This window comes from Rhizobium sp. P44RR-XXIV, assembly GCF_001999485.2.
In the GTDB taxonomy this organism is placed as follows: Bacteria; Pseudomonadota; Alphaproteobacteria; order Rhizobiales; family Rhizobiaceae; genus Rhizobium.
In genome coordinates this window covers 453766-507150 of record NZ_MPVZ02000025.1, presented here as the reverse complement: position 1 = coordinate 507150, position 53385 = coordinate 453766, and the positions used below count along the sequence as shown (strand labels likewise).

61 protein-coding genes and 2 pseudogenes (2 of these 63 cut by a window edge) are annotated in these 53385 nt (G+C 61.0%); 24 read left to right on the top strand and 39 right to left on the bottom strand.

Annotated elements, in window-relative coordinates; genetic code table 11:
* Window positions 1-302: the 5' portion of a quinone oxidoreductase gene (locus tag BSK43_RS07875; RefSeq protein ID WP_077468450.1), read on the bottom strand. 673 nt of this gene lie to the left of the window's left edge; only the first 302 of its 975 coding nucleotides appear in the window; it begins with the start codon at window positions 300-302; the stop codon falls past the left edge of the window.
* Between the two features lie 91 nt (window positions 303-393).
* Here BSK43_RS07875 and BSK43_RS07870 point away from each other — a divergent pair, with 91 nt between their 5' ends.
* Both BSK43_RS07870 and BSK43_RS07865 read left to right on the top strand, forming a co-directional pair.
* Window positions 394-1275, top strand: coding sequence for a LysR family transcriptional regulator (locus BSK43_RS07870; protein WP_136686797.1), 882 nt, complete (start codon window positions 394-396; stop codon window positions 1273-1275).
* Between the two features lie 89 nt (window positions 1276-1364).
* Window positions 1365-3016 (top strand): annotated as a pseudogene (locus tag BSK43_RS07865) (SulP family inorganic anion transporter).
* Between the two features lie 9 nt (window positions 3017-3025).
* On the opposite strand, the gene BSK43_RS07860 reads toward BSK43_RS07865, so the two are convergent.
* Window positions 3026-3574 (bottom strand): 2'-5' RNA ligase family protein, encoded by a 549-nt coding sequence (locus BSK43_RS07860; RefSeq protein ID WP_169055374.1) that lies wholly within the window; start codon window positions 3572-3574, stop codon window positions 3026-3028.
* Between the two features lie 291 nt (window positions 3575-3865).
* Between BSK43_RS07860 and BSK43_RS35045 the strand changes: the two genes are divergently transcribed.
* Both BSK43_RS35045 and BSK43_RS07855 read left to right on the top strand, forming a co-directional pair.
* Entirely contained in the window at window positions 3866-4003 is a 138-nt protein-coding gene (locus tag BSK43_RS35045) for a hypothetical protein (RefSeq protein ID WP_169055373.1), read from the top strand.
* Window positions 4004-4164: 161 nt separating this feature from the next.
* The gene (locus BSK43_RS07855; protein ID WP_077468453.1) at window positions 4165-4728 is read left to right on the top strand and encodes a methylated-DNA--[protein]-cysteine S-methyltransferase; all 564 of its coding nucleotides are present in this window, start codon (window positions 4165-4167) and stop codon (window positions 4726-4728) included.
* Window positions 4729-4756: 28 nt separating this feature from the next.
* Here the strand turns inward: BSK43_RS07855 and BSK43_RS07850 are convergent, their stop codons facing one another.
* From BSK43_RS07850 to BSK43_RS07840, 3 genes are all read right to left on the bottom strand, one after another.
* Complete coding sequence (locus BSK43_RS07850) at window positions 4757-5308, bottom strand: GNAT family N-acetyltransferase (RefSeq protein ID WP_077468454.1); 552 nt, start codon at window positions 5306-5308, stop codon at window positions 4757-4759.
* Between the two features lie 18 nt (window positions 5309-5326).
* Window positions 5327-5701 carry a DUF4180 domain-containing protein gene (locus BSK43_RS07845; protein WP_077468455.1) on the bottom strand — a complete coding sequence of 125 codons (375 nt, stop codon included), beginning with the start codon at window positions 5699-5701 and terminating at the stop codon, window positions 5327-5329.
* Window positions 5702-5858: 157 nt separating this feature from the next.
* Window positions 5859-6473, bottom strand: a complete 615-nt coding sequence (locus BSK43_RS07840) for a TetR/AcrR family transcriptional regulator (RefSeq protein WP_077468456.1) — start codon at window positions 6471-6473, stop codon at window positions 5859-5861.
* A gap of 42 nt (window positions 6474-6515) precedes the next feature.
* Between BSK43_RS07840 and BSK43_RS07835 the strand changes: the two genes are divergently transcribed.
* Window positions 6516-7064, top strand: a complete 549-nt coding sequence (locus BSK43_RS07835) for a DUF6622 family protein (protein WP_348641743.1) — start codon at window positions 6516-6518, stop codon at window positions 7062-7064.
* A gap of 18 nt (window positions 7065-7082) precedes the next feature.
* Here BSK43_RS07835 and BSK43_RS07830 read toward each other — a convergent pair whose 3' ends face one another.
* The gene (locus BSK43_RS07830) at window positions 7083-7934 is read right to left on the bottom strand and encodes a LysR family transcriptional regulator (RefSeq protein ID WP_077468458.1); all 852 of its coding nucleotides are present in this window, start codon (window positions 7932-7934) and stop codon (window positions 7083-7085) included.
* A gap of 103 nt (window positions 7935-8037) precedes the next feature.
* On the opposite strand from BSK43_RS07830, the gene BSK43_RS07825 reads away from it, so the two are divergent.
* Window positions 8038-9024 carry a zinc-dependent alcohol dehydrogenase family protein gene (locus BSK43_RS07825; protein WP_077468459.1) on the top strand — a complete coding sequence of 329 codons (987 nt, stop codon included), beginning with the start codon at window positions 8038-8040 and terminating at the stop codon, window positions 9022-9024.
* A 12-nt stretch (window positions 9025-9036) separates the two neighbouring features.
* Here BSK43_RS07825 and mug read toward each other — a convergent pair whose 3' ends face one another.
* From mug to BSK43_RS07805, 4 genes are all read right to left on the bottom strand, one after another.
* Window positions 9037-9618: a G/U mismatch-specific DNA glycosylase gene (gene mug, locus BSK43_RS07820; protein ID WP_077468460.1), complete on the bottom strand. Its 582-nt coding sequence runs from the start codon at window positions 9616-9618 to the stop codon at window positions 9037-9039.
* Window positions 9619-9705: 87 nt separating this feature from the next.
* On the bottom strand, window positions 9706-9957 hold the full coding sequence (locus BSK43_RS07815) for a hypothetical protein (protein ID WP_077468461.1): 252 nt from the start codon (window positions 9955-9957) through the stop codon (window positions 9706-9708).
* 114 nt (window positions 9958-10071) lie between these two features.
* Window positions 10072-10680: a TetR/AcrR family transcriptional regulator gene (locus tag BSK43_RS07810; protein WP_077468462.1), complete on the bottom strand. Its 609-nt coding sequence runs from the start codon at window positions 10678-10680 to the stop codon at window positions 10072-10074.
* Window positions 10681-10778: 98 nt separating this feature from the next.
* The gene (locus BSK43_RS07805) at window positions 10779-12290 is read right to left on the bottom strand and encodes an FAD-dependent monooxygenase (protein ID WP_077468463.1); all 1512 of its coding nucleotides are present in this window, start codon (window positions 12288-12290) and stop codon (window positions 10779-10781) included.
* 316 nt (window positions 12291-12606) lie between these two features.
* Here BSK43_RS07805 and BSK43_RS07800 point away from each other — a divergent pair, with 316 nt between their 5' ends.
* Window positions 12607-13047: a hypothetical protein gene (locus tag BSK43_RS07800; RefSeq protein ID WP_077468464.1), complete on the top strand. Its 441-nt coding sequence runs from the start codon at window positions 12607-12609 to the stop codon at window positions 13045-13047.
* A 102-nt stretch (window positions 13048-13149) separates the two neighbouring features.
* Here the strand turns inward: BSK43_RS07800 and guaA are convergent, their stop codons facing one another.
* The 3 genes from guaA to BSK43_RS07785 all read right to left on the bottom strand — a co-directional run bounded on the left by guaA (window position 13150) and on the right by BSK43_RS07785 (window position 15902).
* Window positions 13150-14712, bottom strand: coding sequence for a glutamine-hydrolyzing GMP synthase (gene guaA, locus BSK43_RS07795; RefSeq protein WP_077468465.1), 1563 nt, complete (start codon window positions 14710-14712; stop codon window positions 13150-13152).
* Between the two features lie 102 nt (window positions 14713-14814).
* The gene (locus BSK43_RS07790) at window positions 14815-15456 is read right to left on the bottom strand and encodes a 5'-methylthioadenosine/S-adenosylhomocysteine nucleosidase (protein WP_077468466.1); all 642 of its coding nucleotides are present in this window, start codon (window positions 15454-15456) and stop codon (window positions 14815-14817) included.
* Window positions 15453-15902 carry a PaaI family thioesterase gene (locus BSK43_RS07785; protein ID WP_037197294.1) on the bottom strand — a complete coding sequence of 150 codons (450 nt, stop codon included), beginning with the start codon at window positions 15900-15902 and terminating at the stop codon, window positions 15453-15455. The genes BSK43_RS07790 and BSK43_RS07785 overlap by 4 nt, the downstream gene beginning before the upstream one ends.
* Window positions 15903-16065: 163 nt before the next feature.
* Between BSK43_RS07785 and BSK43_RS07780 the strand changes: the two genes are divergently transcribed.
* A complete protein-coding gene (locus BSK43_RS07780; RefSeq protein ID WP_077468467.1) occupies window positions 16066-17142 on the top strand; it encodes a DUF2252 family protein in 1077 nt (358 codons plus the stop codon).
* 20 nt (window positions 17143-17162) lie between these two features.
* On the opposite strand, the gene BSK43_RS07775 is transcribed toward BSK43_RS07780, so the two are convergent.
* Window positions 17163-17963 (bottom strand): alpha/beta hydrolase, encoded by an 801-nt coding sequence (locus tag BSK43_RS07775; protein ID WP_077468468.1) that lies wholly within the window; start codon window positions 17961-17963, stop codon window positions 17163-17165.
* Between the two features lie 334 nt (window positions 17964-18297).
* Here BSK43_RS07775 and BSK43_RS07770 point away from each other — a divergent pair, with 334 nt between their 5' ends.
* Complete coding sequence (locus BSK43_RS07770) at window positions 18298-18978, top strand: GntR family transcriptional regulator (RefSeq protein ID WP_077468469.1); 681 nt, start codon at window positions 18298-18300, stop codon at window positions 18976-18978.
* Between the two features lie 12 nt (window positions 18979-18990).
* Here the strand turns inward: BSK43_RS07770 and BSK43_RS07765 are convergent, their stop codons facing one another.
* Genes BSK43_RS07765 through BSK43_RS07750 form a run of 4 tightly spaced genes read right to left on the bottom strand, consistent with a single transcriptional unit; the run spans window position 18991 to window position 24085 of the window.
* Window positions 18991-20076 (bottom strand): DUF1513 domain-containing protein, encoded by a 1086-nt coding sequence (locus BSK43_RS07765; protein ID WP_077468470.1) that lies wholly within the window; start codon window positions 20074-20076, stop codon window positions 18991-18993.
* A gap of 5 nt (window positions 20077-20081) precedes the next feature.
* A complete protein-coding gene (locus BSK43_RS07760; protein ID WP_077468471.1) occupies window positions 20082-21191 on the bottom strand; it encodes an imelysin family protein in 1110 nt (369 codons plus the stop codon).
* A complete protein-coding gene (locus tag BSK43_RS07755) occupies window positions 21191-22750 on the bottom strand; it encodes a di-heme oxidoredictase family protein (protein ID WP_077468472.1) in 1560 nt (519 codons plus the stop codon). The genes BSK43_RS07760 and BSK43_RS07755 overlap by 1 nt, the downstream gene beginning before the upstream one ends.
* 45 nt (window positions 22751-22795) lie before the next feature.
* Window positions 22796-24085: an imelysin family protein gene (locus tag BSK43_RS07750; protein WP_077468473.1), complete on the bottom strand. Its 1290-nt coding sequence runs from the start codon at window positions 24083-24085 to the stop codon at window positions 22796-22798.
* A 216-nt stretch (window positions 24086-24301) separates the two neighbouring features.
* Here BSK43_RS07750 and BSK43_RS07745 point away from each other — a divergent pair, with 216 nt between their 5' ends.
* Window positions 24302-24805: an HPP family protein gene (locus BSK43_RS07745; RefSeq protein WP_077468474.1), complete on the top strand. Its 504-nt coding sequence runs from the start codon at window positions 24302-24304 to the stop codon at window positions 24803-24805.
* Window positions 24806-24812: 7 nt separating this feature from the next.
* On the opposite strand, the gene BSK43_RS07740 is transcribed toward BSK43_RS07745, so the two are convergent.
* The 5 genes from BSK43_RS07740 to BSK43_RS07720 all read right to left on the bottom strand — a co-directional run bounded on the left by BSK43_RS07740 (window position 24813) and on the right by BSK43_RS07720 (window position 29913).
* Window positions 24813-26102 carry an RsmB/NOP family class I SAM-dependent RNA methyltransferase gene (locus tag BSK43_RS07740; RefSeq protein WP_077468475.1) on the bottom strand — a complete coding sequence of 430 codons (1290 nt, stop codon included), beginning with the start codon at window positions 26100-26102 and terminating at the stop codon, window positions 24813-24815.
* Between the two features lie 211 nt (window positions 26103-26313).
* Window positions 26314-26682: a septal ring lytic transglycosylase RlpA family protein gene (locus BSK43_RS07735; protein WP_077468476.1), complete on the bottom strand. Its 369-nt coding sequence runs from the start codon at window positions 26680-26682 to the stop codon at window positions 26314-26316.
* Window positions 26683-27078: 396 nt separating this feature from the next.
* Window positions 27079-27951, bottom strand: a complete 873-nt coding sequence (locus tag BSK43_RS07730) for an SDR family oxidoreductase (protein WP_077468477.1) — start codon at window positions 27949-27951, stop codon at window positions 27079-27081.
* Window positions 27951-29108, bottom strand: a complete 1158-nt coding sequence (queG, locus tag BSK43_RS07725) for a tRNA epoxyqueuosine(34) reductase QueG (protein WP_077468478.1) — start codon at window positions 29106-29108, stop codon at window positions 27951-27953. Before queG ends, BSK43_RS07730 begins: the two co-directional genes overlap by 1 nt.
* 112 nt (window positions 29109-29220) lie before the next feature.
* A complete protein-coding gene (locus BSK43_RS07720) occupies window positions 29221-29913 on the bottom strand; it encodes a glutathione S-transferase family protein (RefSeq protein ID WP_077468479.1) in 693 nt (230 codons plus the stop codon).
* Window positions 29914-30063: 150 nt separating this feature from the next.
* Between BSK43_RS07720 and BSK43_RS07715 the strand changes: the two genes are divergently transcribed.
* Window positions 30064-30861 (top strand): undecaprenyl-diphosphate phosphatase, encoded by a 798-nt coding sequence (locus tag BSK43_RS07715; protein WP_077468480.1) that lies wholly within the window; start codon window positions 30064-30066, stop codon window positions 30859-30861.
* Between the two features lie 70 nt (window positions 30862-30931).
* Here the strand turns inward: BSK43_RS07715 and BSK43_RS35040 are convergent, their stop codons facing one another.
* The 7 genes and pseudogenes from BSK43_RS35040 to dnaN form a co-directional block, all read right to left on the bottom strand.
* Window positions 30932-31096, bottom strand: coding sequence for a hypothetical protein (locus BSK43_RS35040; protein WP_169055372.1), 165 nt, complete (start codon window positions 31094-31096; stop codon window positions 30932-30934).
* A gap of 288 nt (window positions 31097-31384) precedes the next feature.
* Window positions 31385-32365, bottom strand: a complete 981-nt coding sequence (locus tag BSK43_RS07710; RefSeq protein WP_077468481.1) for a complex I NDUFA9 subunit family protein — start codon at window positions 32363-32365, stop codon at window positions 31385-31387.
* A gap of 112 nt (window positions 32366-32477) precedes the next feature.
* A pseudogene (locus tag BSK43_RS07705) lies at window positions 32478-32764 on the bottom strand (DUF1330 domain-containing protein).
* 27 nt (window positions 32765-32791) lie between these two features.
* On the bottom strand, window positions 32792-33484 hold the full coding sequence (gene pyrF / locus BSK43_RS07700; RefSeq protein ID WP_077468482.1) for an orotidine-5'-phosphate decarboxylase: 693 nt from the start codon (window positions 33482-33484) through the stop codon (window positions 32792-32794).
* Window position 33485: 1 nt separating this feature from the next.
* A complete protein-coding gene (locus tag BSK43_RS07695; RefSeq protein ID WP_077468483.1) occupies window positions 33486-34073 on the bottom strand; it encodes a histidine phosphatase family protein in 588 nt (195 codons plus the stop codon).
* A gap of 12 nt (window positions 34074-34085) precedes the next feature.
* Window positions 34086-34679, bottom strand: coding sequence for a phospholipid N-methyltransferase PmtA (gene pmtA, locus BSK43_RS07690; RefSeq protein WP_068401132.1), 594 nt, complete (start codon window positions 34677-34679; stop codon window positions 34086-34088).
* 162 nt (window positions 34680-34841) lie between these two features.
* Window positions 34842-35960 carry a DNA polymerase III subunit beta gene (gene dnaN / locus BSK43_RS07685; RefSeq protein ID WP_068401129.1) on the bottom strand — a complete coding sequence of 373 codons (1119 nt, stop codon included), beginning with the start codon at window positions 35958-35960 and terminating at the stop codon, window positions 34842-34844.
* A 252-nt stretch (window positions 35961-36212) separates the two neighbouring features.
* Here dnaN and rsmI point away from each other — a divergent pair, with 252 nt between their 5' ends.
* From rsmI to gshB, 5 genes are all read left to right on the top strand, one after another.
* Window positions 36213-37121 carry a 16S rRNA (cytidine(1402)-2'-O)-methyltransferase gene (gene rsmI / locus BSK43_RS07680; RefSeq protein WP_077468484.1) on the top strand — a complete coding sequence of 303 codons (909 nt, stop codon included), beginning with the start codon at window positions 36213-36215 and terminating at the stop codon, window positions 37119-37121.
* Window positions 37114-37482, top strand: a complete 369-nt coding sequence (locus tag BSK43_RS07675; protein WP_077468485.1) for a YraN family protein — start codon at window positions 37114-37116, stop codon at window positions 37480-37482. Before rsmI ends, BSK43_RS07675 begins: the two co-directional genes overlap by 8 nt.
* 100 nt (window positions 37483-37582) lie before the next feature.
* Window positions 37583-38578: an endonuclease/exonuclease/phosphatase family protein gene (locus tag BSK43_RS07670; RefSeq protein WP_077468733.1), complete on the top strand. Its 996-nt coding sequence runs from the start codon at window positions 37583-37585 to the stop codon at window positions 38576-38578.
* Between the two features lie 96 nt (window positions 38579-38674).
* Window positions 38675-39181: a cupin domain-containing protein gene (locus BSK43_RS07665; protein WP_198929122.1), complete on the top strand. Its 507-nt coding sequence runs from the start codon at window positions 38675-38677 to the stop codon at window positions 39179-39181.
* Window positions 39182-39274: 93 nt separating this feature from the next.
* The gene (gene gshB / locus BSK43_RS07660) at window positions 39275-40222 is read left to right on the top strand and encodes a glutathione synthase (protein WP_077468486.1); all 948 of its coding nucleotides are present in this window, start codon (window positions 39275-39277) and stop codon (window positions 40220-40222) included.
* A gap of 55 nt (window positions 40223-40277) precedes the next feature.
* On the opposite strand, the gene BSK43_RS07655 is transcribed toward gshB, so the two are convergent.
* Complete coding sequence (locus BSK43_RS07655) at window positions 40278-40679, bottom strand: hypothetical protein (protein ID WP_136686796.1); 402 nt, start codon at window positions 40677-40679, stop codon at window positions 40278-40280.
* A gap of 136 nt (window positions 40680-40815) precedes the next feature.
* Here BSK43_RS07655 and BSK43_RS07650 point away from each other — a divergent pair, with 136 nt between their 5' ends.
* Window positions 40816-42348 carry a YifB family Mg chelatase-like AAA ATPase gene (locus BSK43_RS07650; RefSeq protein ID WP_077468488.1) on the top strand — a complete coding sequence of 511 codons (1533 nt, stop codon included), beginning with the start codon at window positions 40816-40818 and terminating at the stop codon, window positions 42346-42348.
* 98 nt (window positions 42349-42446) lie between these two features.
* Entirely contained in the window at window positions 42447-42914 is a 468-nt protein-coding gene (locus BSK43_RS07645; RefSeq protein ID WP_077468489.1) for a hypothetical protein, read from the top strand.
* A 51-nt stretch (window positions 42915-42965) separates the two neighbouring features.
* Here the strand turns inward: BSK43_RS07645 and cysK are convergent, their stop codons facing one another.
* Together cysK and BSK43_RS07635 are read right to left on the bottom strand one after the other, a co-directional pair.
* Complete coding sequence (gene cysK / locus BSK43_RS07640; protein WP_068397818.1) at window positions 42966-43934, bottom strand: cysteine synthase A; 969 nt, start codon at window positions 43932-43934, stop codon at window positions 42966-42968.
* 135 nt (window positions 43935-44069) lie between these two features.
* The gene (locus BSK43_RS07635) at window positions 44070-44687 is read right to left on the bottom strand and encodes a LysE family translocator (protein ID WP_077468490.1); all 618 of its coding nucleotides are present in this window, start codon (window positions 44685-44687) and stop codon (window positions 44070-44072) included.
* Window positions 44688-44816: 129 nt separating this feature from the next.
* Between BSK43_RS07635 and BSK43_RS07630 the strand changes: the two genes are divergently transcribed.
* From BSK43_RS07630 to BSK43_RS07620, 3 genes are read left to right on the top strand one after another with little or no spacing between them, the layout of a single operon-like run.
* Window positions 44817-45374 (top strand): cysteine hydrolase family protein, encoded by a 558-nt coding sequence (locus tag BSK43_RS07630; protein WP_077468491.1) that lies wholly within the window; start codon window positions 44817-44819, stop codon window positions 45372-45374.
* A gap of 24 nt (window positions 45375-45398) precedes the next feature.
* A complete protein-coding gene (locus tag BSK43_RS07625) occupies window positions 45399-46031 on the top strand; it encodes a LysE family translocator (protein ID WP_077468492.1) in 633 nt (210 codons plus the stop codon).
* The gene (locus BSK43_RS07620; protein WP_077468493.1) at window positions 46031-46666 is read left to right on the top strand and encodes a hypothetical protein; all 636 of its coding nucleotides are present in this window, start codon (window positions 46031-46033) and stop codon (window positions 46664-46666) included. The genes BSK43_RS07625 and BSK43_RS07620 overlap by 1 nt, the downstream gene beginning before the upstream one ends.
* 2 nt (window positions 46667-46668) lie before the next feature.
* Here the strand turns inward: BSK43_RS07620 and BSK43_RS07615 are convergent, their stop codons facing one another.
* Both BSK43_RS07615 and BSK43_RS07610 read right to left on the bottom strand, forming a co-directional pair.
* A complete protein-coding gene (locus BSK43_RS07615) occupies window positions 46669-46971 on the bottom strand; it encodes an NIPSNAP family protein (protein WP_077468494.1) in 303 nt (100 codons plus the stop codon).
* Window positions 46968-47882 carry a DMT family transporter gene (locus tag BSK43_RS07610; RefSeq protein ID WP_077468495.1) on the bottom strand — a complete coding sequence of 305 codons (915 nt, stop codon included), beginning with the start codon at window positions 47880-47882 and terminating at the stop codon, window positions 46968-46970. Before BSK43_RS07610 ends, BSK43_RS07615 begins: the two co-directional genes overlap by 4 nt.
* A gap of 108 nt (window positions 47883-47990) precedes the next feature.
* On the opposite strand from BSK43_RS07610, the gene BSK43_RS07605 reads away from it, so the two are divergent.
* The gene (locus BSK43_RS07605; RefSeq protein ID WP_077468496.1) at window positions 47991-48455 is read left to right on the top strand and encodes an Lrp/AsnC family transcriptional regulator; all 465 of its coding nucleotides are present in this window, start codon (window positions 47991-47993) and stop codon (window positions 48453-48455) included.
* A gap of 98 nt (window positions 48456-48553) precedes the next feature.
* On the opposite strand, the gene BSK43_RS07600 is transcribed toward BSK43_RS07605, so the two are convergent.
* On the bottom strand, window positions 48554-49447 hold the full coding sequence (locus tag BSK43_RS07600; RefSeq protein ID WP_077468497.1) for a GNAT family N-acetyltransferase: 894 nt from the start codon (window positions 49445-49447) through the stop codon (window positions 48554-48556).
* Window positions 49447-49917, bottom strand: coding sequence for a dUTP diphosphatase (gene dut, locus BSK43_RS07595; protein WP_077468498.1), 471 nt, complete (start codon window positions 49915-49917; stop codon window positions 49447-49449). Before dut ends, BSK43_RS07600 begins: the two co-directional genes overlap by 1 nt.
* 91 nt (window positions 49918-50008) lie before the next feature.
* Between dut and BSK43_RS07590 the strand changes: the two genes are divergently transcribed.
* Window positions 50009-51592: a peptide chain release factor 3 gene (locus tag BSK43_RS07590; RefSeq protein WP_068397792.1), complete on the top strand. Its 1584-nt coding sequence runs from the start codon at window positions 50009-50011 to the stop codon at window positions 51590-51592.
* Between the two features lie 30 nt (window positions 51593-51622).
* Here BSK43_RS07590 and BSK43_RS07585 read toward each other — a convergent pair whose 3' ends face one another.
* Window positions 51623-52420 (bottom strand): helix-turn-helix transcriptional regulator, encoded by a 798-nt coding sequence (locus tag BSK43_RS07585; RefSeq protein WP_246662513.1) that lies wholly within the window; start codon window positions 52418-52420, stop codon window positions 51623-51625.
* 100 nt (window positions 52421-52520) lie between these two features.
* The gene (locus tag BSK43_RS07580; RefSeq protein WP_077468500.1) at window positions 52521-52910 is read right to left on the bottom strand and encodes a nuclear transport factor 2 family protein; all 390 of its coding nucleotides are present in this window, start codon (window positions 52908-52910) and stop codon (window positions 52521-52523) included.
* A 375-nt stretch (window positions 52911-53285) separates the two neighbouring features.
* On the opposite strand from BSK43_RS07580, the gene BSK43_RS07575 reads away from it, so the two are divergent.
* Window positions 53286-53385, top strand: the start of a protein-coding gene (locus BSK43_RS07575; RefSeq protein ID WP_077468501.1) for an iron ABC transporter substrate-binding protein. The gene runs 926 nt beyond the window's last position; 100 of the gene's 1026 nt are visible here — the first part of the coding sequence; it begins with the start codon at window positions 53286-53288; its stop codon lies off the right edge, out of view.

Below are 53385 nucleotides of genomic sequence, written 5' to 3'. Positions count from 1 at the left end.
AGCGTGCGCATCTCGGCATAGCTGCCAAGCGGATGGCCGATATAGGCGACGCGGTCGCCCACCTTCAGCTCTCCAACATCGGGGCCGATCGCGTCGACGACACCTGCACCCTCGAAGCCGAGGACACTCTGGCCGGGCGGCAAGGGATAGAGCCCGGAGCGAACATAGATATCGACGAAATTGACGCCTGAAATGCTTTGGCGAATTCTTGCCTGGCCGGGGCCTGGCTCTGTCACGGGGAGATCAACGGCTTTCATGGCCTCGGGTCCTCCGGGGCCGGTGATGGCAATCGCTAGGGGCATCAAGAAGTCTCCTTTCCGGAGATCTTTGACCACAAAGTTCCGCCTGAATAAATTCGGTATGAGCTCACCGTATCTGTGCAATAATGCACAGATGATCGACTGGCAGGACTTGCATCATTTCGCCGCCCTGGCGCGGACAGGCTCGCTCTCGGCGGCAGCGCGTGAACTCGGCGTGGATCACGCAACCGTCGGCCGCCGTATTGCCGCGCTGGAACGCTCGCTGGACCTGCGCCTGATCGACCGGCGGCCGCGCACTTCGCCGCTGACGGCGGATGGCCGCGCCATTGCCGAACTGGTGGCGGGCATGGAAGACGATATCGAAGCGATCCGGCGTTATTCGAAAAGCGCTGTCGCCGGGCTTTCCGCCGCCGTGAAGATCAGCGCGCCACCGTCGATCGCCGCCCATCTTCTGGCTCCCAAAGCGGTCGCCTTTCGGGACGAGCATCCGGATATCACCCTGACTATCGCGGGCGTTACGCGCCGCGCCGCCCTCAATTACGGAGAAGCCGATATCGCTGTGCGCATGACCCGGCCGGAAGAGAGCGATCTACTCGTCCGGCGTATCGGCGTCATGCGTTTCGGCCTCTATGCCATCCCGGCTGTGGCGCAAATGCCGGAGGAGGAATGGTCTTTCATCGGCTACGACGCGGCCATGGAGCATCTGACGCAGCAGACTTGGCTTCGAAGCCTGCTGGAGGGGCGTCCGATCGTGTTTCGTGCCACGGATGTTTTCGGCCAGCTCGAGGCGGCCCGTGCGGGCCTCGGCGTCGTCGCGCTTCCTGCCTTTCTGGGGGATGCCGAGGCGGGGTTGACCCGTCTGCCGGTGGCTGTTCCCTCACCGACGCGCGATCTCTGGCTCGTGACCTATCCGGATCTGCGTCGCTCGCTGGCTGTCCGCGCCGTCATGGATTTCGTCACCGATGTCATCGGCAAAAGCTGTCCCTTGCGTGATGACGCGGAGGCGACGACCTGAGGCCCGGTTTCTCCAGGCCATATTTTCTTGTTGCAGCTTGGCGGCGAATCTCTATCCATAAATGGATGAGCCATCCTTTTGGGTGATCGATGACGAAGCTGGGCAGTTGGTTCGTGGTGGACAAGGCGGATCTGGTCGCCGGCATATCGGTTGCCGGCCTGATGCTGCCGGAAGCCGTTGCTTACGCCGGCATCGCCGGCTTGCCGCCGCACCGCGCCATCCTTGCGGGCATTGCCGGATGCTTGATCTACGCCATATTCGGCCGCAGCCGCTTCGCCATCGTCTCGCCGACATCCTCGTCCGCCGCGATTCTTGCCGCAACGCTGGCGGTCGTGCCAGGTGACGCCACGGTCAAGGCCGGACTGGCCACCGTCGCCGTTGCGCTCGCCGGCGTTTTGTTTGTGGTTGCCGCCGTGCTGCGCCTTGGCGGCATCACCGGCTTCATCTCGCGGCCGGTGCTGCGGGGCTTTGCGCTGGGTCTGGCGATCACCATCATCCTGCATCAGCTACCTATCTTGGTAGGCGTGCCCGCGCAGGGCTCGAATATCCTCACCTATGCGGCATCGCTGTTCGGTGCGGTTCTGCAGTGGAACCCGATCAGCGTTGCGGTCGGCGTCGTCGCGCTTGTGGCATTGCTGCTGCTCAAGAGGCTGCCGGGCGTTCCCGCTGCCTTCCTCGTGCTCGTTGCCGGCATTCTCGCCTCCTACCTTTTCGGCCTCGAGGCACATGGCGTCAAGCTGGTGGGATCGATCGAGATCCTGCCGCAATGGCCGTCGCTGCCGGATGCCGGCTGGGCCGCCTATTCGCGGCTGGTGCAGTTTACCGTGCCTCTCGTGCTTATTCTCTTTGCCGAATCCTGGGGTACCATGCGGGCACTGGCGTTGCGCTATGGCGAGACGCTGGAAGTCAACCGCGAGCTCGGCGCGCTCGGTGCCGCCAATATCGCCAGCGCCCTTGTTCAGGGCATGCCTGTCGGCGCCGGCTTTTCGGCAGGCTTCGCCAGCGAGGCGGCAGGTGCCAAGACGCGGGCGACCACCGTCTTTGCCGCCATCGGCCTTGCGATCCTGATTGCCTGCGCAAGTCCGCTGGTGGCGCTGCTGCCCGAGCCGGTGCTGGCCGCAGTCGTCATTGCTGCCTTGACGCATGCGCTCGATCCAGCCCGATCCTGCATTTGCGGCGGCTGCACCGCGATTTTTACGTCGCGCTCGGTGCTGCGGCAGGGGTGTTGGCTTTCGGCGTGCTGAACGGCATGCTGCTGGCGATCGCGCTATCGCTCGCTGCCATGATGCATCGATTGGCCTCGCCCTATGTCGCCCGTCTCGGCCGCCTCGGCAGCAGTCACAACTTCGTCGATGTCGTCAGACATGGTGATGCATCCGAAATACCGGGCATCGCCATCTGGCGGCCCGGCGAAACGCTGTTCTTCGGCAATGCCGACACGATCTTCAGCGAGATATTGTCGGGCAGCCGCGGTGAGGCGGGGCTGCGGGCCGCTATTCTCAGCCTCGAAGAAAGTTCCGATATCGACAGCACGGCGATGGACGCCTTGATGGAGTTTGACGGCGCCATGCAACGCGCCGGCATCCGCGTGCAATTCGCCCGCGTCCATGATCGCGTTCGCGATCTCATGGCCGTGGCTGGCGTCACCGATCTCGACAGCCGCTGCAGCTTCAGTGTCGATGATGCTGTGGCGGTGGTTATGGCATCCACAGGAAACGCCGAAATCTCTCCAAAAGCCTAGACGCCAGACCTAGAATAGTGACCAATGCCACACATGGCCGTGTTCGCCCTCTCCCTGGAAGCTGTTCACCAGCGTAAACGTCTTAACGGTCCACACTATCGGCTTTTCCAGCATCACTTCTGGCAGGGCACGCCGACAATAAAACAGTGTCATGTGTGGCGCAAAGTTGTCGGGGACGTCACTGTCGAAGCCCAAGCTTTGCATAGCAGTTGCCAGTTCCTGGCGTAATATTTTTAGGCCAATATTTCCCTGCCTGCACCAAAGCACGTATTGGCGGTTGTTGCCGTTGCCGAAGGTGGCGACGCGATCGAATATCAGCTCAAATGATGGCAAGTGGATCGTAGATGCTGCCTGCATCGCGGCGAAAATGGCCTCTTCGCGAGAGCGTGAAGCGATGTCGATCGGATAGATGGTCGCGTGATAAAGATCGTGCTGTCTCGGCTCACGCGACAATCCGTTTCGTCGACTTTGGTCCCACGTCAATCTAGCCGTTAAGTTAGCGATTTCAGGGTCCGGAAGCGCCGCAAAATAGAGGGCCTGCCCACGCCTCGGCACCATTTTAGTTCTCCGTACTCCTGGCGGTTCGCCAAGATCGAACGAGAATTGGCCACTAGTATGCATAGCGCTATTCAAAGCCAGTTAGCTTTGCCTCTCATCAATTTGGGATCGTCCATACTCTAGCGCTGACGGCATTCGACATCAAGAACAAATAGAGAACATTTGCCGAGCTGCAGCACATTCTTCGCCACAGCATTTCTCGATTGAAAAATGCGATCGAATAAAACGCCCGCCTGACCTGTTCGCCGTCTGCCAGGGGTGTTTTCGCCTTTTTCAAAGGAAGGGTCTCACATGTTGACGAAAGCCATCTTCTCGATTGCCTTGCTCGCTCTCATCGGCCTCGGCGTTTCAGCTTGCTCCACGTCGGATCAGCATGGGTCCGGTGGTGGCATGACGCTGAATTCGCCTCCGACCGGCGGTGGATATTGATCCACTGAACTGCGAACTGGATTTGGGGCGCCGCCCTGCCAGCGGCGGCGTCTCACTCAATAGCTAAAGCAGTGGTAATTCCGCTCCGGCGCAAGAATCGGGTTGAATTCCCCGCCCTGCGGTACGATTTTCATGGCAAGTGGAAACACGGAGCTTCGGTCATGAACGAGACAAGGCAAGACTATCTGATCTTCGAAACCGCGGGCGGTTTTTGCGGTATCGCCTGGAGCGATCTCGGTGTCATACGCTTCCAGCTGCCGACGAAGGATGCCGGCGCAACCGAGCGGCTGCTTCTGCGCCGCGTACCGAATGCGCATCCCGGCACGCCGATGCCTGAGGTTGCCGAGGTCGTTGCCAAGGTGAAGCGGTATTTTGTGGGCGAAGAAATCGATTTTTCCCGCGTCAGGCTCGATCTTGGCGAACAGGATGAATTCTTCAAGCAGATCTATGATGCCGCGCGGCAGATCGGCTGGGGCCACACCACGACCTATGGCACGCTCGCCAAGCAGCTTGGCGCCGGGCCGGAGGCCGCCCGCGATGTCGGCCAGGCCATGGCAAAGAACCCGGTCGCACTAATCATCCCCTGTCATCGCGTTCTGGCGGCAGGCGGCAAGATCGGCGGCTTTTCAGCGCCCGGCGGCTCCAACGCCAAGGCCCATATGCTGGAGCTGGAGGGCGTTCAATTGGCGCCGCCAAAGCCGGTGCAGCAGTCGCTGGGATTCTAGGCGGCAGTATTGCGCCGGACGTGTCCCGTCAGTCCTTCGCCAGCCGGCGGGCGCGGGAAAACAGCAGCGTTTCCTTGTCGTTGAGGCGCACCGGTTTCGGGTCTCCGTAGCCGGCCTTTTCGGCGACGCGGATCGACGCCGTGTTATCGGGCGAGATCAGACAGACGCTGTGTTCAAAGCGTGGCTGCTCGTCGAGCCAGGCGGTGGCCGCCGTCAGGGCTTCCGTGGCAAGTCCCTTGCCATGCGCCCATGCCGAGAAGGCCCATCCAGCCTCCGGAATGCTCTTGATGGATGGTTCCATGATGCGATGGAAATCGGCAAAGCCGAGATCGCCGACATAACGGCCGGATGATTTCTCGCGGACCGCCCAATATCCATGCCCCAGAAGCGGCCAGAGGCCGTGGTAGGAGAGCATTCGCATCCAGGATTCCCGTGAGGTCGATACCAGATTGCCGAAGATGTGCTTTACGACAAGCGGGTCGCTCCACATGGCCGCAAGCGGTTCGAAGTCGTCAAGCGTATGACCCGTCAGGAACAAGCGCTCGGTTTCGAGTGTTGGCGGAGATGTGGCTGGCTTCATGCGGGCGGCTCTTTCGGGTTAGCTCGGGGAGTTTTGCTGCAGGCGTTCGGCAAGAGCATCCAGGTCCGGCAGGAACCAGACTTCGCGCCCCTTGTTGGCTTCATAGACGAAATCCCGCAAGGCATTGCTGCCGGTGACCCATCGGGAGATATCGCCGATGACGACGAGCTGAGAGCGGTAGTTGACGAATTTCTGGATAATGCCGCCGGCAATGCGGGTGGAGAGCTGGAAGAAATCCTCGTTCAGCCGCGATACCGGAACGACCACGAGGGTGGCCTCGGCGTCCCATGCCGCGCTGATCCAGTCGTTCACGTCTCTTTCGCTTGTGAGAAGCGTGCCGCTGTCGTCGCCGATAATGGCCTTGCGGCCGGAGAAGTCCTTGACTGTAAACATGCTATTCGACTTTGCCTGCTGTTATAAAGATCAGCTCTCGCCATCATCCCGTGTGTGGAGGGGCGATAGCTATCATCTAGGCGCCCATAGCCTAGAGCCTAGATTTAAGGCCTTGGCGCGGATTAGGTGTTGTCGATCGGGGCCGATCTGCCCGAAACTAGGCGCGATCGCCAGGCTCCGATGATGTCGGAAGCCCCTTGCCGGACAGTCGCAATACCGCAGCGACCAGGGTATCAGGATCTGCGCCCGGATCGAACTGACCGTCGATCATCAGCAGCGACAGGCCGTGGGTCAAGGACCACAGGAACAGCGCCGCCGTGCTGACTTCGCTGGCTGGCACACGCTTTGACAGGCCGGTCTTCAGGACCTCGTAAGCGTCGGAGCGCAGCGCACGAACCCTCTCATCGGCTGCGAAAGCGCCCCTGAAGCCCTCACCGAACATCAAGCGGTAAAGTCCCGGATTGTCGCGGGCAAAGCCAACATAGGCCATGCCTGCCGGTCCTAGCTGCCCCTTCGCATTGCTGGGAGCGGCCTGCAGGCGCTCCGCCAGCTCGGCAAATCCGCGCTCGGCAAGCGCCACCGCGATGTCGTCCAATCCGGAAAAATGGTGATAGGCGGCTGGCGCGGAGACGCCAACCCGGCGGGCTATTTCCCGAATGCTGAGTGCAGCCGGGCCCCCTTCTTCCAGCAGGGCGCGTCCGGCTTCAAGGAGGGCATTTCGTAAATCTCCATGGTGATAGCGCGCCGGCGCGCCGGCCTCTGCTGTCGTCAATGCATTTTTCTCCTATCTTTACGTCGTTAAGATTATCGGCTAATTCTCGTCCAACCGCAATCCTGCCGCTACGGAGTTCCGGCGATGACCCATATTCCGGCCTATGTCTATTGCCTGTTTCTGCTGCTGATATGGATGGGCGTCTCGCGATGCCTGCCGCGTACGGTCCGGATCGAACGTCTCGCCATAATGCCCATCATCATGGTCGTTCTCGGTATCCGCGGCTTCGAAGGCCTTTTCTCGCAGCCGACCCTGCTCGACCTGCTTCTGGCGGCGGTGGGCCTGGGCATTGGCATGGCAGTCGGCTGGCGCCACGTTAGTGCCTGGAAGATTGGAGTCGACAGGACGAAGGGCGCGCTCTCCCTTCCTGGCGATATCATGATGCTTGTCATCATCCTCGCGACTTTCGCGTTTGAATTTCTGTTGCATGCCGCGGCAGAGATGCATGCGGCCTGGTTTTCGGCGCCGGCCGCCCCGCCGCTTGCCGCGGCGATCTGGGCCGGCTTTATCGGCATGACGCTCGGCCGGAACCTGCACCTGCTGTCACGCTACATGAGTGTGCCTGAGCGGTCTGCCGATCAATTGGGCTAGGGGTCCGTCCGTCATCGCCTACCGGCCGAGTCTGTCGATCACGAGGTCCATCAGTGCGCGCAGGCGCGGCATGCGGCGCATGTCGCGATGATAACCGATCCATGTATCGCGGCCGGGCGGCGGTTCGCCAAGGTCGACGAGCTCCACGCCAGGCGTGGCATCACCCAATGGACGCGGGAGAACAGCGACGCCGACCCCGGCGGCGCAGAGACGGGCCTGAACCTCTCTGTTGTTGCTTCGGCTGATCACCGAGGCCTTCGGCAACTTTTGCTCAATCCAGGCCACGTCAGGCATGCCGCCGAAGGCGGTGTCCATGAGGACGAGACGGAAGCCTGCGCCATCGCCCGCAACCGGATGTACCTCGTCCTTCCTGATGTAGACCCCATAGGGAATATGCAGCAGCCGGCGTGAGACGACCTCGGGCTCATCGAAAGCCTTGATCCGGAAAACCAGATCGGCTTCCCGCCTTGGCAGGCTGTAAAGGCGGGCATCGGTCAGAAGCTCCACTGCGACCTTGGGATGGAGGCTTGCAAATTCTGTAAGCACGGGCGTCAGCATGGTGACACCGAACCAGTCGGAGCACGAAACCCGCAGCAGCCCGCTGAGTGCTGTTTCGGCACCCGCCAGTTCCCGCCCGATGGCGATCGCTTCCTCTTCCATCCGTTCGGCATGGGCAAGCACGGCCTGTCCCTCGTCGGTCAGCACAAAGCCGTCGCTGGTGCGCTGAAACAGCCTTTGCCCCACAGCATCTTCCAGCGCCCTCAGCCGCCGACCCATAGTCGGCTGGGTTTGCCCCAGCGCGCGGGCCGCCGCGCCAAGCGTGCCCTCCCGCGCTATGGCGAGAAAAATGCGAAGGTCGCTCCACTCCATAGTTTTCGTCCAAACAAAAATGCATGATCAACGAACAATACTTATGATTTCCATGCAGACAAGAGAAGGGCATCCTTGCAACCAAATTAGAAAGGTTGCTCCCATGAAAGCTCTTATTGTCGAACATGCCCAAGGTCCGTTCACGATCAAGGACGTTCCCAAGCCCACGCCAGGACCTGGCGAGGTCCTGGTCAGGATCCACGCAAGCGGCGTGAACCCGCTCGATACGAAAATCTGGGCGGAGGCAGCCGCCCATGCCCGCCATCCCTTGCCAGCTATTCTCGGTATAGATCTGGCCGGCACCGTCGAGGCGGTCGGCTCTGGCGCCGAAGGCTTCTCTATCGGAGACGAAGTCTATGGCATGACCGGCGGCGTGGGTGGAGTGCAGGGATCGCTGGCGGAATATGCTGCCGTCGATGCCAGATTGATCGCCCACAAGCCGGCAAATCTCTCGATGCGAGAGGCGGCCGCACTTCCGCTGGCAGTCATCACCGCCTGGGAAGGCATGGTCGACCGCGTCGATGTCAGGGAAGGCGATACTGCACTGGTGATCGGTGCTGCCGGCGGGGTAGGGCATGTCGCTCTTCAACTCGCCCGCTCGCGGGGAGCCATAACTTACGGCGTCGATCGCGCCAAAGCCGCAGATTATCTGCGATCGATCGGCGCTACGCCGGTCGACCGCGATACCGCTGTCGGGGACTATGTACGCGATCTGACCGGCGGCAAGGGTTTTGATGTCGTCTATGATTGCGTCGGGGCGCTCGACGACGCCTTCCTCGCGGTCCGTCGCTTCGGCCGGGTTACCAGTTCGCTCGGTTGGAGCACGCATTCCCTTGCGCCGCTTTCATTCCGGGCAGCCACCTATAGCGGCGTCTTCACCTTGCTGCCGCTTCTGACCGGTGAGGGTCGCGAGGCGCATGGACGAATTCTTAGTGAAGCGGCAAGACTCGCCGAAGCCGGAAAGCTCATGCCTCGTCTGGATGATCGCCGCTTTTCGTTCGATCAGGCCGGCAATGCCCATGCGTTGGTCCGTGAAGGATCCACGCGCGGAAAGATCGTCGTCGAAATAGTTGCCGACAGTCTCCGCTGAAAGCTGGCTCGCCTATTCAGAAGGCGCTGATACCTGGCCAATTGCCAATTTCATCTCGCGATAATGCTCCGTCAGTCTTGCGAGATCGAAAGCCCTGTTGAGGCCGCTCGGATTGGGAAGCACCCAGACTGAGGCGCCCGCAAATCCATCCGGCTGCATGCCCCATTCGATTTGCGGGCGAAGGCTGATCGCCGCATAGGCGGCCTTGCCCAGAAATGCGAGGTTGGCGGGAGCGAGCCTTCCGATCTTCTCCTCCAATATAGGAGCGGCGGTGATGTAGTCGCGCTTGGTAATTTCGCTGGCGCTTTTTGTCGGGCGCGAGACCGCCGATGTCAGGCCCAGGCCATATTGCAGCATCTCGCGCTCTTCTTCCGCCCGCAGTAGGCGAGGGGTAAAACCGGCGAGATGCAGGACCCGCCAGAAGCGGTTGCTCCGGTTCGAGAAGTTATGCCCGTCCCGTTGGGCTGTGAGCGCAGGATTGAGGCCGCAAAAAACCACGGAGAGGTGAGGCGCGAGGATTTCAGCCAGCCCGCTCGCTTGAGCTGCGGCCTTTGCCTGACCATCCATGCCCTCGGCTATGGCATCATCTTGCATATCAAATTCCCTGCGGGAGCGGAGGCGAGGCGTCGTGTTTGTCGCCTCGCCAAGCTAGCCGATAAACCATCGCTCGGCCACGGGCGCCTAGGCTTCACTTGCGGCTGAGGGGCTTTCCCGGCGGTTCCTGGATAGTTTTCTGGCAGTTGGGACAATGCCATAGATCATCGCCGTCACCATCGGCGGAACGACGACTGCCGTGGCTCCAGCCTGTCCCAGGCCCTTCGTCACATGAAACAGAAGCAAGTTCAGCGCGTTGACGAGCATATATCCCCCGGCAATGGCTGTGATCAGAAATCGAGCTTCGAGAAAAAGGGTTGATGAGAAAAAGCGTCTCATAAGACCTCCAAATAACGGGATGTTGCAGAGCAATTTTTATCTAAACGATACGGATCGTTTCGTAAAGCCGCGGCAGGCAAAAAACTGCACTTGCGGGCAGCGGTGCTTGTTCCGTCAGGATTTGAGATGGGTTGGCAGCCCGGCGATCTGCGCCATCGCGGATCGGATCCCGTCTTCGCGATGCAGGTCGCCGGTCAGCAGATGAAACCAGCTGAACCCGACCCAGAGCGGGAGCTTGCCGTCAATGTCTTCGAGGCGAACCTCGCCGCGGGCCGCGGCGGATGTCAGCAGGTGCCTGACGTCGGCGGTACGCTCGGGAAGGAACCTGTCGCGCAAAGCCGCCAGTGCCTCCTTCGTGCCCTGTGCTTCGGCAATCAAGCCTCTCAGAGCGGCCCCTGCGGGATGGGACGCCCAAAATCGCCAAAGGCTGGTCGTGTATTGCTCGAGATCGTCGATCAGGCTTCCCGTATCCGGCACCTGCACGAAGGTCGTTCGCTCGGCGGTATAGATCGCAATGAACAGGTCGGCCTTCGTCGGATACCATCGATAGATCGTCGTTTTCCCCGCGCCTGCCCGGCGTGCGACTTCATCGACGGAAAATCCGGCATAACCTTTCTCGCCGATGAGTTCCTTGGCGGCCGCAAGCACGGCCGCCTCAGTTTCCGGGCTACGGCGCGATCCGATGGATGTTCGCTTTTTCGCGGCAAGGGGCGTTGTGCTCATTCATCAGGCCTAGCTCAACTCGATGCCGTCGATCAACAGCGAAACGACCCAATGTCTCCGAACCTGCATATCGGGCGACCCGAGTCGAGGCCAGCGGCCTATGCCATCATCGGCGCTCCGAACCAGGTGGTTAGCGCGTCTGTGAGCCCTAACTGGGTTAGCTCTCCCACCCAAGCCACATGTCCGTCGGGCCGGATCAACACGGCCGAGGGGGCGGCAACCGTTCCGATCGCCGGAAGCTCCCATGGACCAACATATTGGGCGTCGACCAATTGGACCCTATCTGCCCATGGTGCGATGTCCAAGCTGCCGGGCTCACCAAGATTGAGCAGTACTGGCCGAGCACTGTGCAGCAGGGAGAAGACCCTGAGCGGGCCTTCGGTCGTGATCAGGTCGAGATCGGGCATACGGCGCCCAAGCAGCGGGTTTCCCGCGCCAAGATCGTAGTGGATGTCCAGGCCGGACATGACGGCGGCATATTGTCTGCGTGGCTCGTCCATGTGGAGTAACTCCGCAACAGTGTCACGCAGGGCCTTTGCGCGTTCATCGGGGCGGCGAAGCGCGACGGAGGCCATAGTGTTGCGCAGCACGCGGGCAGCAACCGGATGACGCTCGGCATGATAGCTATCCAGAAGGCTCTCCGGCGAAGTCCCCTTGACCACCTGCGCCAGCTTCCATCCCAAATTCACTGCATCCTGCACTCCGGTATTGAGACCCTGCCCCCCATCCGGAGCATGCACATGTGCGGCGTCGCCGGCGAGCAGTACGCGGCCGCTACGGTAGGATGCCGCCTGGCGCGTCGTATCGGTGAATCTGGAAATCCAGATGGGATTGTGGGCACCGTAGTCGGTGCCGTACACGGCGATAAGAGCTTCGCTTAGATCACGTAGCGTAGGTTCGCTCGAAGCGCCCACCTGCGGCTCGGTCACCATCACCCCTACTGGCCCCTCATCCTTAAAGATGACCTTGCCGTCGCGGACCTCATATTCGAGCCTGCCAAGGGAGTGCAGGCCGAGGGCATCGTGGCGGATGCCCAACTCCGGTTCCTCGGTCATCTCGACTTCGGCGATGAGATTGCTGACGGTTGGATCCCAGCCCGGGAATTCGATGCCGGCTGCTTTTCGGATAAGGCTGCGTCCTCCGTCGCATCCGACGAGATATTGCGCCCGCAACGACTTGCCGTCGGCCAGCCGGATATCGACGCCCGTATCGTATTGCGTGAAGCCGGTGACTTCACTACCGTAGTGAATTGGCACCGCCAACTCGCCGACCCAATCTGCCAATATGCGTTCAATATGTTTCTGCCACAGCCCAAGCCCGTAATTATGTCGTGTGGGAAAATCGCTGATATCGAGGCGCACGGAGGCGAAGCTCGCGACCTGGGCTACCTGCCCCTCTGAGAGAAACCGATCCGCAATCCCACGCTGATCGAGGACTTCGATGGTGCGTGAATGCAGACCACCCGCGCGCGATCCGACAAGCTCCCGATTGGGACGCCGCTCGACAATCACAACGTCCACACCAGCCAACGCCAATTCCCCCGCCAGCATCAGTCCCGTAGGTCCGCCTCCGGCAATCACCACTGCATGTTCCGTCGTGGATATACCCATCTCCGCACTCCCTTTTTTGGCCGAGGCCAAGGCTTATACGGGAGATGCTGGGTCTTGACGCAAGCCCCTTGTGCGCCACATATGTAGACTAGAGGGAGACGTATTCGTTTCTTTTTGCGGTCAGCAGATGACCGCCGGCCTGATCGGAAGGCGCGTTTCCTCATTTCCACTCATTTATTTGAATGTCTTCTAACACATTGTTTTTAGCGTGCTTTGGAACCAATAGCGCGCAAGATCGTTCATCTGTAACTTTCATACGACGGTGACGTCGTGCCCGGCCGGCTGGGTAAGCGGCGCTCTTGAGGAATAGCTCATCATGAAGATTTCGTCCGGATTTCGCTCAGTCGCGGTTGCCGCCATCGCCACTGCAGGAATTAGCTTTGCCAGCGTCGCGCATGCTGAAAGCGGCACGATCCGTTTTTCCGTCTATAAGGCCGCCTTCTTCGTCGGCGGCTCCGGAGGCGAGGGCACGCTGACCTTCCGCGGTCACCGCTATCCCGTGTCGATCGGCGGTATCTCGGGCGGTCTCGCCTTCGGTGCCTCCAAGACCTATTTCCAGGGTACCGTGCGCAACATTCGCCGCGCTCAGGATGTATCGGGGATTTACGGTGCAGCCGGTGGCGGTGGCGCGGTCGGCAAGGGAGCTCAGATGATTGTCATGACCAATGACAAGGGCGCTCAGCTCGAGTTGACGGGCCGCCAGGTCGGTCTGCAGGTCAATGCCGATATCAGCGGTCTGAGCATCAAGGTTAAGTAAGGGCGTCACTCCAGTCGCCAATTCCCCGGATGAGCCCGATTTGCTGAATTCGGCAAATCGGGCGCTTCTGGGAAAGTCGCGTTTAGGGATGCTGCTCGCCCTTTATTCCCACTCGATCGTGCCGGGCGGCTTCGAGGTCACGTCGTAGACCACGCGGTTGATGCCGCGGACTTCGTTGATGATGCGGGTCGCGGCGCGGCCGAGAAATTCCATGTCGTAGTGATAGAAATCCGCCGTCATGCCGTCGACCGATGTCACGGCGCGCAGCGCGCAGACGAATTCGTAGGTACGGCCATCGCCCATGACGCCGACGGTCTGGACTGGCAGCAGCACGGCGAAAGCCTGCCAGATGGCGTCGTAGAGGCCGGCCTTACGGATCTCGTCGAGATAGATGGCGTCGGCTTCGCGCAGGATCTCCAGCTTTTCGCGGGTGATGCCGCCCGGGCAGCGGATGGCAAGACCCGGACCCGGGAAGGGATGACGGCCGATGAAGCTGTCGGGCAGGCCGAGCTCCTTGCCGAGCGCGCGCACTTCGTCCTTGAAGAGTTCACGCAGCGGCTCGACGAGCTGCATGTTCATGCGCTCCGGCAGGCCGCCGACATTGTGGTGCGACTTGATGGTGACCGAAGGGCCGCCGGTGAAGGAAACGCTCTCGATCACGTCGGGATAGAGCGTACCTTGACCGAGGAAATCGGCGCCGCCAAGCTTCTTGGCTTCCTCTTCGAAGGTCTCGATGAACAGACGGCCGATGATCTTGCGCTTGGTCTCGGGGTCGCTCACGCCTTCCAGTTCGCCGATGAAACGGTCGGAAGCGTCGACATGCAGCAGATGCAGATTGTAGTGCTCGCTGAACATGGCGACGACATTGGCCGCCTCGTCCTTGCGCATCAGGCCGTGGTCGACGAGGATGCAGGTCAGCTGATCGCCGACCGCTTCGTGGATCAACAGGGCTGCGACGGAGGAGTCGACGCCGCCTGACAGAGCGCAGATGACGCGCTTGTCACCGACCTGATCGCGGATCGCCTGGACCGCCTTGGCGCGATAGGCCGACATCGACCAGTCGCCCTTGATCCCTGCAATATTGTGGATGAAGTTGCCGATCAACTTGGCGCCATCGGGCGTGTGCACGACTTCCGGATGGAACTGCACACCGTAATATTTACGCTTCTCGTCGGCGATGAAGGCGTAAGGCGCGTTCGAGGAGGTGGCGACGACTTCGAAGCCATCAGGCAGCGCGGTGACGCGGTCGCCATGGCTCATCCAGACCTGATGGCGCGAGCCGGAGGACCAGAGGCCCTCGAACAGCGCGCAATCCTTGTTGACGTCGAGGAAGGCGCGGCCGAATTCGCGGTGATGTCCGCTCTCCACCTTGCCGCCGAGCTGCATGCACATGGTCTGCTGGCCGTAGCAGATGCCGAATACGGGGATACCGCTGTCGAAGATGATCTGCGGCGCTCGCGGCGAGCCTTCATCCACGGTCGAGGCCGGGCTACCGGAGAGGATCACGGCCTTCGGCTGCAGCCGCTTGAAACCGGCGTCTGCGGATTGGAAGGGGACGATTTCGCAATAGACGCCCGCTTCGCGCACACGCCGTGCGATGAGCTGCGTCACCTGGCTGCCAAAATCGACGATGAGAACGGTGTCTGGATGTGCTGTCTGGGTCATGGCGAGCCTTTAATGAAAAGCGCTTTCGCTGGCAATCGGGCAAATCACGCCGGAGCCGATTTTATTGTCCCGATTGTCCTCACATAGGGCGGTTTTGATCCGTTAAAACCAGAATACGCCATCTTCCAGCGCGGTAAACAGCCCGTCGACGGCCTCGGAAAGCTTACGGTCGATCACATGCAGATATTCCGTCCAGTCGGAAATGCGCTGCAATTCGACCTGCCCATCGGAAATCCCACGCAGCCCGATCAGCGGCCGGCCGTAGATCTGGCAGGCGCGCAGCACGGCGAAGGTTTCCATATCGACCATGTCGGTGCCGATACGCTGGTAGGCCTCCGCGCCGGAAACGATATTGCCGCCGGTCGAAAGGCTCGCTTCGGCAATCGCGGGAATGCGCAGTGGCAGTTCGAGCGTGGCCGGCAGGTCGAGGAAGGGCGTGCGCCCCTTCTCGAAGCCGAGCGGCGAGGCATCCATATCGCGGTAGGATACGGAGCTGACCTGATATACTTCGGTTTGCTCCAGCTTGGCGGAGCCGGCCGAGCCGAGCGAAACCACGAGATCGGGCAGGTCGTCATGGGCCTCGAGCTGGGCGAAGGCGCGGGTCAGCGCGATTGCCGCCTCGACAGGGCCGACGCCGGTCATCAGCGGATCGATGCGCGAGCGCAGGAAGGGGCCATATTCGGCCTCGGCCGCCATCACGAACAGGATCGACTTGCCCGAGACGCGCTTCAATTCGAATTTCATCCGCTAATTCCCTCTCTGCCCCGGATGACCATCATCGTTCCGGTCATCGAGGCAATCAGCTTGGCCGGTCCGTCGCCGATCGCATAGCCGCGGCCGTCGGCGACAATGATCGTCGTGCCGGGCTTGGTGACATCGCCGCGAAACAGGAAGCGTTCGCCGCGTCCCGGCGACATCAGGTTGATCTTGAATTCGATTGTCAAAATAGATGCGGAGGGATCAATGACGCTGTAGGCAGCAAATCCACAGGCCGAATCCAGCGCGGCGGCGATGATACCGGCATGCAGAATGCCGTGCTGCTGTGTCAGCTTCACGTCGAAGGGCAGCTCAATCTCGACGGCACCATGTTCGACGCGTGTCAGTTCCGCGCCGATGGTCGCCATCGCTGCCTGCCGCTCGAAGCTTGTTCTGATGCGGGCCCGAAAGTCGCCGCTGTCTGCCTCTGTCATGCCGTTCCCCTTCGCGGGTGCGAAATTGGCATGGAGAGGCGGTTTGGACAAGGGTCAAGACTTGGAAAAGAAGTGCCTTCGTGGCGTCCATCGCTGACGTCGAATTTCCTCCGTCGCCGGGGCATGCTATCCGGAACAGGAAAACTTGCTGCAAGGAGCATCGATGACCACGATTCTGCAATCGGTGGCGGCATACGAGAGCTGGATGAAGGCGCAGCTCGGCAGTGATCTGGTCGAGGCGGGTCTGGCGAAAAAGCACAAGCTGATGAAGAGGGACAGCTTCTCCTTCCTGCGCGGAACCTATTGGCGCTGGGCCGAAACCATCCTCGGTATTTGCCCTACTCTCGCCAACGCGCCGCAGGTACTGGCAATCGGCGACACGCATCTGGAAAATTTCGGCACCTGGCGCGATGAAGAGGGTCGGCTGGTCTGGGGCGCCAATGATTTCGACGAGGCGGCCGTCATGCCTTATGCCCTCGATCTCGTGCGGCTGGCGACGAGCGCAATGCTGGCGAGAGGCAGTGTCAGTCCGACACCGCGCGCCATCGCCGCTGCTATCCTTGCGGGCTATCGCCGCGGCTTGCAGCAACCATCGTCAGTCATTCTGGAGCGTGACTACAAATGGCTGCGCAATGAGGTGCTGCTGTCGAATGCCGAGCGCAAGGCCTTCTGGGAGAAGTATCGCAGCCTGCCGTCGGCGAAAGATCCTGTGCCGGAACCCTATCTGAAGGCGCTGCGCCGGGCGTTGCCGGATCCGATGACGACATTCGAAGCCAAGCCGCGCACGGCCGGCACCGGCAGTCTCGGCCGTCCGCGCTTCGTCGCCTATGTCGAATGGCGCGGCGGCCCGGTCCTGCGCGAGGTCAAGGCGCTGCTGCAGTCGGGCTGGTCGCTCAAGCATAATCCGTCGGACGAGGCTATTCATACCGGTGTTATCGCAGCCGGGCGGGCGCGCTCGCCCGACCCACGCTATCAGGTGAGCGGAAAATTGCTGGTCCGCCGTCTGTCGCCCAACAGCCGCAAGATCGAAGTCGGTGGCGACGCCGAGATGCTGCTGTCGACTGAGATGCTGGATCTCATGGGCTTCGAGATCGCCAACTGCCACGCGGGCGATGCCTCGCGCATATCGGCTATTCTCGCCGATCTCGATACGCGAGGGGCGGATTGGTTGCGGACAGCGGCCAAGGCAGCCGCTGTCGCCGTAAATGCGGAGCAGGCTGAGTTCGCCAGGAAAGGCTAGCTCAGCGGTAGCCCATCGGCCTAGTGCCCGGCGGCTTCGAGGATCAGACGGGCGATCGTATCGGGGTAGGAGATCAGCGCGAGGTGGCTCGCCTTCACCTCGATGGTCTTGGCACCCATGCGCTTGGCCATGAAACGCTCGAGGTCGGGATTGATCGTCCGGTCTTCGGTGGAAACCGCATACCAGCTCGGCTTTGAATGCCATGCGGCCTGGGTCGTCTTGCCAGCGAGGAGTTCCTTGTGGAACGGCTCCTGTACGGCATAGAGAACCTTGGCCTTGGCTTCGGGCAGATCGCCGGCAAAGTCGCGCAGGAAGGCTTCCTCGCTCAGGCGGCCCTCATCGCCGTCAAAGACGATGCCGGCCGATGCCGGCGGCGTCGGATAAGTCTTGGCGAGCGCCGTGTAATCTTCGCCTGCATCCGGCGCGCGGGCCGCAACATAAACCAGCGAAGAGACCTTCGGGTGTATACCTGCCTCGGTGACGATCATGCCCGAGAATGAATGACCGACGAGCACGGTCGGGCCATCCTGGCGATCGAGAACGCGCTGGGCCGAGGCGACGGCGTCCGGCAGCGTGGTCAGTGGGTTCTGCACTGCAGTACAGTTCAGCCCCTTGGCCTGCAGTCGCGCGATGACCTCCGACCAGCAGGAACCATCAGCAAAAAGCCCATGCACCAGCACAACGTTGCGCGCCTTTTGCGGTGCGGAGACGGCCGCGCCGGTGCCAGCGGCGCTAGTGGCGGCCATGCCGCGGGTGGAAACGAGGGAAGCGGCGGCACCGGCGACAAGTGCGGCCGAGAAATTCCGTCTGGTTATCATCATGGTCCTGATCCTTTGCGTGGGAGGGGCGAAATCGACGGCAAAGGGCCTTCCGGCCGAGATGCTGGGCGACTGGTCTCTCGGGATGTCATCGTGGTGGGAAGCTCATTCCGTCCGAAGCCTCCGGGTGAAATGGGCTCTGCTTGCATTCTGATTTGGCGCTCCGGCCACTCTTTGTATGCAGAAGATGGTCGAATGAATGTTTTTGTATTCTCGTCGTTGATAATGGTCAATGATTGGATGCGTAACAGTTGCGTGATGACATTTTTGCATGCAAGATGCGTCAATGGTGGCGCTACCGCATACAAGGTAGTGCCAAAATGCCTTGGGGTGGAAAATGACGAATGAACTCGAAGATGCCGCCGACGACCGCGAATTGCTGTCGGACCGTATCCGCAATGCCCTGGCGGATGAGATCGCGGCCGGACGTCTGGAGGCGGGCGCCGCCCTCGACGAGCAGCATCTTGCCGATCGTTTCGGTGCTTCCCGCACGCCGGTTCGTGAAGCGCTGCGGCAATTGGCGGTGAGCGGTCTGGTCGAGGTGCGGCCACGGCGCGGGGTCGTCGTTGCCCGCATGACGCCGGAACGCATCATGGAGATGTTCGAAACGGTGGCGGAGATCGAGGCCTTGTGCGTGCGGCTCGCCACCTATCGCATGACGCCCCTGGAGCGCAGCCATCTGATCGAGCTGCACGATGCCTCCGAGGCGATCGCGAAGAAGGGTGACTTCGATGCCTATGATGCGTTCAACCGCGCCTTCCACGAGGCGATCTATCGTGCGACGCATAACGGCTTTCTGGCCGAACAGGCGATTGCCATTCACAGCCGCCTGACCGCCTTCCGCCGGGCTCAGTTACGTCAGGACGAGCGCCTCGATCGTTCGCGCGCAGAGCACGAGGCCATCATGCAGGCGATTGCCGAAGGCGATGGCGAGCTGGCATCGCGGCGCATGCGAGCGCATATGCTCAACGCGGCGACGGCGCTCCGCCGCTTCATAGAGGCCAGCAAGCCGGTCTGAGCCGGGATCCAATCAACCTCGGGCGATGCGGACGATATGCTGATCCCAGGCGACGTCGCTATGCTCACCCAGGAAGTCGCCCTGATAGGAGGATACGGCGAAGCCATGGCTGGCTGGCGCGATGCCGGCCGCATCGGGCACGCTTTCAACCTTCAGCACCTTGCCGGTTCTGGCATCCAGCGTCACTGATGTCCCCTCGACCGGCGACGTCACGCCCACGAGGTTTTCGGCACGGTTGACGGCGATGGCACCGACATAGTTGCCGAGCGCGCGGGTCGTGTCATCGGGCAGGGAGACGAAGGTCAGATCCTCGCCCCTGGCGAAATGGCCGACGAGCGGCGGCAGATCGTTGCGATGGCCTTCATACTGACAGGCAAACCAGACCCGGCCGCTCGCGTCGATATCGACATGCCGCGTCGAAACCTGCGCATATTGCGCCGGCAGGACATGTTTCTCGATCAGCCGGCCGCTTGCCGCATCGATCAGCGTCAGCGAGGGTTCCATATGGTCGAGATTGAGCTTGGTGCGTCCGAAATCCGGATGCGTTTCGATACCGCCATTGGCGACGATCAGGTACTTGGCGTCATCAGAAACGGTCATGTCATGTGGCCCGACGCCATAGGTCTCATATTCGCCGATGCGGGCAAAGCGGTTGCGCGCATCATAGAGCCCGATGATGCCGCGATTGTCGTCGAAGTCGTTCTCGCTGGCGTAGAGCAGCCTGCCATCCGGCGAAAACGTGCCGTGCCCGTAAAAATGCCGACCTTCTCTAGCGCTGATGACGATCGGTTCGGCCTTATTCCAGGGATCGAAGATCATCGCATAGGTGCCCGGTCGACGCGCGAAGGCGACGGTCTTGCCCGTCGCCTTCGAAAAGGCCATGCCATGAGCGCGAGCGGGCAGGGCCACTTGATCGACGATCCGGCCCCGTTCCGTCACCGTCGCTACGGCAAAGGAGCCGTCGGCGGCGCGAATGCCCGAGGCATAAACGGCATCGGCGCGCTCGAGAGCCATCAAGGCGCCGGGCTTAAGCGCCGCGAGGAAGGTCAGCCCCGCAGCCTTGACGAAAGCTCTCCGGTCGATCAGCCCGCTGCGCATCGTGGTCAGTCCCCGTCGGCGAAGGAGAAGCCGGCGGAAAGGCCGATGGCGCCGCCATATTCGTCGCTGAAGGCGGTGGTGAGATCGCGGCTGACGGCGAGCAGCTTATCGATCTTGGCGCGTTCCGCATCGTTGCCGAGGGCCGTCTCGATGTTGGAATTGATCGTCGGTGCGGTCGTCGCAAGCTCGTTCAGCAATCCGTCGATCTTGGCGGCGGCGTCACGCTTGTTCGCCGGCAGCAGGCTTGCCATGTCGGCTTTTTCCCAAAGGGTCTTGAGGCCTTCGATGTTGCCGGTGAACGAGGTCCAGGTGTTGCCGGAGCGCCAGTAGATCGCCATCTTCGGCCGCGCCGACGCAGGGTCGCCCTTGTAGAAGGTCTCCAGCCGCTGATCGCGGACATTGGCCGCGCCATGCACGAGGATGCCGAGCAGCGCCGTGACGGCTTCCTTGTTGTCCATGAAATCATCGCTGGACTTGCCCGGATATTTCCAGGATTTCTGCACGCCATCGGGTGCATCCCATTCGTCGGCGATTTCCTTGGCGGTGTTCTCGATATTGCCGGCGACGGCCGCGCCATAACGGCAGCGGAAGCCCTGCTTCTGGGTGGCAAGAACGTCCGAGCCGGTGCCGTAAAGCACATATTCCAGCGCCATCATGCTCATCAGCGCCACGCTCTTGCCGGCGACGGCCTCGACCGTCGTGTCCTTTTCGTCGGCCTTGGCGATCAGCGCCTGCACTTGCTTGAGGCCGACGCCCTTGCGGTCCGGGTAGAACAGGATGTGCTCGAAGCGGTTCTTGTCGATGATCGGGCCGGTATCGACGATTTCGATGCGCGACCAGCTCTTCACCGTGTCGCCGAAAGCGGATTGGGCGCCGGTAAGCGTTGTGGCGGAGGGATCGGCGCAAAGCGCCTTCATCGCCACGGTCAGCTTCGAGGCGGACTCGTGCATGGCGCGGTAGCCCGGACGAATGACGTCGTCCACCGCCTTCTGCAGGGTTGCCGGCACCGCGGCTTCGTTCAAGCCGGCGCCGTTGGTCGTCGCGTCCTGTGCATGGACGGGCAACGCCGCGACGGTGAGGAGAAGGCTGGCTGCGAGACGTTTCCAGTGGCGCATCAAAGTGACTCCAGAAAGTTGATGAGGGCTTGCCGATCGTCCTGCGAAAGGTCGGCGAATGCGTTGCGGGCTTTTTCCGCCTCTCCTCCATGCCAGAGGATGGCTTCGGTCAATGTGCGGGCGCGACCGTCATGCAGATAGGCCTGCCGGCCGCTTACGGTTTGTGTGAGGCCTATACCCCAGAGCGGTGGCGTGCGCCAATCGCTGCCGGACGCGACGCCCACCTGCTGGCCGTCGGAAAGGCCTTCACCCATATCGTGCAGCAGGAAATCGGAATAGGGCCAGATCAGCTGGAAGGCTTGCGGAGAGCCCTTGCCGTCGCCGCCCTTGATGTCGTCGCGGGTGACGAATTTCGGCGTGTGACATGAGGCGCAGCCGGAGCGATAGAACATCTCCTTGCCGTGCAGCACATCGGGAAAGCTTGCCTTGCGGCGGGCGGGCACAGCGAGGTTTTCGGAGTAGAAGGTGACGAGCGGCAGGATCGGATCCGGCGCCTCGGTATCGCCCAGGCGCTTCTGCACGCCATTCGGCATGGCAAGGCATTGCGGTTCCTTCACCGTACAGTCGCCATAGGGGTTCGGCCGGTCCGGCGTGGAAATGCCGATATCGACCGAGAAGGCATCCGCCACCTGGTCACGCACGCTTGCGTTCTGGGCCTTCCAGCCGAAGCGGCCGAGCGCGATCTTACCCGTGCGGTGATCACGGACGATCGCGGGCTTACCGCGAATGCCGGTGCCGTTCTTGCCGTCCGGATCGGCATTGGCGAGAATGTCCGCCTCTGGAATGGCCTCGATCAGGCCGAGGCCGATCATCGGCGGCGCGATGCGGGGCGAGAATGTGGTGGTCGCGTCGCGCGGCCCATAGGCGAGATCGGTCACGCCGTAATGCGGCTTGCGCAGCATCACGGTCTCGCCGCCGTCAAGCGTCACGGTTTGCTCGCTATAGCTCACCGTCACCTTGCCTTCGGCGGCAAGGCCCGGCACGGCGAGGTCCTGCAGCTGTTTGCCATAGGTCGAATCGGGGAAGTTGAGCGCGCTGAAATCTTTGGCTGCCTGCTCCTCCTCCGGCGTGGCGGCGGGCCGAGCCAGACGCAGCACCATCGAGGTTGCGGCGGCTCCATCGGCGTCCGGCGGATGACCGCGGCCGTCGCGGATGTGGCAGCTCTGGCAGGAGCGGGCATTGAACAGTGGCCCCAGCCCGTCGGAGGCCTGCGTTGAGGAGGGCGCCGAAACCCAGAGCTTGCGGAAGAGGGCGTTGCCGAGATGAAAATCCTGCCCTTGCTCTTGGCTCAAATTGGCCGAGGGTTGCGAGAAGATATCGCGATTGACGGGATCGATCGACGTCGAGGCACCGCCCTGCATCGCTTCATAGGCTTCGGCCTTGAGGAAATTGGTGGTCGCGCGGGTCACGTCGTGCACCCGCTTCAGCTGTTCGGCGGAAAGATCGGTGCGAACGGTCGGAAAATCGAGAATGGCCGCCGCCGCCAAAGTGATGGAGAAAACCAAAAAACCCGCAGCTAGGGCGGGCAGCAGGGCGCGGTTGGCCGGGATGCTTGTCATGGGTGTTGGGGCGACAGCGCCTTTTAGCGCTGCCGCCATTCCCTATTACTTCTTGGTGAAGACAGCGTTCGGGTTGTCCAGGCTGTCCGAACCTTCGAGCTTGATCGTGCCGAGATCCAGAGAAGCGATGACGCGCTGGATGCTCTTCGTCTGGTCGAGCAGGCCGTCGATAGCCTTCTGAACAGTCGCGTTGCCTTCCTTATTGCCTTCGCCGATCATCTGGTCGTACTTCTCGACCGTCTCGCCGCGATGCACCAGCGCCTTCATGGCTGCAAGCGTCGTGTCAAGCTTGCCTTCCATTTCCTTGTCGAGCGCCGGATCCTTGGCCTTCACCAGATCATGCAGGGACGGGCCCTTCAGCTTGGTGCCGTCGACGCGGGTATAGTTGCCGGTATAGGCAGCCGCGATGCCGATGGCGTCGCCATTGTGCTCGTTGTAGGTGTTGTCAGAGAAGCAATCCTGCTCTTCTTCGGGATCGTGCAGCAGCAGGCCGAGCTTCATGCGCTCGCCGGCAAGTTCGCCGTAAGAGAGGGAACCCATGCCGGTGAGGATGGCGGTGAGACCAGCCTTCGGATCGGCTTCGACGTGTTTGGTGGCTTCGCCTTCCGGCGCCCATTTGTCGGTCATATCCTTGAGATCGGCAACAAGCAGCGTCGAAGCAGATTTCAGATATTCGGCACGGCGGTCGCAATTGCCATGCGTGCAATTCTTGAGGTCATAGTCGGTTGCGGGGCGTTCGCCGGCGCCCGGTCCGGTGCCATGCAGGTCCTGGCCCCAGAGCAGGAATTCGATGGCATGGTAGCCGGTCGCGACATTGGCTTCGACACCGCCAGCCTGATGCAGCGTGCCGGAGAGGAATTCCGGCGTCAGATGCGAAGCGTCGACATCCTTGCCGTTGATCTTGATCGTCTTGTTGGCGATGACATTGGCGACATAGAGCGCGTTCTCATCGCTTTCCGTGCCATAGGAAGCGTCGACATAGTCGATCAGGCCTTCATCCAGCGGCCAGGAATTTACCTTGCCTTCCCAATCGTCGACGATCGAGTTGCCGAAGCGATAGGCTTCCGTCTGAGCATAGGGAACGCGAGCCTTGATCCAAGCCGCGCGGGCTGCCTTCAGCGTCTTGTCGGTCGGGTCGGCAAGCAGGGCGTTGATTGCCTTGTCGAGCGTCTGCGCCGTCGTCAGGGAGTCCTGATATTTGGCATGTGCCACTTCGGCGTAATGCTTGAGGACGGCAGCTGGCTCGGGAGCGGCTGCAAGGGCGGGCAGGCCGGATGCGGCAGTCGTAGCAAAAGCGACCGCAAGCACAGCACCAAAATTGATCTTCAGTTTCATGTTCCTCTCCTGATGACGGCGGGGGCACCGTCAGAAACCTATGCTTTTGTGTCATGTAGGAAAATTAAACTTGTGTCAAACGCTCTAGTTTAGAATAATTTTAAGGCAGAAAATTATTGGTTCCGACTGGATGAATGGAATGGATTTGCTTGAAAAAGCGGCAGATACAGGTCAAAAAACAGGCAACTAGTTTCAGTCGGGCCTCGAAGAACCTTCATGCGTCGCCATTTCAAGCATTTCATTCACCGTCATGAGCCGAAGGGCCATTGGCACGGGCACCTGAAGTCGGGTGTCGGTGCCGTGACCGGCATGACCGCCGTCGGTGCCCTGGCGATCGCAACTGGCATTCCCCTTTTGATTGCGCCTTTCGGTGCGACGGCCGTGCTGATCTTCGGCCAGCCGAAGAGCCCGCTGGCGCAGCCGGCCAATGTGCTCGGCGGCTATCTGCTGGCTGCCTTGATCGGCAGTCTTGCCATGGCGCTTCTGCCGGGTCTCTGGTGGGCTGCGGCGGTCGCCGTCGGCCTTGCCATCGCGGCGATGCTCATTTTAAGGGTGACGCATCCGCCAGCCGGCGCCGTGCCGCTGGTGGCATTGGGGTCGCATCTGTCGGCATGGATGCTGCTCACGGTGGTCGGCCTCGGCGGCCTGCTGCTCATCGCCATTGCCGTGCTGCATCATCTCATCCCGCCCCGGCAGCAATATCCGCTGCGGGCAGACTGATTTCATTTTAGATTTTGCGCTGCAGGCGGCAAAAGAAGAAGCCGTCCGTATCCGTGGAGGCGGGTGTCAGCGTAATGGTCTTGCTATCGGACGAGAGCGGCCGCGGCGTGTCCTTGCCGAACAGCTTTTCCCAGGAGCTCAGCGCTTCCACCACCTCGAAGCTCGGATTTTGAGCTGCGAAACGGTTGACCTGCGCCTCGTTCTCTTCAGGCAGGACCGAGCAGGTGACATAGAACAGCGAGCCGCCGGGCCGGACGAATTCGCCGGCCTGCGCCAATGCTTCCTGCTGCTGGCTGGTGCGCTCGTCGAGGTTCTTCTGCGTCAGCCGCCATTTCGTATCAGGTCTGCGGCGCCAGGTGCCTGTGCCGGTGCAGGGCGCATCGACCAGCACCTTGTCGAACTTGCCGCGTAGCGCAAGCAAGGCATTGCGTTCGTCATGGACCTGCACGTTACGGGTGCCGGCCCGCTTCAGCCGCTCGATGATCGGCGCCAGCCGCCGCCGGTCGCTATCATAGGCGTGAACCTGACCCTTATTGTGCATGGCAGCCGACATGGCGAGGGTCTTACCGCCGCCGCCGGCGCAATAGTCGAGCACCTGATCGCCTTCTTCGGGCAGAACGAGATCGGCAACGATCTGCGAGCCCTCGTCCTGCACTTCGAACCAACCCTTCTGGAAGGAAAGTTCGGCCGTGACGTTCGGCAGGCGGGACGCGCCTTCACCGGCGGGAATGCGGATGCCGAAACGGGCAATCTTCGATGCCTGTGCTCCGGCGCGATCGAGCGCCTTCACCACCTTGGCACGGTCGGCCTTCAGCGCGTTGGCGCGAAGATCGAGCGTCGGGCGTTCGGAAAGGGCTTGCGCCTCGGAAAGCCAGTCATCACCGAAGGCAAGCTGGAAGGAAGGTTCAACCCATTCGGGGATATCGCCCTGAATATGCCGGGGCGCGTCTTCGAGCTTGCGGGCGGCAAAGGCGGTCAATGCCTCGGCGCTCGGAGCCTCGGGGGCGAATTTATCGCCATCGAGTTCGGCCGCCAGCGCTTCCGGTGTCAGGCCCCATTGGCGAAAGAGAACTGCATGAGCAAGCGCCGAAGGGCTGTCGTCGCCCATCAGCCAGGCATGCGATAGCCGCATGCGCAGCGCGTCATAGACGATGTTGCCGATCGCGGCGCGGTCGCCGGAGCCGGCAAAACGATGGGCAAGACCCCAATCCTTCAGGGCGTCGGCCACCGGTCGCTTGCGCGCTTCGATATCGGCAAGAACCTCGATGGCACCCTGCAATCGGCCGCCCAGACGCATTCACACTCTCCTGCTTGCGCACCGTCCCAAACTCGACTGAGTATACCGGGAAACGTCACGCTCTACCAAAATCGCTGACACCTCATCAATCCGCACGAATAATGCACATGGCGGCGGATTATTAAGACGTCCCAACCGCGTGGTAGCCGCGATTGACGGAGAGAGCAAGCGTTGTGCCGAAATGCCCTATGCTTCCGGCCAGGTCGATCGATTACTTCGAAGCGACGACCTCGTAGCAGACGCTGGCGGTGCCGGAGGCAACCATGCCGATATCCTGCGCAGCGGCGCGGGAGAGATCGAGGACGCGGCCGCGAATGAACGGACCACGGTCGTTGATGCGAACGACGACGCTACGACCATTGTGCTTGTTGATGACCCGCAGACGCGTGCCGAAAGCAAGCGAGCGATGAGCGGCAGTAAGGTTCTTGGAACTCATACGTTCCCCGGAAGCAGTTCGGGAGCTTCCCCCGTACCATGAAGCGCCTCCACATCCAGTCGAGGCTATTGCCTGAGTCGAAAGAAGAGCAAAGGAGGCGGATATAGTTGCGGCGATTGCCAAAGAACGTTTGAATTTCGTCAAACCGAGTTTTCCCTCAAGCTATTGAACTTGCGCCTTGGTAGGCGGCGGGGGCTTAAATCCGGCCAAAAATGGCGAAAAAGTGCCTTTTTCGATCACGGAATGTTACAGTCTGTAACATTTGCGGATCGCATCAAATACTGTGACTATTCAGTGGATTTGCTGAGTTACGGAAAAAACCTAATAAAATCAGTTAAAAATGGAACGATTATTCTCACGGGCGTGCTGCAGTGCAACAGATCACGAAATTAGGAAAAATAATTTTGCTGCTTTGCCATAATCGCTGCCCCATTTGAGCCAATTTAGAGGTCGTTAACCTTAAATGCGGAGAAAATTGAACTATGGTAGCCGGCCAAGTAGGAATTTTCATGCGATTTAACTTGGTTGCAAAACCAAATTTCAACCCCGCCACCGCCCCGAAGACCAAAGTTCGGCAAGCGACATGCGGTATTCGGGGTAGCGAAACGCAAAGCCGAGCGCGCGCAGTTTCGCATTCGAGACCCGCTTGTTCTCGCCATAGAAGGAGCGTGCCATCGGGGTCAGCTCGGCCGTCTCGAAAGGCTGTTCGGGCGGCGGTTCTATGCCCATCAACCGGGCGGCCTCGGCGACCACATCCTGCGGCGGTGCGGGCTCATCGTCGGTGACATTATATATGCCGCCAAGCTTGCGATCTGAGAGGAAGCGCGCACAGCTGCCGATATCCTCGACGCGGATGCGGTTGAAAACCTGGTTTGCCTTGATGAGACGCCGTGCCGTACCCTTGTCGAGATTGCTGAAAGCGTTGCGGCCAGGGCCATAGATGCCGGAGAGTCTCAGCACGGCAACGGGCAGGTTCAGCCTGATGCCGACGCGCAGCCAGCCATCCTCGGCTTCGACACGCTCGACGGACCGCGCCGCGATCGGATGCAATGACGTCTCTTCGTTGATCCAGGCGCCCTTATGGTCGCCATAGACGCCAACCGTCGAGAGATAGCAGACCCATTCCAGCTTCGGCATCAATGCGCGCAGATTGAGTTGCGCCAGCCGCAGCAGCGGGTCACCAATCTTGCCGGGTGAGATCGATTGCACCAGATGCGTTGCGGATGTCATCGCCTCAGCTAGAGCCGGGTCGAGCGTTTCGCCGTCGAAAACGAAGGCCTCGATGCCGTCCTTTTCCAACAATGCCGCCTTGTCTGCGGAGCGGGTCGTGCCGGTGACGCGAATGCCGGGGCCGGCGAAAGCCTTGGCAATGGCCGTTCCCGAATAGCCGCAGCCGAAAATCATCACATGCATCACGCAACTCCCGCCATTTTCCATTCCGCGCGAACCTCTTCGTCCGGCTCGTCATCTCTTTCTGCCGCAAATATCAGGAACTCGCCAGCCGTCATCAGTCGCGACAGCGCCCAGACGGCCATGCCACGCACGGTGGGCGAGGGGTCTTTTGCCAGATGTTGGCAGGCGCCGATCAGGCTGGATTCGCCCGAATTTCCGGCGGCGATCAGTACATTGCGGATAAAGCGATCACGACCGATACGCTTCACCGGCGAGCCGCTGAAGAACGTGCGAAAAGCGGCGTCGTCCAATGTGAGCAGAAAGGCGATCGACGGCTCCTTCAGGTCTTCGCGCGCGACCAGCTTCATCTCCGAGGCGACGCTTGCGAACTTGTTCCAGGGACACGCGGCAAGACAGTCGTCGCAGCCATAGATGCGGTTGCCGATCATCGGGCGGATCTGCGGATCGATCGGCCCCTTATGCTCGATGGTGAGATAGGAAATGCAGCGACGGGCGTCGAGCTGATAGGGCGCTGGGAAGGCGGCGGTTGGGCAGGCGTCGAGACAGGCGCGGCAGGAGCCGCAATGGTCGGGCTCGGGTTGGTCCGGCTCAAGGTCGGCAGTGGTGAACATAGAGCCGAGAAACAACCAGGAGCCGAAGCTGCGGTTGACGAGATTGGTGTGCTTGCCCTGCCAGCCGAGACCGGCCGCACCGGCCAACGGCTTTTCCATAACCGGTGCGGTATCGACGAAGACCTTGACGTCCTCTTTCGAGCGCGCCGCAAAGCGCGTAGCGATCTCTTTCAGCCGCCCCTTGATGACATCATGATAGTCGCGGTTCCGGGCATAGACCGAGATTGCCGCCTTGTCCTTCTTCTCCAGGATGCCGCGCGGATCCTCGTCGGGACCATAATTGAGACCGAAGACGACGATGGAGCGGGTCTCGCTCCAGAGAACACGCGGGTCACCGCGCCGCTCTCGCGTCTCCTCCATCCAGTTCATGGTGCCGTGGTGGCCCTGCTCCAGAAACTGGCCGAGCCTGACTGCGGCTTCGGGAATGGCGTCCGGCCGCGTGATGCGACAGAGATCAAAGCCTTGAGCGTGTGCCTCTTCACGCAGAAAGACCGTTAGCGCGCTTCGTCGCTTGTCGGCTTTCTCCGCTTGGCGATCATCGGGCATATCCAGCCCTCGTTAGAGCATTTCCAGGAAAAGTGCGTAGCGGTTTTCCGTTCGGAATGCGTAAAAACAAAGAGATAGAGCGCTTTCGCGATTCGGTGAAAGCGAAAATGCTCTAGAAATCCAGGTCGGCGTAATGCGAAACCGGAGTGACCCCGCGCACGCGCTCCGCCAGGATCGGCCGGAAGGACGGGCGAGACTTCAGCCGCTGGTACCATTCCTTGGCGACCGGAGATTCCGTCCAGTCGATTTCGCCGAGATAGTCGAGCACGGAAATCGAGGCAGCCGCGGCGAGGTCGGCATAGCTCAGCCGTTCGCCGGCAAGCCATTGCCGGGAGCCGGCGAGCCAGGACAGATACTTCATGTGCTGGCGGATATTGCCGCGCGCCATGCGCATCACCTTGGAATCGGGTGCGCCGCCGCCCTGCTCCGCAGTCATCTGCAGCTTGAAGACGCGCTCGCGCGTCAGCGGCCGCGTTACGTCCTGCTCCATCTTCTGCATGAACCATTCCGTCAGCCGGCGAATTTCGGCGCGTTGGAACGGGTCTTCGGCTAGCAGCCGGCGATCCCGCTTCAGGACCCCGTGCGTCTCGTCGAGATATTCGGAAATGACAGACGCGCCACAGAGAGCCCGCATGCTGTCATCGACATAGACGGGCAGGGTTCCAGCTGGGTTGAGCGCCAGGAAATCGCGGCGCTTCTCCCATGTCTGCTCCTCTATCAGCTCCGTCTGATAGCCATATTCGGTCAGGATCAGACGAACGAACCGTGATGAAGATGACATTGGGTGGTGATACAGCGTCGGCATTGATACTCAGGTGTTTCCAATTGGTGCTACGGCGTTTTTCGGGTCGCGGTCGCGCGGCCCTAGTCATTTGTCATGGGTTGAAGCTATAGGAGCTTGGCCTAGTTTGCACAAGCGAATCGGGCCGCCCTGCCGTTTGACAAAGGACACGATATGGCTGAACAAATTATTATCGCGCTGGTTTTGGGTCTTGTGGAGGGGCTTACGGAGTTCATTCCCGTCTCCTCCACCGGTCATTTGATATTGCTCGGACATTTTCTCGGCTTCAAGGAAGCCGCCACTTTCGACGTTCTCATCCAGCTCGGTGCGATTCTCGCCATCCTGCTTGTCTATTTCAACCGGCTCGTTCAGATCGCCAAGGCGCTGCCGGTGAGCGTCAAGGCCCGCCATTTCGTGTTGGCCGTCCTTTTCGGCTTCCTGCCGGCCGCGGTCATCGGTGCGCTTGCGCATGACTTCATCAAGACCGTGCTGTTTGATTCACCAAAGGTGGTCTGCATTTCGCTGATCCTCGGTGGCATCGTTCTGCTCGTCGTCGACAAGATTCAGTTCAAGCCCAAATATACCAGTGCCTATGAGTTTTCCTGGCCGATGGCAGTGAAGATCGGCTTCTTCCAGTGCCTGGCGATGATCCCGGGAACGTCGCGTTCCGGCTCCACCATCGTCGGTGCGCTGCTGCTCGGGGCAGACAAGCGCTCGGCCGCCGAGTTTTCCTTTTTCCTCGCCATGCCCACCATGGCTGGCGCTTTTGCACTGGATCTCTGGAAGAGCCGGCATGATCTCAGCATGGACCAGGGCCTGCTGATCGTCATCGGTTTCGTCACCGCCTTCATCTCGGCGCTGCTCGTCGTCCGGGTATTGCTGGATTTCGTTTCGCGCCGCGGATATGCCCCCTTCGCATGGTGGCGCATTGCCGTCGGCACTGTCGGTCTGATCGCACTCTACTTCGGCTGAGACCGATCGTCCGACGACGCAATCCCAGATACAATGAAGGCCGGTGAAAACCGGCCTTTTTCATGCTCGATCAGTTCGAGGAAGAAGCGTTGATAGAGCCCGTCGTGCAAGGGTCGACGCCGTAGGTCGGCGCACATTCGCCCTTTACCGAGGCGATGCTGCCGCGGGCCATGAAAGAGCCTGCGAGAATCACCAGTGCCGCGCACGCAAACAAAAGCGCGATAGACTTGCCCATCGAAGAATGCCTTTCCGCAGAAGTGTGAAGCGCGCCACGAACCGGTTCATTGTCCAAGCTTGTGACGCGCGGCTTTGTTAGTCAGTGAAATGAGCAATAGCAATAAATGTTCATCTTAAATTTGACGTTAATGCTACTATTTCCAGACTGCGTCTTTTAGGCAACGTTGAGCTGTGAACGAAGGAGCCTTGCCCGCGTCTCGAAGTCTATTTTTGTGCTCCACAGGCAACAAAAAGCGCCGCTCGGGGAGGCCCGGCGGCGCTTGTATTTCACTGACGCGGCGAATCGTTAGGCGGCTTTGCCGGAACCGGTGAACTGGCCCTGCGGGCGATAGCGCACCAGATAGGATGGCAGCACGGAGACGAGGAGCGTCGGCAGCAGGCCGATACCCTTCAGCGTGCGCCCATCCGCCTCGGCCTGCTTGGAAACGACGTTGTCGCTCTTCAGGAGCGTCACCTGGTCGGAAGTGATCGGCGGCGTGATAAGCGGCACGAGCGAAGCAAGCGAGCCGATAAGCGAGGCGACGCCGAATGGGATGGAAACGAGCGGCTTCTTCCGGTTGATGACGGAGAGCGTGGTCTCGAGACATTCGCGGAAGGAAAGCACTTCCGGGCCGCCGAGTTCGTAGGTCGTGCCGGCCTTCAACTTGCCGTCGACGCCGCGTGCAACTGCCTCTGCGGTATCTTCGACATAGACGGGCTGGAATTTCGTCTTGCCGCCGCCGATCAGTGGCAGGAAGGGAGCCGTGCGCGACATGTCGGCGAACTTGTTGAAGAAGCCGTCTTCCGGCCCGAAGACGATCGAAGGCCGCAGGATCACGACATCAGGCTTGATCGACAGAATGGCAGCCTCGGCGCGGGCCTTGGTGCGGGCATAGGCCGAAGGCGAATTGGCATCGGCGCCGAGAGCGGAAACATGCGTCAGCGAAGCGCCGACGCCACGAGCGGCCTCGGCAATAGCCTTGGCGCCAAATTCCTGCACGGCGTCGAAGGTGTTGCGGCCGCTTTCGGCGAGGATGCCGACGCAATTGACGACATGCTGTGCGCCTTCGACGGCACGGTCGATCGAGTTGCGGTAACGCACATTGGCCTGGACGATGGAAATCTGGCCGAGATTGCCGGCAGGCACCAGGAAACCGGCAAGATCAGGGCGGCGCACGGCGACACGAATGCGATATCCGCGCTTGGCAAGCGCACGCACGACATGCCGCCCGATGAAGCCTGATCCTCCGAACACGGTAACGAGCGGCGGGAGGTTGGACAGGGTCATGGCAGGCTCCTCGAAAGGCTTTGGATTGGGCTTATCTTGTTTCGTCTTAGCCGATCCGAACGCCGAGGTGAAGTGCTATCACGCTGCATCGCAGCGTCGCATTTCGAAGGGATCAGATCCCCTCGACGACGACCATTTCGGCATCCGCTACTTCGTGGCGGATTTTGGCGGCCGCTGGTATTCCGGCGAATTGTAGCAATCGACAGCGTGTTGCAGCGACGGAAATTCGATGACGACATTGCGGCCTCGGGCCTGCCCCTCAAGCGGGGTGAATGCACCGCCGCGAGCAAGAAAGTTCGCGCCGTATTTCTCGAAGGCCGGCTTGGCGGTGGCAATGTAATCCTTGTAGCGCTCGAGGTCGCGAACATCGACGCGCGCAATCCAGTATCCCTTTGGCATATCTGCCTCCCTGTTTCCTGCAATGATCTACAGTGCGGCGGCGATCTCGGCGAGGATGGCGCGTGCCGCCTCCTTCGGGTCGCTTGCCTTGACGATCGGCCTGGCGACGACGAGATGGCTCGAACCGGCCTTGATGGCATCGGTCGGTGTCATCACGCGCTTCTGGTCGCCCTTGTCGCTGCCGGCAGGCCGGATGCCGGGGGTCACCAGCGCCATGTCAGGCCCGATGATCTTGCGGACTGCGGAGGATTCCTCCGCCGAGCAGACGATGCCGCCCATGCCGGCGAGATGCGCCTGTTCGGCGCGGCGCAGCACCAGCGTATGCGGATCGTATTCATAGCCGGCGGAGATCAGGTCCTCTTCGTCCATCGAGGTCAGCACGGTGACGCCGAGCAGGCAGAGATCCGATCCCTTGGCCGCGGCGACCGCCGCCTTCATCGCCTTCGGATAGGCGTGCAGCGTCAGCATCGACATGCCCATCTTGACGATGTTCTCGACGCCGGAGGCGACCGTGTTGTCGATGTCGAGCAGCTTCATGTCGAGGAAGATCTTCTTGCCATCAGCGGCAAGGTCGCGGGCAAATTCCAGGCCGCCGGCAAAGGCGAGCTGATAGCCGATCTTGTAATAAAGGATATCGTCGCCGAGGGCGCCGACCACTTTTTCGGCCTCCTGAAGGTTTGGAACATCCAGTCCAACGATCAAGCGGTCGCGTGCGGTCATATCAAGCCCATCCCATCCAGTCTTCCATGGGTGTCCAGTCGCATGAGACGGCGCGCTTCGCAAGATCGAAACAGAAAAGATTGCCGCCGCCGGGCGGCTGATCGCCTTGGCGCGCGATCGGTTTTCCCTCCAGGTGGCATTTCAGCAGCGTGCCGACGCCGCCATGCCCGACGAAGGCGATCGGCATTTTCGGATCGTGCCGCGAAAGAACGGCCTCGACATTGGAGACGATCCTTGTTTGCGCGTCGATGGCGCGTTCCCAGCCCTTGAAGCTCTCATTCGGGTGCGCAAAGAACCAGTCCGCCGCCTTCTCGAATTCCGGCGGAGCCAGGAAGCCGGTGGCGCTGCGGTCGTTTTCGTGCGTGGCCTCGACGATTTCGACCGTCGCACCGCTCGCTGCCGCGAGAATTTCCGCTGTTTCTATCGCCTTGCGCTCGCCGCTGGAGACGATCAGGCCAAGCGTCTGCGCCCATGGATGGGTTGCCGCCAGTCGCGCTCTTGCCGCGCCAATTTCTGAAAGTCCCCATTGCGGCACCGGAACATCCGGGTCGATGCGCACCTGCGGGTGCGTGATATAAAGAGCGTACATGGATTGATTGCCTCAGCCGCGGCTATAGACCCAGAGCTGGGCCGGCGGAATATTGCGGACGATGAAGTCGAAGTGGCGGATATGGTAGCGATCCGGCCGCGCGATGATCGGCGACACCGGCCCGTAGGAGATCTGTATCACGGGCCGGCCGGCCGGCATGCGGTCCAACAGGCTTTCCAGCAGCGCCACGCGCGCCTTCATCGGGAAATTGAGGAGAGGGATGCCGGACACGACGGAATCGAAAGTTTGGCCGCGTAGCACGCCGAGCGTCGTGTCGAGATCGAAGGCGTCACCATTGATGAAGTGGACGCCGGGATAGAGCTTGCCGAGGTGATTATAGAAATCGGTGGAATATTCGATGGCGACGAGGTTCTGCGGCTCTACGCCGCGCGCAAGGATCGCCTTGGTGATCGCGCCTGTGCCCGGTCCGAGCTCCAGTACGGGCAAGCCGGATTGGATGTCGATGACGCTCGCCATCTTGCGGGCCGTGATCGACGACGTCGGGGCGATCGAGCCGACAGTCTTCGGCCCTTGCATCATGCCCTTGAAGAAACGGATTTCCTCGTCGAATTTCTTGCCCAGCCGTTCCTTGAGACGCAGCGCCATGCTCTCCCCCACCAGTATGTTTCGGTTACGACTTACATATCGCTCACAGCGAATCTTGCAATGCGATGGCGCAATAACAAGAGAAAATGTCGCAATCCACAAAGGACAAAAGAAAAGCGCCCTTTGCGTCGGAGAAACGCATGAAAGGGCGCTTTGGTTTCTTTAGACGCGCATCGGCATCAGAACATAAAGCGCATCGTCGCCTGCCGTGTCGCGAATGAGCGTCGGCGAGCCGGCATCGGCAAGCAGGAATATGGCGGATTCACCCGAAAGCTGCGCGGTGATGTCGAGCAGGTATTTGGCATTGAAGCCGATTTCCATCGCATCCATCTCGTAGCCGACAGCCACTTCTTCGGTGGCACTTCCCGAATCCGGGTTGTTGACCGTCAGCAGCAGCTGGCCGTCCGAAAGCGCCAGCTTCACCGCGCGGCCACGTTCCGAGGAAATGGTCGACACACGGTCGACGGCCTGGGCGAAGGACTGGCAATCGACCCGCATTTCCTTGTCGTTATTTGTGGGTATGACGCGCTGATAGTCGGGGAAGGTGCCGTCGATCAGCTTCGACGTCATGACGATGGAGCCGATCGTCAGGCGGATCTTCGCATCGGAAACCTCGACGGTGACGATCGTATCCGGCGAATCCACCAGCTTCTGCAGCTCGCCAACCGTCTTGCGCGGGATGATGATGCCGGGCATGCCTTCGGAGCCCGAGGGCGCCGTGACATCGGCGCGGGCAAGGCGGTGGCCATCGGTTGCAACGGCCCGAAGTTTCAGGTCGCCGTCGCTTTCGATCGTGTGGAAGAAGATGCCGTTGAGGTAATAGCGCGTCTCCTCGGTGGAGATTGCAAACTGCGTGCGGTCGATCAGCATCTTCAGATCCGCAGCCTTCAGCTTGAAGGAGTGGCTGAAGCTGCCGGCGGTCAGATCGGGAAAATCCGATTCCGGCAGGCATTGCAGCGAGAATTTAGAGCGGCCAGAAGCAACAGTCATCGAGCTGCCATCGGGATTGGTGGCCAGAAGCACTTCCGACCCGTCCGAGAGCTTGCGCACGATGTCGTAGAGCAGATGCGCGGGAACGGTGGTGGCGCCGGCCTGCTCGACATTGGCGGGCGTTGCCTCGGTGATTTCGAGATCGAGGTCGGTCGCCTTCATGTCGAGGCTCGTGCCATCGGCTTTCAGCAACACGTTCGACAGGATCGGGATCGTGTTGCGACGCTCGACCACGCGATGGACGTGGTTCAGCGACTTCAGGAGGTTCGACCGCTCAATTGTAATACGCATGGATGCTACCGCTTTCGACCGTGACTTGCCGGGCAGCCCGAGGCGCCCGAGCGACATGTTTTCGGACGAGGCCCGAAAGATTGGACAGGCAACTTGGCAGACTTCTCCATCCGAATGCAAGAGGCATGGACCAATTGCCAAGCGCCAATTCGACATTTCGTCGACAATGCTCCACAGGAATTGCACCGCTCTTGTCGTCAGCCCGCGCCTCGCCCATAAAGGCTGTGAATCCGAAGCGAATTCAGGACAGGCATGAACGAAGACCAATCAGGCGGCGGGACACGCAGTTTCCGCCTGCACAACAGCAACATTCCGGCCCGTCCCCTCGAACCGGCGCTCTATCTCGTGGCCACCCCCATCGGCAATCTCGGCGATATCACGCTGAGGGCATTGGAGACATTGGCAGGCGCCGACGTTCTGGCCTGCGAGGACACCCGCGTTACCCGCGTCCTGCTTGATCGCTATGGTATCCAGAACAGGCCCTATGCCTATCATGAGTACAATGCCGATGAGGCCGGCCCCCGTCTGCTGCAGGCGCTGGAGGGCGGCCGTTCGGTGGCGCTGGTCTCCGATGCCGGCACGCCGTTGGTCTCCGACCCCGGCTATCGGCTGGCGGTGCAGGCGATCGAGGCTGGCTACAAGGTCGTTCCCATTCCCGGCGCTTCGGCGCCGCTTGCCGCCCTCGTCGGCTCTGGCCTTCCCAACGACGCCTTCTTCTTTGCCGGTTTCCTGCCGGCCAAGGACAAGGGCAAGCGGGACCGGCTGGCGGAACTTGCCGGCATTCCGGCGACCCTCATTTTCTTTGAATCGCCGCATCGCATCGCCGCTACGCTTGCCTCCGCCGCCGATGTGCTCGGAGCCGAACGCCCTGCCGCCGTCTGCCGGGAGCTCACCAAGACCTTCGAGGAATTCCGCCGCGGCACGCTCGCCGAACTCGCCGCCTTTTATAGGGAGGTCGATAACGTCAAGGGTGAGATTGTCTGGCTCGTCGGGCCGCCGGCCGAAAGCGTGACAGCCGAAGCTGATATCGACGCCATTCTTGCCGACCTCGCGGGCACGATGCCGACGGCAAAGGCCGCAGCGGAAGCCGCTCGCCTGACCGGCCTGCCACGCAAGGAGCTTTATCAGCGACTGCTCGACATGAAGGAACGCCATGGCTGAGACAGGCGAGAGGCTGAAGCGGCAGAAGGCGTGGCGACGTGGCCATGTGGCCGAATATCTGGCCGCCGCCTTCCTGCTGCTCAAGGGCTATCGCATCCTGGCCATCCGCCACCGCACCAAGCTCGGTGAGATCGATATCGTTGCCCGCAAGGGGGATCTTGCCGTCTTCGTCGAGGTCAAATCGAGGCGGGGGGCGCAAGAGGCGATCGATGCGGTTTCCTTTGCTTCGCAGAAGCGCATCCGCGCCGCCAGCGACCTGTGGCTGGCGCGGCAACCGGATTTTGCCCGTCTGTCGCAGCGCTACGATATCGTCGCCATGCTGCCCGGGCGTTGGCCGCAGCATTTTCCGGATGCGTTTTGAGGCCGGCGTTACAGAAACGTCACAAAATCAGCCTATTGCCGGGCCGATATGCGCTCGCAATCCCCCCGGCGCTTCCCATCTCGTTTCGACAGGCTTCATCATGATCCGCAGCACCGTTTCCGCCTCCACCGTTCCCTCGCAGGAGGAGCGCAAGAGCTTTATCTCGCTGGAGAAATCTCCTGCCGTTCATGCCTCTATCCTGGCATCGCTTGCCTGCATGAACACGGTGCGGGTCGGTGGTGCTGAAGCCAAGGCCGCGGCCCTGTCCTTCCCCTTCACCGTTGCGGCCTGGAACCTCGAGCGCTGCCTGTTCCCTGAGGAGACTGCGGCAAAGCTGCGGGCAACAGGAGCGCCGCTGGTCCTGCTTTCCGAGATGGATGATGGCATGGCCCGCACCGAGCAACGTGATCCCACGGCCGTCGTCGCCGGCGAACTCGGCATGAACTATGCCTATGGCGTCGAGTTCCTGGAACTGAGCCTCGGCTCGGAAATCGAGCGTTCCTACTGCCGCGACGATTTCAACGAGAAGGGCTTTCACGGCAACGCCCTGATGGCCTTGGTCGCCTTGAAGGATGCTTTCCTGTTCCGTCTTCCCGGCGAAGCCGTGTGGTTCAATGACAGCAACGAGCAGCCGCGTATCGGCGATCGCTGCGCTGTCGGCGCTATCGTCGAAACCGAAGCCGGGCCTTTCGTTGCCGTGTCGGTCCATCTCGAAAGTGTCGCAACTGCTGCATACCGCGAGCGGCAGACGGCGGCGCTGATCGATGCCGTCGAAGCCTTTGCGCTCGGCCTTCCGATCCTGATCGGCGGCGATCTCAACACCGGCAATCACACCGGCGGCGATTTCTCGACCGACACGCTGTTTGCCATGGCGGAAAGCCGTGGCTTCGAATGCCATGGCGGCCCGCTCGATCAGACGAGCACACGCCCGAGCCTGATCACTCGCTTCCCCGATCGCGCCATGAAGCTCGATTGGTTTCTGAGCCGTGGTCTGAAAATCAGCGAAAGCCACCTTGTTTCCTCCCTCAATGAAGAGGGCAAGCCGCTGTCCGATCACGACATGATTGTTTGCACAATCGAAGGTTTCTCGGCCTGATCGCTGCAACCGTTAAAATGCGAAGTTTTTCCTGAACCTCGCCGTTACCTCTTTCATGCGAAGAAGTCTTAGACGCGCATGGAATTGGGGGATTGCATGGTCTTGAAATTGATGTTGGCGAGCATGGCGGCCTTTGCCGCGCGTGCGGTGCCTGTTGTCGTGGCGATGCCGCCATCGAAGAATTTCGTCGCCGATGCCGCGGGCGCGATGGAAATGAAGCCATCGCCGATCGAGCCGTCGTGGATACTGGCGGGTGAACCTGTGGCCCGCATCGCCGAGCATTCTCGCGGACAGGATGACGCCGCGCTGACGGCGCTGTGGGATTGCACAGCAGGCGAGTTCCGCTGGTATTTCGGCTGGGACGAAACGGTAATGATCCTCGAAGGCGAGGTGCATATCACCACGGAAGATGGCGTCGAACGCACGCTGACCGCAGGAGATGTCGCCTATTTCGCAGGCGGCACCTGGGCGACATGGCGCATCGATCGCTATCTGCGCAAGGTCGCCTTTTTGCGCAAGCCGTTCCCGAAGCCTTTGACCATGGCCTATCGCCTGCGTGATCTCGTCAGGCAGGGCGGCGGCACCCAGGGTCTCGCCGCCTGAGTGCGGCGAGCTTTGCCTGAAGCCCTTGAATAGCCGTTGCGTTTGAAGGCGGGCCGACCTACATCTGTCGGCGAATTCGAGCGAGGGCTGACTATGGCGAAGATTAAGAATGTCGCGGTCCAGATGGACCATGTCCGGGGCATCAACATTGCGGGCGACTCGACCTTCGCCATGAGCCTCGAGGCCCAGAACCGCGGCTACAAACTCTTTCACTACACGCCCGAGCGGCTGAGCATGCGCGACGGCGAGGTCTATGCCTCCGTCGAGCCGATGATCCTGCGCGATGTCAAGGGTGACCACTTCGAGCTCGGCGAGCCCGAGCGTGTCGACCTTTCGACCATGGATGTGGTGTTGCTGCGCCAGGATCCCCCCTTCGACATGGCCTATATCACCTCGACACATCTCTTGGAGCGCATCCATCCGAAGACTCTCGTTGTCAACGATCCGGCCTGGGTGCGCAACTCGCCGGAAAAGATCTTCGTCACCGAATTCGCCGATCTGATGCCGAAGACGCTGATCACCCGCGATGCCGGCGAGATCCGCCGCTTTCGCGAGGAGATGGGCGATATCATTCTGAAGCCGCTCTATGGCAATGGCGGCGCCGGCGTCTTCCATTCGACGCGTGACGACCGCAACCTCTCGTCTCTGCTGGAAATGTTCGGCCAGCTCTTCCGCGAGCCCTTCATCGCCCAGCAATACCTGCCTGACGTGCGCAAGGGCGACAAGCGCATCATCCTCGTCGATGGCCAGGCTGTTGGCGCGATCAACCGCGTGCCGGCCGAGCATGATGCCCGCTCCAACATGCATGTCGGCGGCCGCGCCGAAGCCACCGAGCTGACGGCGCGCGAGCAGGAAATCTGCGCCCGCATCGGCCCGGCTCTGAAGGCCCGCGGCTTCCTTCTCGTCGGCATTGATGTCATCGGCGACTACATGACCGAGATCAACGTCACGTCGCCGACCGGCATCCGCGAAGTGAAGCGCTTCGGCGGTGCCGACATCGCCAGCCTGCTCTGGGATGCGATCGAATCCAAGCGGGCGTGATGGCTGTTTTCGCCGGGGATCGGTGAGAGGTCGTTTGCTCTCGCCGCAACACGAATTATATCGCTATGCCCATGCGGCGGCAGGTCAGGATCACCGCTGACTGCTCGGTCGAGCTGTCATCCGCGATGACGATCGGCACGAAGCCGAAAAGCGGCTTCACGTTGACCATCATGCCGACGTAAGGCCGCTTGTTTACCACGCCGCCATAGCCACCCATGGCGGTGATCGTGCCGCAGACGCTGACATGGCCCTTGCTGTTCTTGGAAGCCGCCATAGGCCCGAAAAGCAGAAGGCCCTCGTAAGGAAGCTGCTCGCGCAAACCCTTTTCCACCGCAGCCGTTTCCTTGGCGCTCAACGAATAGGGAATGCCCTTTTCCAGATTATCCCCGCCATCGATGGACTGGCAGCCGCCGAGAAGGACGGCCATCAGAAGGGATAGCGATATCGCAAGTCTCATAATTTTCCCCCAATTGTAAAAACCGCCCCTTTGTTCTTTTATTGTTCTTGTTTCATTTCATTTTTTCTGCCACGTTGCAACCCATGGTCTGCGGTGAAGAATTAATAGCGGCAAGCGAGTTGGGCGAGGGCAAGGCATGGTGGCGCGCGTCAGTACGGTTGCGTTTCAGGGTATCGAAGGCGTGCCCGTCGAAGTTCAGGTGATGATCGCGCCCGGCAAGGTGCTGATGCACATCGTCGGCCTGCCGGACAAGGCCGTCGCTGAAAGTCGAGAGCGGGTGCAGGCGGCACTTCACGCTTCCGGCCTCGCCCTGCCGCCGAAGAAAGTCACGGTCAATCTCGCACCGGCGGACCTGCCGAAGGAAGGCAGCCATTTCGATCTTGCGATCGCGCTTGGCCTGATGGCGGCGCTCGGCGCCATCCCGGCTGACGCCTTGTCTTCCTACACCGTTATCGGCGAACTCAATCTCGACGGCACGATTGCACCCGTTGCGGGCGCCCTACCGGCTGCCATCGCCGCCAATGCCATGGGCAAGGGGCTGATTTGCCCGTTCGAGAGCGGGCCGGAAGCCGCCTGGGCGGGCAAGGAAATCGATATTCTCGCGCCACGCAGCCTGATCGCTCTCGCCAACCATTTTCGCGGCACCCAGGTGTTGTCACGCCCGGAGCCAGCAGTGCGGGCCACCGCCGCCAACCTGCCAGACCTTGCCGATATCAAGGGGCAAGAGAGTGCCAAGCGGGCATTGGAAGTGGCAGCGGCTGGCGGCCATAATCTGCTCTTCGTCGGGCCGCCCGGTTCCGGCAAGTCGATGCTGGCCTCGCGCCTGCCGTCGATATTGCCGCCGCTATCGACATCGGAGCTGCTCGAAGTATCGATGATCCACTCCGTTGCCGGCCAGCTTTCGGGCGGCAAGCTCTCCGATCGACGGCCCTACCGTGCGCCGCACCACTCCGCCACCATGGCGGCGCTCGTTGGCGGCGGTCTGCGTGCCCGGCCCGGCGAGGTCTCGCTTGCCCATCACGGCATTCTATTTCTTGACGAACTGCCGGAGTTTTCGCCGCAGGCGCTGGATGCGCTGCGCCAGCCGCTGGAAACCGGCGAATGCGTCATCGCCCGCGCGAACCACAGGGTTTCCTACCCCGCCGGCATCCAGTTGATCGCGGCGATGAATCCCTGCCGATGCGGCATGGCCGGCGAGCCGGGGCATACCTGCGCCCGAGGCCCGCGTTGTGTCAGCGATTATCAGGGGCGCATTTCCGGCCCGCTGCTCGATCGCATCGATATCCGCATCGACGTACCGGCCGTTTCCGCCGCCGATCTTATCCGGCCGGCAGCGGCGGAAAGGAGCGCCGATGTGGCACTGCGTGTCGCCCGCGCCCGGGAGCGGCAGCGCGAGCGTTTCGAAACGGCCGGCATGAAGGGCATTCTCACCAATGCCCGCTGCTCAACCTCGATGATCGAAACCATCGCCGAGCCGGATGCTGCCGGCCTGCAATTGTTGCGGGATGCGGCGGAGAAGATGAAGTTCTCGGCCCGTGGCTATCACCGCATCCTCAAGGTGGCGCGCACGCTCGCCGATCTCGACGACAAGCCGACCGTCGGGCGCATCCATCTGGCGGAAGCCATCTCCTATCGCATCGCCGGTGAGCGGTTGACCGCGGCTGCCTGATCTCATGGTGCGGCTGAAGGCGCTCGATTTGGACGCCCGCCACCGAATGCGATAGGACCGTCTGCATCGCTGATCGAATTGGAAGATGTCGTCTCCGCATGAATGCAGAACTGTCCATTGATCCAGGAACCGGGGCCATTTGCATCGGTGACGCTGTTCGATTCACGGCATCCCAGGATAAATCGAGCGTACTAGCGCTCGCCTCTCAGTGGGTCGGTGGATCGCGCGATCTACAGAATGGTTACGAATGGCTGCAGCTGCATGGCCTGTCCTTCGGACAACAACCGGCCGACATCGCGTTATGCTTTCATGATGGCAGGCTGATGAGTGCCCATTGGGGCGTTTCCTTGCCGGGCGCGACGCTGGAAGAGGGCTGGCCGACCCAGCAGGCAATCAACCAGGAGATCAAATTCGTGCGCAAGGTTTTGGTTGCCATGTTCCAGACCGAGTTGACGGATGGCGGGCTTGTGTTTCCATGGGGCACCGTCTGGAGCAGGTTCGACCTGAAAGGCTTCAGTGCCAGCCACGGCGTGCGCTACCATGAGGCTATCGCTTTACCCGAATGAAACAGGGGTGCCGCAGCACCCCTTTCTCAATCAAAATTATGGTTGGCTGTTTCAGCCGCCCAGACCTTCGAACAGCGCCGTCGACAGGTAGCGTTCGGCGAAGGAGGGGATGATGACGACAATGGTCTTGCCTTCGTTTTCCGGGCGCTGGCCCACCTTGATGGCTGCCGTCAGCGCCGCACCGGAAGAGATGCCGACGGGCACGCCTTCGAGCTTCGCCACGAGCCGGGCCTGCTGGAAAGCCTCGTCATTGGAGACGGTGATCACCTCGTCATAGACATGGGTGTCGAGGATCTTCGGCGCGAAGCCGGCGCCGATGCCCTGGATCTTGTGCGGGCCGGGATTGCCGCCGGAAAGAACCGGGGAATCCGTCGGCTCGACGGCGATGACCTTCACGTCGGGCTTGCGGGCCTTCAGCACCTGGCCGACGCCGGTGATCGTGCCTCCCGTTCCGATGCCGGAGACGAAGATATCGACCTTGCCCTCGGTGTCGTTCCAGATTTCCTCAGCCGTCGTCTTGCGATGGATTTCCGGGTTGGCCGGGTTCTCGAACTGCTGCGGGATGATGGCATCCGGCAGCGTCGAGGCCAGTTCCTCGGCCTTGGCGATCGCGCCCTTCATGCCCTTCGGCCCTTCGGTCAGCACCAGTTCGGCGCCGAGCAGCGCCAGCATCTTGCGGCGCTCGATCGACATGGTCTCCGGCATGGTGAGGATCAGCTTGTAACCCTTGGCGGCGGCGGCAAAGGCAAGCGCGATGCCGGTATTGCCGGAGGTCGGCTCGATCAGCACCGTTCTGCCCGGAGCGATCTTGCCCTGAGCTTCCAGGCTCTCGATCATGGCAACGCCGATACGGTCCTTCACGGAGGCAATCGGATTGAAGAATTCGAGCTTTGCCAGGAGGTTGGCCTTGACGCCCTTTTCCTTTGCCAGCTTGTCGAGACGCACGAGCGGCGTGTCGCCGATGGTCTCGGTGATCGAGGCATAGACGCGGCCGCGGCCTGGTTTGCGGGTGTCGGACATGGGTTCTCTCCCTACATTGGAATTATGGAGTGACAATAGGATCAAATGCTTGCGGAAACCAGAGTGCGTGCGTCCTCACCGCTTGCTGCGCGTGAGAAAAGAATCTCTCAACCAGCTTCTTCAGAGAAGATTTTTTCAGGCTGCGCGGGCGGCGATGAAGGCTGCCGTGCCCGCGAGGATGCTGGCGGCGACCCGGTTCAAGATCTGCAGGGCTCGCGGTTTCTTCAGGAAGGTGCGGGCTCGCGAGGCAAGCAGCATATAGGGGACGAGAACGACCAGCAGCACGACGAAAGTTGCCGCCAGCAACATCGCATATTCGCGCAGGCCGATGCTGCCGATATCGATCAGCGTCGGCACCAGCGCGACGTAGAAGAGCATGGTCTTCGGATTGCCGAGCGTCACCAGCAGGCCCGAGAGAAAAGACATGCCGGCGCTATTGGATTTCTTTGCCGCGATATCCGCAGCCAGCAAACCGGCCGTCCATAGTTTCCAGGCGATATAGCCGAGATAGAGCGCACCGGCGATCTTGATGACGATGAACACCTCGGTGAAGGTCTGCGCCACAAAGGCAAGGCCGAGGATGACGGCCGTCAGGTAGATCGTGTCACCGAGCACCAGGCCGAGGCCCATGAAAAAGGTCTCGCGAAAGCCGGAGCCAAGCGCACGCGCCACGATCGCCGTAATGCCAGGGCCGGGAATTGCCGCAGCAATGAAGAGAGCGCCGCAATAGGCGAGCAGGGATGCAAGCGTCATGGCAATTTCCTCCTCAGATGGTGTTTGCTCTAACGCACCACCTTTGCGTTTTCAAGCGATTGCGCTGGCGCTGCGAACAGATTACCAAGGGGTTAACGGCGCGTCGAAACTGCTTTGCCTAAGGATATCATGTCTTCTGCATTGCTACTGATCGATCTTCAAAATTCCATCCTGACCGGCCTTGGCGCTCCGGGTCGGCAGCCGGCCATCGATGCCGCGCTGGAAGCGGTTGTCGCCAAGCTGGCGGGCTTGAAACACAGGGCACGCGCTGCCGGCATTCCGGCCTTCATCGTCCAGCACGACGGTAATCCGGGCCATCGGCTGGTGAAACGCAGCGAAGGCTGGCAGCTGCGCCGGGAAATCGCGCCCGAGGCCGGTGATGTCGTGGTGCACAAGACGAGCTGCGATTCTTTCTTCGAAACCGATCTTGAGGCGAAGCTGCGTACCCGCGGCATAACCCGTCTTTTCATCGGCGGCTGCATGACGCAATTCTGCGTCGATACGACGGCACGCCGCGCCGTTTCGCTCGGTTTCGACGTCTCGCTGATCTCGGATGGGCACACCACGGCGGATATGGGCAAGTTGGCTTTCGAAGAGATTGTCTCCCATCACAATATGCTGCTTGACGGTTTCGACGCCGGGCAGCATGAAATCAGGCTGATCGCATCCACCGAAATTCTTTTCTGACGCCTTCCCGCCCGGAGTTCCCCGATGCCGCACGTGACCAGCATGATCGCCTTTGCCTTGATTGCGCTCGGCATGGTGCTGACGCCCGGGCCGAACATGATCTATCTGGTATCGCGATCGATCTCGCAGGGGCCGGCGGCCGGGTTGATCTCGCTCGGCGGCGTCGCTTGCGGCTTTATCTTCTACATGCTGTCAGCCGCGCTCGGCATCACCGCCTTCGTCCTTGCCGTGCCCTTCGCTTATGATGCGCTGCGACTGGCGGGTGCGGCCTATCTCGGCTGGCTTGCCTGGAATGCGCTGAAGCCCGGCGGCCGCTCCGCCTTTCAGGTGCGCGAGCTGCCGAAAGACAGCACGCGCCGGCTTTTCTCCATGGGGCTGGTGACCAGCCTGCTGAACCCGAAGGTCGCAGTGCTTTATCTTTCGCTGCTGCCGCAGTTCATCGATCCCGCCGCCGGCAGCGTCTTTACGCAATCGCTCTTTCTCGGCTTCGCGCAGATCATCATCAGCGTGACGTTCAATGCCATGTTCGCGCTAAGTGCCGGCTGGATCGCGATGTTTCTCACCCGGCGCCCATCCTTCGCGCTGGTGCAGCGATGGCTGATGGGTACCGTGTTGGCAGGGCTTGCCGTCCGCATGGCGTTTGAGGCGCAACGCTGATGCGAAACGTGGTGCAAACCGTCACCGCCGGCCTTTTGGCACTCGCCTCGTTCGCAAGCGTCGCGCCACTCGCTTCGGCGGCGGAGACTGGCACGCAAACAATCGTCTTCATGCGCCATGGTGAAAAGCCGGAAGCAGGCCTCGGTCAGCTGAGTTGCCAGGGCCTCAACCGGTCGCTGGCCCTGCCGCCGGTGCTGACAAAGCTCTTTGGCAAGCCCTCGGCGATCTTTGCCCCGGACCCTTCCAAGCGGAAAGAAGATTCCGGCGTTTCCTACGATTACATCCGGCCACTCGCCACCATCGAGCCGACGGCCATCGCGCTGGACCTGCCTGTCGATACCAGCTTCGGCTATGAGGATATCGATGGCCTGAAGGCCGCGCTGGAAAAGCACGACTATGCCGGCAAGCTGATCTTCGTTGCGTGGGAGCACAAGCAGATCGTCGATCTCGTCCGGCAATTGATGAGCGAGAATGGCGGCGACGCCAAGGCGGTGCCGAAGTGGCACGGCAAGGATTTCGACAGCCTCTATGTCCTGCATCTCGGCGCAGATGCGGCCAAGCCGAGTGCGCGTTTCGAGAAGCTGGCGGAAGGTCTCGACGGCCAGCCGGAAACCTGCCCGCAACCCGCCAAATAATCTCAGAAGACCGGCCGCATGAAGCTGCGCTCATAGCTGACGATGCAGCGCGTTTCCTCGCCATAGGCAAGGGCGGCTTGGCATTCCGCGTCCTCGGGTATTTTCAGCCGATACTCCTCATAGGCGGCGAGGCTCGGAAAGCTGAATAGCGCGAGCGCGATGTTGCTGGCGCCTTCATGCGGCATGAAATAGCCGTGATGCGTGCCGCCAAGCCGGTTGACCAGCGGGATCCAGAGCTTTGCGTAATGCTCGAACTGGGCAAGCTTATAGGGATCGATGACGTAGCGCAGATAGCAGGTGATCATTCGGCTGTTCCCTTTGAAAGATCACTGCTTTTAGGACGGGGCAGGGGGATCGTCCAGCCGAGATTCATGCCCGCTGCCGCCCCCAGAATGACGATGGCACCGATGATTTGCGCGACGCCGAGCACATGGCCGAAGGCAAAGCGATCGACGACGATGGCGGCGATCGGATAGATGAAGGAGAGCGCGCCCGTGAGATGCGTCGGCAGCCTCTGGATCGCTCCATAGAGCAGCACATACATCAGGCCGGTATGGACGATGCCCATGGTAATGAGAATGGACCAGCCGCCGGCATCATGCGGAGCGGCGGAGAAATCGGTAAACGGGATGAGCATCAGGACGCCGGTCGAGACCTGGATGAGCGCGATGAGATGCGGCGGCGTGCCCTTCAGCCACTTCGCGGCGATGGCGGCCAGTGCGTAGAAGAAGGCAGCGCTGAGCGAAAGCAAAATGCCGATCGCATAGCTTGCCGCCCCGCCCGTTTCCGTCGGCTTGCCCTCGACGATGACGACCATGCCGGCAAAGGCGAGGCCGAGCCAGAAGAGCTTGGTAAGCGTGATCTTTTCACCCAGGAACAGCGCGCCGAGCCCGAGCAGCATGAAGGGCTGTGTGTTGTAGACGGTCGTGGCGATCGAGATCGAGGCATGCGAGTAAGCAGCGAAAAGCAGCAGCCAGTTGAGGACGATGGCAACCCCGCCGGCAACGGCGATGGAGAATGTCTTCACGGTCAGTATGCCGGGGCGCAGCAGGCCCATGACGGCGCAGACGCCAAGAAGCGTCATCGCGCCGAAGAGGCAGCGCCAGAACACTACGCCGGTCACCGGCTGCCCCGACATCAGAACGAACCAGCCGATCGTCCCCGAAATCAGCATCGCCGCCGTCATTTCCATCGTACCGCGTCGTATCTCGCTCATTGCCCGTGCTCCCGTATGTGGCACCAGATGATATTGCGGCGAGATTATCAGTGATATAGGTTTAATAAGGCGATGTAGAGTTTCCTCCTAATTAAATGAGGTGATGGAATGGGCGTGCCTAATGCGGCGATTGGCTTGGATGAGACGGACCAGCGGATGCTCGAAGCGCTGGCGCGCAATGCCCGGATATCGCTGAAGGAGCTGGCGGAGGCGGCCGGCCTGTCGTCACCCAGCGCCGCAGAACGACTGCGTCGACTGGAGGAGCGCGGCGTCATCTCGGCCTTCACCGTGGATATCGCACCGGAGGCCATCGGCTATCCCCTGCAGGCGATCGTTCGCATCCGGCCTTTGCCCGGCCAGTTGCACGTCGTCGAGCGCATCATTCAGGAAACACCGGAATTCATCGAATGCGACAAGGTCACCGGCGATGATTGTTTCATCGGTCGTCTGGTGGTGCGTTCGATGGGTGAGCTTGATGGCATATTGGACAAGATCACCGAGCGAGCCGAAACGAATACGTCGATGATCAAGGCGACACCGGTCAAGCGCCGGCTGCCACCGCTTTCGCGCTAGAGCAATTCCAGCAAAAGTGCGGAGCGGTTTTGCGTCCGGAATTGCGTGAAAACAAAGAGATAGAGCATTTCCGTCACTTCGATTAAAACGGAAATGCTCTAGAACTCGGCCATGGGTGACAGCAAGATCGGCCCGGCAATATCGTCTGCAGCCGTGCCGCGCGCCAGCAGCATCGTGTAGCCCTCATAGGGCTCCAGCGATACCTCGCAATCCAGACGATCCGGAGAGAAGCAGATCTCGATACGATCGGGTTCGAGGTCAAGCGCGGACAGGATTGCGGCGAGGGATGGCATGGTCGTTCCCACGACGTCGAGAAGCCAGAAAGTCGCGCCATCAAAGGTCCATGCAATCACCGTGTCATCGCCGAGTGCCGTCAGGCGGATTGCAGTATTGAAGCCGGCATTCAGCAGAAACATCTCCGTCTGCCTGGCGACGGCAAAGCGAGCGGAGACCGGCTGCCGGCTTTGCAGGAGCGTCTTGATCAGACGCACATCATCACGCGCTTCCAGGTAGAGCTGCCGGGCAGTCTGCCCGGATTGCTGGGGCTTCGGCGTCTGCGCAATGAAGACATGCTGTGGCAGGGCTCGAAAACCGTAACGCTCATAAAGCGCCGGCTTGTCGGTGAGCAGGAGATCGAGCTCGTAGCCCGCAGCCTTCGTTCGTGCAAAGGTGCGCTGCATGAGGTCGCGATAAAGCCCGCGCCCGCGCCATTCGGGCCGAACTGCTCCGGACTGATATCCGGCCGCCTTCACAGACCGGCCATTGATGATCATCGGCATCGAGAAGGCGCTGAAATTGGCGACACAACGGCCATCGGCGTCGAAATAGCCTGATGGCATGCTGCTGGGATCGGGGCCGCCGAATGAAGCCTGCAGGTTGATGTCGATGGAAAACGTGTCCTGCAGCAGATCGACGAGAGCGTTCCAGGCGGAAGGATCGGCGAAATAGTCCTGGCGGAGCGTCAGGCCATGCTGTTGGGCAAGATCGCTCATCACACGCCGGTGGAGCCGAAGCCGCCGGCGCCGCGCGCGGTCTCGCTGACTTCGGTGATCTCGGCGACCCGCACCTGCGTGACCGGAGCGATGATCATCTGGGCGATGCGCATGCCGCGGGTGATCTCGAACGGCTCGTCGCCGAGGTTGATCAACAGCACCTTTACTTCGCCGCGATAATCGCAATCGACCGTGCCGGGTGAGTTCAGGCAGGTGATGCCGTTTTTGAACGCGAGGCCGGAGCGCGGCCGGATCTGCGCCTCATACCCCTCTGGGATCTCGAAGATGAAGCCGGTGGGAACGAGGGCGCGTTTGCCGGGCGCGAGCGTCAGCGGTGCCCCATCCTCGACGCCGGCGCGCAGGTCCATGCCGGCGGCGCCCTTGGTCTCATAGGCGGGCAGTTCCAGGCCTTCGCCGTTCGGCAAGCGGATGAGGTTCAGGGTCGGGCTGATATCTGTGTGAATGGTCATGCGGCATTAGTTTGCGCTCGGATGCCCAAGGTCAATTGCAATCCCGGCCTTGAGTCGCTAGATACGGCCGCAATTCACAGGATTTACACGCATGGCCGAAAGTCTCGCCGAGGCGGTCTCCCGCCGCCGCACATTCGCTATTATCGCTCACCCGGACGCGGGCAAGACGACGCTCACCGAAAAGCTGCTGCTGTTCGGCGGCGCCATCCAGCTCGCCGGTGAAGTCAAGGCCAAGAAGGATCGCATGCAGACGCGGTCCGACTGGATGAAGATCGAGCGCGAGCGCGGCATCTCGGTCGTCACCTCGGTCATGACCTTCGAATATGAAGGCAATGTCTTCAACATTCTCGACACGCCCGGTCACGAAGACTTCGCCGACGACACCTATCGCACGCTGACGGCCGTCGACGCCGCGGTCATGGTCATCGATGCCGCCAAGGGTATCGAGCCGCGGACGCTGAAGCTGTTCGAAGTCTGCCGCATGCGCGATATCCCGATCATCACCTTCATCAACAAGATGGACCGCGAAAGCCGCGATCCTTTCGAGATTCTCGATGAGGTCGAAGAGAAGCTGGCGCTCGACACTGCGCCGATCACCTGGCCGATCGGCCGCTCGAAGACCTTCTGCGGTTCCTATCACCTGGCATCCAACACTGTTCGCGGCTCCGATACCGAAGTGGCCGCGACTCCCGTCAACGGCCCACAGGCCGTGGCCGACAGGCTGCCGGAAAACGAACGCCAAGCCTTCATCGATGAGACGGAACTGGCGATCGAAGCCTGCCGCCCTTTCGACCAGGAGTCGTTCCTTGAAGGCCATATGACGCCAGTCTTTTTCGGCTCGGCCCTGCGCAATTTCGGCGTTCGCGATCTCATCAACGCGCTGGGCGAATTCGCGCCGCCGCCACGCGATCAGGTGGCCGATATCAGGACCGTTCACGCCACCGACGACAAGATGACGGCCTTCGTCTTCAAGATCCAGGCGAATATGGACCCGAACCATCGCGACCGCATCGCCTTTGCCCGTATCTGCTCCGGCAAATTGGAGCGTGGCATGAAGGCGCGCCTGTCGCGCACCGGCAAGCAGCTGGGCCTCACCGCACCGCAGTTCTTCTTCGCCTCGCAACGCCAGCTTGCCGACACCGCCTATGCCGGCGATGTCGTCGGCATTCCGAACCACGGGACGCTGCGCATCGGCGATACGCTGACGGAAGGTGAATCGCTCGTCTTCCAGGGCGTGCCGAACTTCTCGCCGGAAATCCTGCGCCGCGTGCGTCTTGAGGATGCCATGAAGGCGAAGAAGCTGAAGGAAGCGCTGCAGCAGATGGCCGAAGAGGGTGTCGTGCAGCTGTTCTCGCCCGAGGACGGCTCCCCCGCCATCGTCGGCGTTGTCGGCGCGCTGCAGCTCGACGTCTTGAAGGAGCGGCTGATGGCCGAATACGGCCTGCCGGTTTCCTTCGAAATGTCGCGCTTCTCCGTCTGCCGCTGGGTGTCCGCCGATCAGCCTGCCGACCTCGAAAAATTCGTCACCGCGCGTCGTGGCGATATCGCCCGCGATCTCGACGGCGACCCGGTTTTCCTCGCTCAGGACGGCTTCTCGCTGCGCTACGAGGCGGAACGTTACCCGGCTATCAAGATGGTCGCCATCAAGGAATATCATGCCGTCAAGGCGGCGTGATATCAGCGACCATTCTCTGTCGCTGCCTCTCTATTGAGCGGTGTTCATCAGTTCGGCGTAGTGAACCTCCGTGGTTTCATCCAGTGGAAACATGCATTCGATCCGCAATTCCTGGGTCGTTATCATCTGCGCGGTACCGACCGTCGTCACCAGTGAGAAAAATCTCAAGTGCTGCCCGTCCTTTGCGAACGACAGCGGGATGACGGGTGTGTTTTCGGCCGTTGCCGATGTCTTCCATTCCGCATCCACATCCGGGTAGGCAAGCAAGCTATCGATCAGTTCTTTGGTCCGTGCGTCGATGGCGCGGCCGACGGACTCCCGAAGGACGCGCCCGAGAAGGCTCTTTGCCGTCAGATCCCAATCGGGAATGAAGGGCCGCATGCCCGAAGGATCGAACATGAGATGCAGCAGATTGCGCGGTGCCGGACGTGCGGCCATATCGATGAAATGACCGAAGAAGCGCGGGGTCGCATCATTGGTCATCAAGACATTCCAGTAGCGGTCCATCACGACGGCCGGGAACGGCTCGTGCTGGCGAAGCATGCGCTTGAGCGCGTTCGTCACGCCTTGCATCTCGCGATCATCGAAGCTTGCCTCCGAATAGATCGGTGCATAGCCGGCGGCAAGCAGCAGGCTGTTGCGCTCCCGGAACGGCACATCCAACGCTTCGGCGAGACGCATAACATTCTGGCGACCGGGAGTGCTCCTGCCGCTCTCGATGAAGCTGATCTGACGCTGCGAAATGCCGGTGTCGAGGGAAAGATCGAGCTGGCTCTTGCCGCGTGTGCCCCGCCATGCACGCAGCTGCGGGCCGAGTTCGTTTGGCATTCTTGGATCTGTGCGGGAAGAAACCATGATGCGGATGCCTCGCTTCGTTCGTCTCATCGTGGTGGGGTGGGTTCAACCACCCCGCCAGCATGGATTGCCGTCAGAACGCGACGGGTCCGACTGATCCGTACCAATGACGCACTTTGGCGGGATCGACCTCGTCCATGTAGAAAAAGTGCGTCATGACCGGCTTGACCACCGCCTGTGTTCGATCGTCGGGCGTCATGGTGACTGTTCCACGGAACACTTTGAGCGATCCGCCATCCCAATATTCGGTAACATCATGCAACGCGGTGAATCCGGTGTCGATGAAGGCGCGCAGGTTTTCGCGAATGGTCTCGCGGCCTTTCCAGTCGGCAATGCCGAGATTGCATGTTGCGTCTTCCGCGAAGCAATTGAAGCCGTCGCCAAAGGTCTTGTCGTCAATTTCCCGCCAGAAGGTCAGCAGCCATTGGGGAGCGTCTGTTTTCGTAAATGACATCGTCGTCATGGGTTTCTCCTGAGCCTGCCGTTGGAACCGGGGGTCGCGGCCGCGACATTGTTCCGGGCCAAGGCTCCGTCTGTTGAAGGGCTTTGAAATGCTCTTCCTGCAAGAAGACGGACGTTGGATACCGCGAGACAAACATCTCCTCAATTACACGCGATGTAATGAAAGCCTTTCCATCATGGCGGAGATTGGGTGTGAGACAAGCAGACCGGCCGGATTGCACGCCGCTTGAAGCAGGACGTCAGCTCACCATCAAGGCGTCGTGATTGTCGACCGCATGTTTCATTCTGGAATAGTGCCTTCGAGATGTTCCATCCAATATAGCGCTATGCCATAGTGCCGCCCCGGGGATCTATTCGATCATAGCGGGCGGCTTTTATGATGAAATTTCTTGCGGTTCTTGCTCTGGCGTTTGTCGGGCTGCTTCCTGTCTCCGCGCAGGCACGGATTATCACCGATGCGGCCGGACGCACGGTCT

What these genes read in the sequence shown, in the direction of transcription:
- BSK43_RS07870 (WP_136686797.1), top strand. Translation starts at nt 394, where the DNA reads ATGATCGACTGGCAGGACTTGCATCATTTCGCCGCCCTGGCGCGGACA.
- BSK43_RS07860 (WP_169055374.1), bottom strand. Translation starts at nt 3,574, where the DNA reads ATGGTGCCGAGGCGTGGGCAGGCCCTCTATTTTGCGGCGCTTCCGGAC.
- BSK43_RS35045 (WP_169055373.1), top strand. Translation starts at nt 3,866, where the DNA reads ATGTTGACGAAAGCCATCTTCTCGATTGCCTTGCTCGCTCTCATCGGC.
- BSK43_RS07855 (WP_077468453.1), top strand. Translation starts at nt 4,165, where the DNA reads ATGAACGAGACAAGGCAAGACTATCTGATCTTCGAAACCGCGGGCGGT.
- BSK43_RS07850 (WP_077468454.1), bottom strand. Translation starts at nt 5,308, where the DNA reads ATGAAGCCAGCCACATCTCCGCCAACACTCGAAACCGAGCGCTTGTTC.
- BSK43_RS07845 (WP_077468455.1), bottom strand. Translation starts at nt 5,701, where the DNA reads ATGTTTACAGTCAAGGACTTCTCCGGCCGCAAGGCCATTATCGGCGAC.
- BSK43_RS07830 (WP_077468458.1), bottom strand. Translation starts at nt 7,934, where the DNA reads ATGGAGTGGAGCGACCTTCGCATTTTTCTCGCCATAGCGCGGGAGGGC.
- BSK43_RS07825 (WP_077468459.1), top strand. Translation starts at nt 8,038, where the DNA reads ATGAAAGCTCTTATTGTCGAACATGCCCAAGGTCCGTTCACGATCAAG.
- mug (WP_077468460.1), bottom strand. Translation starts at nt 9,618, where the DNA reads ATGCAAGATGATGCCATAGCCGAGGGCATGGATGGTCAGGCAAAGGCC.
- BSK43_RS07815 (WP_077468461.1), bottom strand. Translation starts at nt 9,957, where the DNA reads ATGAGACGCTTTTTCTCATCAACCCTTTTTCTCGAAGCTCGATTTCTG.
- BSK43_RS07810 (WP_077468462.1), bottom strand. Translation starts at nt 10,680, where the DNA reads ATGAGCACAACGCCCCTTGCCGCGAAAAAGCGAACATCCATCGGATCG.
- BSK43_RS07805 (WP_077468463.1), bottom strand. Translation starts at nt 12,290, where the DNA reads ATGGGTATATCCACGACGGAACATGCAGTGGTGATTGCCGGAGGCGGA.
- BSK43_RS07800 (WP_077468464.1), top strand. Translation starts at nt 12,607, where the DNA reads ATGAAGATTTCGTCCGGATTTCGCTCAGTCGCGGTTGCCGCCATCGCC.
- guaA (WP_077468465.1), bottom strand. Translation starts at nt 14,712, where the DNA reads ATGACCCAGACAGCACATCCAGACACCGTTCTCATCGTCGATTTTGGC.
- BSK43_RS07790 (WP_077468466.1), bottom strand. Translation starts at nt 15,456, where the DNA reads ATGAAATTCGAATTGAAGCGCGTCTCGGGCAAGTCGATCCTGTTCGTG.
- BSK43_RS07785 (WP_037197294.1), bottom strand. Translation starts at nt 15,902, where the DNA reads ATGACAGAGGCAGACAGCGGCGACTTTCGGGCCCGCATCAGAACAAGC.
- BSK43_RS07780 (WP_077468467.1), top strand. Translation starts at nt 16,066, where the DNA reads ATGACCACGATTCTGCAATCGGTGGCGGCATACGAGAGCTGGATGAAG.
- BSK43_RS07775 (WP_077468468.1), bottom strand. Translation starts at nt 17,963, where the DNA reads ATGATGATAACCAGACGGAATTTCTCGGCCGCACTTGTCGCCGGTGCC.
- BSK43_RS07770 (WP_077468469.1), top strand. Translation starts at nt 18,298, where the DNA reads ATGACGAATGAACTCGAAGATGCCGCCGACGACCGCGAATTGCTGTCG.
- BSK43_RS07765 (WP_077468470.1), bottom strand. Translation starts at nt 20,076, where the DNA reads ATGCGCAGCGGGCTGATCGACCGGAGAGCTTTCGTCAAGGCTGCGGGG.
- BSK43_RS07760 (WP_077468471.1), bottom strand. Translation starts at nt 21,191, where the DNA reads ATGCGCCACTGGAAACGTCTCGCAGCCAGCCTTCTCCTCACCGTCGCG.
- BSK43_RS07755 (WP_077468472.1), bottom strand. Translation starts at nt 22,750, where the DNA reads ATGACAAGCATCCCGGCCAACCGCGCCCTGCTGCCCGCCCTAGCTGCG.
- BSK43_RS07750 (WP_077468473.1), bottom strand. Translation starts at nt 24,085, where the DNA reads ATGAAACTGAAGATCAATTTTGGTGCTGTGCTTGCGGTCGCTTTTGCT.
- BSK43_RS07745 (WP_077468474.1), top strand. Translation starts at nt 24,302, where the DNA reads ATGCGTCGCCATTTCAAGCATTTCATTCACCGTCATGAGCCGAAGGGC.
- BSK43_RS07740 (WP_077468475.1), bottom strand. Translation starts at nt 26,102, where the DNA reads ATGCGTCTGGGCGGCCGATTGCAGGGTGCCATCGAGGTTCTTGCCGAT.
- BSK43_RS07730 (WP_077468477.1), bottom strand. Translation starts at nt 27,951, where the DNA reads ATGCATGTGATGATTTTCGGCTGCGGCTATTCGGGAACGGCCATTGCC.
- queG (WP_077468478.1), bottom strand. Translation starts at nt 29,108, where the DNA reads ATGCCCGATGATCGCCAAGCGGAGAAAGCCGACAAGCGACGAAGCGCG.
- BSK43_RS07720 (WP_077468479.1), bottom strand. Translation starts at nt 29,913, where the DNA reads ATGCCGACGCTGTATCACCACCCAATGTCATCTTCATCACGGTTCGTT.
- BSK43_RS07715 (WP_077468480.1), top strand. Translation starts at nt 30,064, where the DNA reads ATGGCTGAACAAATTATTATCGCGCTGGTTTTGGGTCTTGTGGAGGGG.
- BSK43_RS35040 (WP_169055372.1), bottom strand. Translation starts at nt 31,096, where the DNA reads ATGGGCAAGTCTATCGCGCTTTTGTTTGCGTGCGCGGCACTGGTGATT.
- BSK43_RS07710 (WP_077468481.1), bottom strand. Translation starts at nt 32,365, where the DNA reads ATGACCCTGTCCAACCTCCCGCCGCTCGTTACCGTGTTCGGAGGATCA.
- pyrF (WP_077468482.1), bottom strand. Translation starts at nt 33,484, where the DNA reads ATGACCGCACGCGACCGCTTGATCGTTGGACTGGATGTTCCAAACCTT.
- BSK43_RS07695 (WP_077468483.1), bottom strand. Translation starts at nt 34,073, where the DNA reads ATGTACGCTCTTTATATCACGCACCCGCAGGTGCGCATCGACCCGGAT.
- pmtA (WP_068401132.1), bottom strand. Translation starts at nt 34,679, where the DNA reads ATGGCGCTGCGTCTCAAGGAACGGCTGGGCAAGAAATTCGACGAGGAA.
- dnaN (WP_068401129.1), bottom strand. Translation starts at nt 35,960, where the DNA reads ATGCGTATTACAATTGAGCGGTCGAACCTCCTGAAGTCGCTGAACCAC.
- rsmI (WP_077468484.1), top strand. Translation starts at nt 36,213, where the DNA reads ATGAACGAAGACCAATCAGGCGGCGGGACACGCAGTTTCCGCCTGCAC.
- BSK43_RS07675 (WP_077468485.1), top strand. Translation starts at nt 37,114, where the DNA reads ATGGCTGAGACAGGCGAGAGGCTGAAGCGGCAGAAGGCGTGGCGACGT.
- BSK43_RS07670 (WP_077468733.1), top strand. Translation starts at nt 37,583, where the DNA reads ATGATCCGCAGCACCGTTTCCGCCTCCACCGTTCCCTCGCAGGAGGAG.
- BSK43_RS07665 (WP_198929122.1), top strand. Translation starts at nt 38,675, where the DNA reads ATGGTCTTGAAATTGATGTTGGCGAGCATGGCGGCCTTTGCCGCGCGT.
- gshB (WP_077468486.1), top strand. Translation starts at nt 39,275, where the DNA reads ATGGCGAAGATTAAGAATGTCGCGGTCCAGATGGACCATGTCCGGGGC.
- BSK43_RS07655 (WP_136686796.1), bottom strand. Translation starts at nt 40,679, where the DNA reads ATGAGACTTGCGATATCGCTATCCCTTCTGATGGCCGTCCTTCTCGGC.
- BSK43_RS07650 (WP_077468488.1), top strand. Translation starts at nt 40,816, where the DNA reads ATGGTGGCGCGCGTCAGTACGGTTGCGTTTCAGGGTATCGAAGGCGTG.
- BSK43_RS07645 (WP_077468489.1), top strand. Translation starts at nt 42,447, where the DNA reads ATGAATGCAGAACTGTCCATTGATCCAGGAACCGGGGCCATTTGCATC.
- cysK (WP_068397818.1), bottom strand. Translation starts at nt 43,934, where the DNA reads ATGTCCGACACCCGCAAACCAGGCCGCGGCCGCGTCTATGCCTCGATC.
- BSK43_RS07635 (WP_077468490.1), bottom strand. Translation starts at nt 44,687, where the DNA reads ATGACGCTTGCATCCCTGCTCGCCTATTGCGGCGCTCTCTTCATTGCT.
- BSK43_RS07630 (WP_077468491.1), top strand. Translation starts at nt 44,817, where the DNA reads ATGTCTTCTGCATTGCTACTGATCGATCTTCAAAATTCCATCCTGACC.
- BSK43_RS07625 (WP_077468492.1), top strand. Translation starts at nt 45,399, where the DNA reads ATGCCGCACGTGACCAGCATGATCGCCTTTGCCTTGATTGCGCTCGGC.
- BSK43_RS07620 (WP_077468493.1), top strand. Translation starts at nt 46,031, where the DNA reads ATGCGAAACGTGGTGCAAACCGTCACCGCCGGCCTTTTGGCACTCGCC.
- BSK43_RS07615 (WP_077468494.1), bottom strand. Translation starts at nt 46,971, where the DNA reads ATGATCACCTGCTATCTGCGCTACGTCATCGATCCCTATAAGCTTGCC.
- BSK43_RS07610 (WP_077468495.1), bottom strand. Translation starts at nt 47,882, where the DNA reads ATGAGCGAGATACGACGCGGTACGATGGAAATGACGGCGGCGATGCTG.
- BSK43_RS07605 (WP_077468496.1), top strand. Translation starts at nt 47,991, where the DNA reads ATGGGCGTGCCTAATGCGGCGATTGGCTTGGATGAGACGGACCAGCGG.
- BSK43_RS07600 (WP_077468497.1), bottom strand. Translation starts at nt 49,447, where the DNA reads ATGAGCGATCTTGCCCAACAGCATGGCCTGACGCTCCGCCAGGACTAT.
- dut (WP_077468498.1), bottom strand. Translation starts at nt 49,917, where the DNA reads ATGACCATTCACACAGATATCAGCCCGACCCTGAACCTCATCCGCTTG.
- BSK43_RS07590 (WP_068397792.1), top strand. Translation starts at nt 50,009, where the DNA reads ATGGCCGAAAGTCTCGCCGAGGCGGTCTCCCGCCGCCGCACATTCGCT.
- BSK43_RS07585 (WP_246662513.1), bottom strand. Translation starts at nt 52,420, where the DNA reads ATGCCAAACGAACTCGGCCCGCAGCTGCGTGCATGGCGGGGCACACGC.
- BSK43_RS07580 (WP_077468500.1), bottom strand. Translation starts at nt 52,910, where the DNA reads ATGACGACGATGTCATTTACGAAAACAGACGCTCCCCAATGGCTGCTG.